Here is a 57,671-nt window from a genome sequence, read left to right as displayed (position 1 = left end):
TTGGGATGTGTAAAGTGACAGATGCGTTGGACTTGCATGCTCAGGAGACCAATCAAGGAGAACGCCACGATGCGGAGCTTTCCACTCGGTATGGTTGGCATCGAGCATGATCACAAAAGGCGCTTCCAAGCCTTTAGCGCCATGAATCGTCATCAAGCGCACACGCTGATGCTGATCATCTTCAGTCGCTTCGCTTTGCTCGTCGATTTCACCAATATCTTGATCAAGCTCCGCTTCAGACTCAACATCACCCTCATTAGGGGTTTCGTTATCGTCACCACGACGCATGGTATTGATCTCAGCAATAAAGCGACTCAAACTCGGATAGCGCCCACCATCTTGATTTAAAGCAAGCGTCAAGAAGGCATCAAGATTTGCTAAAACTTGCGCACGCGCTAAGTTTTGCGAGACCAGAGCATATTTAACGCGCAAGTTGCTCTCTTGATAAATAAGATCCAGTAGATCATGAACAGGCAAGGTCTCACCCAAAGCACGCCAATGCTCTAAATAGCGCGCCGCTTTTTGAATCTGCGGGTTTTGATTAGCTTGTAATGCATCCCACCAGCATGAGTAGGCTTCGCTAATGCTAATGGCAAGCAACTGCATTTGCTCTTCAGTAAAACCAAAGATAGGGCTTCGTAGCACTTGAGCTAAAGGCAAATCATGTCGTGGTGAAACCAAGACTGTGAGTAAGGCAATGAGGTCATCAATTTCTAGCGTATTTAAGAGACCGCCCAAGCGGGAGCTGTCATAAGCTAAGCCAGTCTCACGTAAGGCCCTCTCAAACTGAGGTAAATATAAGCGTCGCTTCACCAACAGAATGAAATCACTTCCTCTAGCTGGTCGCCAAAATTCTCTGCCGTCCTTTTTATCTACCACCTGGCGCGTTGCCATAATGCGGTGAATTAGACGACTAATTTGTTTGCCCTCTTCATAGCGCTGCTGAACACTAGCAGTTTGTCCCGCATCATGAATCGCATCATCTAAAGCCGTGCCAGAGCGCTCAGACTGCTCTTCTTCAGCACGCTCAATCAGCGGGAGTAACTGCGCCTCACCTTGCGCTGCGTATTCCGACCCTACAATACCCTCAAGCGGTGGCTGCCAGGCTGTTTTTTGTGCAGCATACTGATAGCTCGCTGGCAATGCTCCAGCTAAAAAGACCTGGTTTACTGCTTCATTAATTGCAGGCGCATTTCTGCGGGTGGTATTTTGCGATAAAGTTTTAGCATCCAAATGAGCTACTAGGAAATTTCTAGCGCTATCAAATAAGCGCGGGTCAGCGCGGCGGAAGCGATAAATAGATTGCTTGGGATCTCCAACAATAAAGACGCTAGGCTTGGATCCATCGTCACCATAACCCTCCAACCAAGAGCGCAATATCTGCCACTGCAAGGGATTGGTGTCCTGAAACTCATCAATTAAAATGTGGCTGTACTTCGCATCGAGGCGTGCCTGTAAATAGGAGGCGTTAGCCGCCTGTGCCATAAGCTGGCTAACCCCAATCTCCAAATCGTCAAAGTCACGCACACGCATAGACTCTTTAGTCTTTTCCATATGAGCCAGCATCGCTTCACTCATCGCAAACCATGCTTCATTGACATCATGAATTCGCTGCTCGCTTTGCCAAGCGAATAAAGCTTCATAAGCCTCTACCCAAGCATTGCGAATCGAAGTGATTTCTGCGGGATCACCGCCCGTTTTGGTGATGTAATCCAACATCGGTTTAGAGGTCTTAGCGATATCCGCTAATGGCGTACGTTTTTTGGTGAGGAAATAACTTTGCCATTCATCGGCAATTTCCATCAGAGAACCACCGGCGCGATGGTGCGCAATCACAAACTCAATATAGGCAGCTCCAGCCTTCTGGGTCGGTGTGCCGTTGCTAAAGCATCGGTAGAGCAATTCTAGGTTGCCCATAGTTTGGGGTTGTTGCCAAAAGCGCTCTAGCGGGTTGAGCGTCCCCAGGCTCGGTAGCCCTTGATCTAGTCGCGCTAATGGAGTCAAGCCCTGTGTCTTGCAAGCATCAATGAAAAAGGTCCATGCGCCTCTTTGCTTAAAGAGGCTGTAACTACCCATCAAGAATTTTTGTGTCTCACTAGCGCCAAATTCAGCCAGCAAAATATCGAAATACTCTTTCAGCTCTTGAGGTAAATCTCCCCACCAATCCTCCATGCACTCATCTTGTAGGCGATTAGAATCTTCACGTAAATTAAAGCCTGGCTGAACATCGGCAGATACTGGTGCCGCACCAAGCAAACGACCAAACCAACCATGGAAAGTGTCAATTACAATCGCCTGCGGGCTTGCCAAAACCTTTAGATACAGCGCCCGAGCTTCGGGGAGGAGCTCTTGAGCCTCTGCCTGCTTAAGGCCTCGCATCATCAACTCTTGAGTTAAGCTAGCGTCATCGGCCCTGGAAAATTCTTCCAGCAATCCATAGAGCCGATCGCGCATCTCTTGAGCAGCTTTACGAGTAAAAGTAAGCGCCAGAATTTCTGTAGGCTTTGCACCAGCAAGCAATAACCTCAGCATCCGCGCCACCAATAGCCAAGTCTTGCCACTACCCGCGCAAGCAGAAACAATCACAGAATGCTCGGGATTGCAGGCTATAGCGTAATCAAAGTTTTCGCTCACCACATCCCCTTTCTGCAAATGCCTCTTGCATCGCAGTATCGACACACGCTATCTGGTGCAAATGCCTTCATGGGTTTACGCGCCCACAATACATTAAGATCATCCACAATCTGCTCAGAAAATTGCGCCATCATATCCGGCATATCTTCAACAGCATGCGCTCGGATATTTTTTCCGTCCCCTTTGTCAATCTCCGCTTTAAGTGTCACCCACTCAGCTTGATCTACGATTCGCCCAGGAAGATTCGCAGCAATGGCGCCCTCATTCACACTCCGCGCATAGATTAGTAACTGAGGATCATCCAAAAGATTATCTGCCCGATCGACAATTTTCTGGATCTTCTGGTTTTTGTAATCAATGACAGCGGCGGCAGTCTGATTCGTTTCATGCATATCGAAGCGATCTGCGCGACCCGCTATCTCAATCTCTCGCTGCATACCCTCAGGGTCAGTCAAGGTTAATCTAAATCCTACCTTGCACTCGGCTTCGTGATAACGCCAACCTGCGGCCTCGCGTTGTAACTGCCAATCTACAAAGCTGGGAATTTGCTTCTGCCAATCTCGCAAGGCACCCATCACCCTAGCATCGCCTGCAATAAGGCGTTCAAACTCTTTTTCTGAATACCGATTTAACTGTTCCCGCATCCATTGTCGACGAGCATCTTCGCCCCCATGAATTGCCGACTGAGGATTCTTTTCCTCCTTTTTCAGCGCCTCAAAAAAGGTTTTGAGTAGTGCATGTAAAGTCTGCCCCGCTAGCGATGCATCAAAACCCTCCTCGAATTCCTTTGCCCTACGCAAGCCAAGTAGGCTACTCACATAATATCGATAAGGGCAATCGCGCAAAGCCTTGTAAGCGCTTGGTGATACCGTTACCGGAATTGCTAAATCTGGCTTTAGAGTACTCACTGCCATTTGTATCGGGTCTGATTGGTCTTCATATACATCCGGCTTGACATCGATTGCTATCCACTCTGGCAGTATTGCTTGCATGCGTTGGATCCAAGCCGAAGGTCTTAGAGGTTCACCACTTTTACTTTTGTTCTGCCAAAGTAAGGTAACGCTTGGACAAGACACTAAGAGCTGAGAGAGATCTCTAGCCTGCTGAATATATTGCGCAGCAATAGTTGAGGATTTGAGATAACGATTGAGTGTGTCCGAGAAAAACAATGGCGGCTCAGAAAAAGCTGGCAACTGTTGTTCATCACAACCTACCAACACTACCGCATCAAAATGCCGCAGTCGGATTGAGCTGAGCGGCAAAATGCTGAGGGTGGCCAAAGCTTCTGATCCAGACTCTTCATAAGAGGCATCTTCAATCACAGTCTTTAAAAGACTTAGCCACTCCGATAAGCGCATCTTCACTTGTTTATAAACGCTCGCACGGAGGTCAAAACTCTGAATTACTTCGAGCAATTGCTTCCCAGCAAAATCTTGCTCGAGACGTTGCGCCATGCCGGTATCTTGCAAATTACTCTGCAGGAGCGTGTACGCATTGGAGCAATCGAGTGCCAGTTGTTGCCAAGCATGATGGTGACTTTGTACAAACCCAATAATCTCCAAGAGATATGGATTACTTACCCCGCCATGCTTGAGCGCGTAGTCATTGGCCCGCTCTATTGCCATGCGAAAGGTTTCCCAACCAGACTTAGCCTGACTAGCAATCAGAATGTCTTCCAAGTGGACAATCAAACCAAGGCATGCCTCTGGCGGTACATTCAGACAGTGCGCCAGATCAAAATATGGATTATTTAAGAATTCCAACAATACACTTGCACTAGGCCCCTCCCTAGGCGCACGAATGAGCTCTAGCCAACTATCAAAGGCAGCGGCAGCTCTGGTGGTCGATAGCTTCCAGCCAGTCTCGTCTCGAATGCGTAATGAATTTCCTAAACGACTCAACAGCGCGCGCGCCCTGCGTGCTGCTAGACGGTCTTGCGCTACTAAAGCGATATTTTTCTTGCCATCTATCAGATGCTTCTCAATTGTTTTGGTTGCAGCCCAAGCCAATTCTTCAAAACGTCGCGCAGCCAATAATTGCAAGCCATCATGGCTATACGCCTTGATATTGTGATTCACTTGGGCTTGCTCTTGGGTGCTAACTAAAGGTATGTAGCCCTCTGCATCCAAACCCGTCAGAGCCTCCGACCATAAAGCAACCGTCTGCCAATCCAAACTCACCTGCAGCACCGGGGCAACTAATGCGTACTCGCTTAAGTAGTTTCCAATCAGCTCTTGATCAATCGGCTTTGGATCTGCAGTCTGCACCCAAATAAAAGCGCGCCCTGTTGAATCAGATTTCTCTCTACTGGCTTTTGCAAGCTGCAAATGCGCAGACATTGCCAAGTGCTTGCGTATTACCGGGTCACCCACATTACTCAGGTAGCGCCAAAAAGTTAATAGGACGGCAGCCTCTTGGTCAACCACATTTCGAGATAAGCCAACATACGCTTTGGCGATTGCCTGATCCAAAACAAGCTCGACTTTATTGAGCCACGCTTGCGTATCGAGTGCATCAGTTTGCAATAACGCATTGAGCTCACCTTGCAATTGAGGAACCACTGCTTCTGAGAGTGCATCACAAGCATCAATTACTGCCTGCGCTAACCCCCATGCCCCCGCCTCGCTCTCTGCTTTAAACCAACTTTGCAACACTTTATGTTTGCGTAGATTGGTATAGACCGATAACCAACGTTCTAAGTCTGATTGTTTCTTAGGAAATTTCCATGCGCCTGGTGCAGCCTCCAACCAATCATTAAGGCTCATAACCTGAGGCAAGAAGGCAATTTTAGGGTGAAGGTTTTTAGGCCTGTGTAGTTCTAGCGCCTCTCTCACCCCAATAAGAGGGCCCGCAGTGCTCAGAACTACCAAGGGGCGCTGATTTGTTTGTATCGCACAATCCCAGACACCTTTAGCCAAGCACTCAAGTGCCATAGCATCAGGCGTAATTGACCATGAGTGGGGTTGCCCTAGATCGGAAATAATGGGAAATGGGTGGGGCATCTAGTCGGTTTTAGGGTTTATCTTTTAAATTTAGGCAGAAAGCTTGGCTTATTGCTAATATAAGCGTTGTAGCGACATAACTAAATAAGCCTAAATAAGGAATTTTCATGAGTGCCGGCATTAAACATGTAACAGACGCCTCTTTTGAGCAGGACGTCCTCAAATCCGACAAACCTGTATTGCTCGACTTTTGGGCTGAATGGTGCGGTCCTTGCAAAATGATCGGCCCTATTTTGGAAGATTTATCCAGCGAATATGGCGATAAGCTCCAAATAGCCAAAATGAACGTCGATGAAAACCAAGGAGTTCCTGCCCAGTTTAATATTCGTGGCATTCCTACCTTGATTTTGTTCAAAAATGGCACCGTAGCCGCCCAAAAAGTAGGCGCCTTAGCCAAATCTCAGTTGACTGCATTTATTGATAGTCATCTGTAAATAGTGACAGATCACAGGTTCACTAGGTGAGCCTGTGTTTTTTCCGCATTTAGACCCTGCTTGCATCCCCTAGAATTTAGTGTAGTATGGCGTTAATCAGCAGTTCAACGCACTTTCCAGTGCCTCTATTTCCAGCAATCTACTCCCCTCTTTTTTAGACCCCAAATTCTGTTTTCTTATCTAGTCTTGATCAAGACTAGTGATACCCCAAACCACATTTAACAATATATCTTTATCCACACCCGAGAACCACATGCAATTAACTGAACTCAAAGTCCTCCACGTTTCCGCTCTGCTTGAAATGGCAGCTAGCCTGGAGATTGAAAACACCCAACGTATGCGCAAACAAGAGTTGATGTTTGCCATTCTGAAGAAACGCGCCAAAGCCGGTGAAATGGTTTTTGGTGACGGCACTTTAGAGGTGTTGCCAGATGGCTTTGGTTTCTTGCGCTCACCTGAAGCCTCTTATATGGCTTCCCCTGATGATATCTATATCTCTCCCGCGCAGATTCGCCGCTTTAACTTGCACACGGGTGATAGCGTTGAAGGTGAAGTGCGCACACCAAAAGATGGTGAACGTTACTTTGCCTTAGTCAAGGTCGACAAGATTAACGGCCTACCTCCTGAGGCTCTCAAAAATCGCATCATGTTTGAGAACTTAACCCCACTACACCCTAATCGTACGATTTTGTTAGAGCGTGATATCAAGGCAGAAGAAAACCTTACGGGTCGCATTATCGACATGATCTCGCCGATTGGCTTTGGCCAGCGCGGCTTGATTGTCTCGTCACCTAAATCTGGTAAGACCGTCATGATGCAGCATATCGCTCATGCGATTTCTGCTAATAACCCAGATGCGATTTTGATTGTGCTCCTCGTTGACGAACGTCCCGAGGAGGTTACTGAAATGCAACGCTCTGTTCGCGGTGAAGTTGTTGCCTCCACCTTTGATGAGCCAGCAGTTCGCCATGTTCAAGTAGCCGAAATGGTGATCGAAAAAGCCAAGCGTTTAGTGGAGATGGGTAAAGACGTCATCATTTTGCTGGACTCCATTACCCGTCTTGCGCGTGCCTACAATACGGTGATCCCTTCATCTGGCAAGGTTTTGTCTGGCGGTGTGGATGCCAATGCATTACAACGTCCCAAACGTTTCTTCGGTGCCGCTCGTAACATTGAAGAAGGTGGCTCACTCACAATCATCGCCACTGCCTTGATTGAAACAGGTAGCCGTATGGATGACCTGATCTATGAAGAGTTCAAAGGCACCGGCAATATGGAAGTTCATCTTGAGCGTCGCTTGGCTGAACGTCGGGTTTATCCATCGATTAACCTCAACAAGTCTGGTACACGTCGCGAAGAGTTGTTGGTCAAGGCTGAAAACCTCCAGAAAATCTGGGTTTTACGCAAGCTTTTGGCCGATATGGACGATATCGAGGCAATGAACTTCATCGTTGATAAACTCAAATCCACTAAAAATAATGGTGAATTCTTCGACTTAATGCGTAAAGGTGGCTAAAAACGAGTGTTTTTGGCTCTTTTTAGTCCATAAAACCGCGCTTTGTTGTTGATTTCATGGCATAATTTCGCTTTTACTGATTTACCAACCTGGGAAAGTATTTAAGCCAATTTGGCTCAAACGGCTACCCGCTCATAGGACTCAAAATGAAACCTGGCATTCACCCCGAATATCGTGAAATCGTCTTTGTAGACGTTTCCAATAACTTCAGCTTCAAGACTCGCTCCACCATGAACACTAGAGAAACCATCAAGTGGGAAGATGGTAAAGAGTATCCATTGGCTAAGATCGAAACTTCTTCTGAATCACACCCTTTCTACACCGGCACCCAAAAAATCATGGATACCGCTGGTCGTGTTGAGAAATTCCGTCAGAAATTCGGTACCAAAGCCGTTGCTAAAGCTACCGGTGATGGCGCTGCTAAAACTGCCGAGAAAAAAGCTGCGGCTGCAGAAGCTAAAGCTGCTGAAAAGCCAGCTAAAAAGAAGGCTTAACCTGGCCCTAGGCACAGACTTACTCTTCATGGGAGTTTCGGGGTGTTAACCCCCTCCCTGCGAGATAATAAAGGCAGCGTTTGCTGCCTTTTTTATTGCCCCAGAACTTACCTGCTTCTTCTACTTCATTAATGGTCAAACTTACCGCCGCCGCTACTACATCAATCCCACGCATTATTATTTTTGCGCTCACATTGATTTATGGTTTTGCTGGCTTGTTTTTTCGGGATCCCTGGAAAAACGAGGATGCAATTGGTTTTGGTGGTATGTGGACCCTCTTTCGAGGGAACTCTCTAGATTGGATTGTTCCACACATTGCCGGGCGTGATCTTTCCCTTGGCGCCCCACTCCCTTATTGGATGGGTGCGGTATTAATTGATTTGTTTGGCTCTTGGATTGGCGCAGCAAATGCCGCGCGCCTGTACTCTGCTATTTGCTTCTTTGCATCCGCGCTGGCTATTTGGTATGCCACCTATCTCTTGGGTCGCAGAACTGAAGTGCAACCTATGGTTTTAGCTGTAGGCGGTCAACCCAATCGCAAGAACTATGGAATGACCTTGGCTGATGGTGCTTTACTCATCTTCTTGGCCTGCGTGGGTCTTGCGCAGCGTGCTCACGAAACTACGCCCATGATGGCGCAACTCATGGGTATCAGTATTGCTCTCTATGGCACCGTGCGTGGTCTCGATAAGCCCTGGCAAGGTGGTCTGTGGACCGGTCTTGGCATCATCATCGTTGCCCTATCAAGCAACCTAACCCTCAGTCTACTGATTGTCGGCTCGACCATTATTGCGGTCATTGCTAGCAATGCTAAGTTACGTTTTCGCTGGACCATGACCAGCACTATTTTAGGTCTGCTCGGTTTTGCAATTTGGCCCACGCTTTGGTACCTTGGGAATATCACGCCTGAGTGGCGCCACATCGCCCAAGATGGTTGGCGCAATATGCCAGACATGCGTGTAACACCTTCGCTAAATTCATTAGGTTTTTTAAGTGTCAACTTTTGGGCCTACGCTTGGCCAGTATGGCCACTAGCAATCATTTCATTAACACACTGGGGTCGCGCTAAAGCTGCAGGTGCCTGGCGTGCGCCACATCTCTGTATCCCACTATGCTTATTCATTGGTAGCTTCATCTATGTTTTGTTCCGTGAAGAAGCCAATGAACATGATTTAATGATATTGATTCCAAGTCTGTCGATCATTGCCGCCTTTAGCTTACCTATTCTTAAGCGTAGCCTGATTAGCTTCATTGACTGGTTTGCAATGTTTAGCTTCACCCTCATTGCACTAGCGATTTGGATTATCTGGATGGCGAAGGTCACTGGTTATCCTGAAACTACTGCAGCAAATATTGCTCGCCTCTTGCCAGGTTTTCAGGGTCAATTAAATTGGCTGGCTTTTATTATTGCGATTGCGATTACCGGCATTTGGTTGTTAGTCGTCCGCTGGCGAACCTCACGCGCCCCGAAAGAAATTTGGCGCTGTTTGATTATTTCTGCGTCGGGCACGACTTTAATGTGGGTGCTGCTGATGACTTTATGGCTTCCCACCATTAACTACGCCAAGACCTATCGCTATGTATCCGCACGCCTCTCGCAGGTTGTCACTAAAGAATCTGGTTGCATCGACACCAGCAACATAGGATTGGCGCAACTTGCCTCTTTCTCTTACTTTACAAAACTAACATTACGTGATGATCCAAGCTGTCCCTGGATGCTGACACACAATCAAACCGAGGCAAGAGCCTATGCTCGCCTTAACAATAAAAAAGTAACCCTACTCTGGGAAGATCGACGCGCATATGATCGGGATGAACGTCTCAGACTCTATCAAGTCAGCGCGGAATAATCGGTGATTCACTTTAAGTTATCGCGTTTACGCGAGGATATTCCTGCATTACTAAAGCTTGCTGGCCCCCTCTTAATTGGTCAGCTCGCAGTGATCACCTTTGGCGTATTAGATACCGCCATGACTGCGCGCTATTCGGCCCCCGATCTTGCTGCACTCGCGATGGCTTCAGCAATCTTTATTAGTATCTACGTTGGTCTGACTGGCGTGATTTCTGCGCTCGCGCCAATTGCGGGGCAACTTTTTGGTGCCAAACGCTTTGGCGAGATCGGTGAAGAGGTTCGTCAAGCTACTTGGCTAGCCTTAGGTCTAACTGTATTGGGTTGTTTCATTCTCATGAATGCCGATCATCTCCTGGCAATCTCACGTGTCAACCCAGAGATTGAAGGCAAAGCGCGACTCTACCTCAACATCCTAGCGCTTGGTTTGCCAGCAAGTATGGGCATGCGCGTTCTCATGGCGCTACACAATGCCGTATCTCGCCCAGCTGTGATTACGGTTGTGCAATTACTAGGTCTTGGCCTAAAGTTACCCCTCAATCTTCTCTTTATTTACGGTGGATTTGGTATCGAAGGTATGGGTGGACCAGGATGTGCTGTAGCCACTGTCATCATTAACTGGTTCTGGCTCACCGTCACTTTGAGCTTTGTATTGTTTGATCGCTTCTATAAGCCCTTTAAGATCTTCAGTCACCTAAGCAAACCAGATTGGCATCGCATTTGGGCATTACTCAAACTTGGTACACCCATTGGCTTTAGCTATCTCATTGAAGTCACTTCGTTTACCTTCATGTCATTATTTATTGCGCGCTTGGGTACTACCACATTGGCGGGGCATCAAATTGTTGCCAATATGGGTACCGTGATGTACATGGTGCCACTATCCCTCTCGATCGCAACTATGACTCTAGTCTCTCAATCCATTGGCGCAGACAAACAAGAACGCGCTGAAGAAATTGGCTGGTCTTCTGTATTTTTTACTACCCTGCTTTGCATTGTGCTTGGTATTGCAGTGTGGGTATTTAAATTCGAGCTACTCGATTTATACAATCCACCAGCAGAGGTTAGAGTGTTTGCCGTACCGCTATTTTTATTTATCGCTTTTTACCAAGTCTTTGACGCACTGCAAGTAACGGCGGCATTTATTCTACGCGCCTACCGCATTGCCTTTTGGCCCATGTTAATTTATGCAGGGTCTCTTTGGGGTGTAGGTCTCGGTGGTGGCTACCTACTGGGCTTTAATGTCTTTGGTAATACGCCTGTATTTTTACAAGGCGCCAGCGGCTTTTGGGCTGGCAATAGCATGAGTCTAGGATTGGCAGCTTTCTTACTCCTCTACCTCTTTAGAAAAACGGCGGCACGTTTTGAGAAAACGCATCCGCCGCTTCAGCTTTAAAGATTTCTATCGAATATCTATTAGCAGTGCATTAGCGCCTAGGTGTTGCATAGCTAGGCACTTGATTGCCCTTCGCATACATACACTGTTGATAGGCAATGTTGTATTGGGTCTGTGCTTGATTTTCTTTTCCGGAGGCATTCATAGCTCCAATTGCAGATCCGCCTAACAGACCAACGCCAGCACCGGTACCAACACCAGCATGGCTACCGCCACCAATCATCGCTCCAGCAGCAGCACCTAAAGCTGCAGCAACAGCAGCACTAGTAACGCCATCCTTAAGGGCGGCATTGCCAGCATCTTTAACTGCATCAGAAGCAAATCCACGGCATTGTTGATCTTCTTGCTGAAATACTTCAAACGGCTTACCTTCGCGTGGCATGACTGCAATCGTTGGACCGGTTGGCGCAGATACGCAAGCTGCTAATGAAGCAATTAGTGTCGCTGAGAGAATCAAACGTTTCATTACAAATCCTTTTTTATTGCTCGGTGTTGATATATTGAATTAGATAACTTAATCAATTATTTGGCGTATGAGGCTTCACTCCAGATGATGGCGGAATTGCTGCTTGAGCCTGCCAACCAGAAGAACATTCTTGTACGTATGGGAAGTATTGCCCACTAGCTTGGCAAAAATACCAAACGGCCGGTTGCGGTTGTGATGCTAAAACCATTGGTTGTGGTGGCGTTACATATGCAACAGGTGGCACATACACTACTGGTGGAGAATAGTAGCCAGCATAGGGATATGCATATGGAGCACCATAATAGCCGCCGCCATAAGCCCAATTACCTCGCCATCCTGGACCATAATGACCACCCCAACCTGGACCATATGCTGCAGGACGCCAACCGCCGCCATAACCACCGCCGACAGAGACATTCCAGCCAGCCTGAGCTGCAACCGGGAAAACAGTAGCTAACCCTACAAGCGCCATGACCAGTACGATGCATTTTTTAAACTGTTTCATTGTGGACCCCCTCAAGATTGGCCTCTGTTTATTCTAATCTTAGACTTCAAAATCAGCCAACTACTTGCGATCTAAATAACAAACTGATTACCGTCTTACCCTAATAACGCTTCAAATATTTTCAAGCTGACAGATAAGCGCCTTATTTTTTAATTTTTACCGAATTACGGCTCTAATTTTGCGCCAGATTGATGAATAACCCGAGTCCATTTATTGGATTCAGTCTTAATCAATATTGCCAACTCCTGGGGGCCGCTAGGAGCGGGTTCTAAACCGCCCTCCAAGAGTCGATTGCGGACCTGTGGGTTGTTCAAAGTTTGGCGCGTTAGGGTATTTAAACGCTTTTGGATCGAACCAGGCAGTTTGGCGGGTGCCATTAAAGAAAACCATGAGGTAGCCTCAAATCCACTTAAACCCTGCTCCGCCAAGGTGGGAATATCAGGAGCGGCCAATGAGCGCTTTAATGTAGTTACCCCTAGGGCCTGCACTTCACCCGCCTTAATCAAGGGCAAAGATGAAGATAGATTATCGAATAGCATCGAAATTCTTCCGCTCACCAGATCCGGCAAAGATTGTGCCCTGCCTTTATAGGGAATATGTCTAATGTCGATGCCGGCCATCTCCTTAAATAACTCTCCAGACATATGCAAAGAAGTACCAACCCCAGAGGATCCAAAAGTCAGTTGATTAGGCTTTGCTTTGGCCATGTCGATCAACTCATGCAGATTACTTACCCCAAGATGTTTATTGACGATCAATACATTGGGAGTGCTTGCCAAAAAACTAATCGGCGTGAAATCCTTAATCGGGTCATAAGACATCTTTTCATAAAGAGCGCCATTAATCGCATGAATACCCACCGTTCCAATAAGCAAGGTGTAACCATCCGGATCACTCTTTGCCACTATTTCTGCGCCAATATTGCCGCCATACCCAGGTCGATTCTCCACTAGGACCGGAACACCTAAGACCTCTTGCCAACTTTGCGCTAGAACGCGTGCCAAGACATCTGGAGCACCACCAGGGGTGAAAGTAACAATAATTCGAATAGGCTGTTTAGGCCAAGGTGCCGTGATGTTTTTTGATTGGGCATGCGTCTGATGACTAAATAACAAGGCAATGGTTAGAAGCGTGGCTAAGAAACCCTTCACCACTAAAGATAAATGCAGTTTTGGCAAACTCAGAATCCGAAACGATTACGCAACCAAATCCATCCGTCATATTTAACAGGATCATCAGCGCAAGGACCGATGCCGCATTCCAATAAAGTAGACACCAAATTACCTAGCACTAACAGAGCAAAAATAATAATTAATGTATTGGAAAATAAAGAGCGTGAACGAATATCCCGATTTGGCAGCATTAATAAAATGGCTTGACCTGCCAACAGCCCAAAATAACCTACAAAAGCCCAAGTATAAAAATGCAACTCTAGAAATGTTGCGCCAAATCCCTTGTCGCCTGGCAGTACATGCAAGAGCACTTGGCGTAGTGAGACCATCATGCCAACCAATCCGCCCATGATGCCCCAACCATAATGCGACGAATGTGCGCCAAAACGAATGTTAAGGACCAAAGCAAAGCCGATGAATACAAAACCCATGCGTTGCATTAAACACAATGGACATGGAAGTTCGCCAAAATAGAGTTGATCAACAAAGGCATAGGACAAAACGCCAATAACAGCGACTAAGGCAAGATGATTGCCTAGTCCCGCGAGCGAAGGAAAGGTTTGTTTGCTCACAGGCTGATATTGAGATGGCTGGTAGCGTGAAACTGAAACCAGTAAATCAAAATAAGGGTGCTTATCGCCAAGAGCGTTAGACCTGCAAATCGCCTATCAAACCAGACGAAGATCAGTCCAATAAAAGCCGTCAGAAAAGGCAGAAACATATACATAAGGGGATTCTATCCTAGGATGATTAAACCTAGGTAGATAGCAGCATTGGGTTTACTGCAGGGTATTTTTAAATGCGGGCAACAAGGGCATAGCCAAGACCTCAATACCCTCATCTCGCAAGGCCTCAGCCTCATCAAGGGTAGTCTGACCCCGAATACTGCGCTCAGGAGATTCCTTGTAGTGGATTTTGCGAGCCTCCTCAGCAAAGGAGTTACCCACATCCTCAGAACGCCCCATGAGTTCGCGCATGCCTTTTAAGAAGGCAGCCTGAACCTGTGCCTCCAGTTGACCATGATCACTGCCAGTCAGCGCTACAACCTCGCCACTTAAGCTGCCAGTCTCAGCATTTGCATGAGAAACCATGAGCTCTGTTGATTCAGAAGCCTTATTGGAAGCCTTGGCAGAGCTAGATTTGGCAATATGGGGCGCAGAGGGCATACGGCTAATATCGGTACTGTCGCAAATCGGGCAAGCGAGCATGCCCTTGTCCTGCTGGGACACGCAATCCTCCTCAGAGGCAAACCATCCTTCAAAGCGATGATCCAATGGACAAGCGAGGTTATAAACTTTCATAAGACCTATATCGGGACAAAAACAGCAAAATCAATAGTCTTATTTTAGTAGGTTTACTTGCCGCCTTCAGAAAGTAAGGAAGGTAGCACCAAACCACGGCGATATCGGTCCAGCCAATACGCTGAAATAGTCGTTTTCACATCGGTGATCGTGCCCTGCTCCACCCAGCCAATAATCTCCTCCAAGGGCGCCGCAAAGACATCCAAAAACTCCTCATCATCCAGCTTGCTTTTACCCGGCTCAAGCTCTTCAGCCAAATAAATATCTATAAACTCCGTTGAATAGGAAATGACCGGGTGAATTCGGCGCACATAGCTCCATTTCTTGGCCGTATAGCCCGTCTCCTCTTCAAGCTCGCGCTTTGCACACACAAGTGGATCTTCGCCAAGATCTAACTTTCCAGCGGGGATTTCCATGCAAACTTTGGCGATAGGATAGCGGTATTGACGCTCCAGCAGGACTCTGCCGTCAGCCAAAATGGCGATGATGGCAACGGCACCTGGATGGGTAAGATATTCACGAACGGCTTCTTGACCATCTGGAAGGCAAACCTTATCCCGCTTCATATTTAAGAAGATGCCGCCATAGATATCTTCACCAGAGATGCGTTTCTCGCGTAAGTGATCATCACCAGAGGGCAAATCGTGCAGGAATTTTTCAGTCATAGGAATTCAAGTGCAAATTGGGTATATTTTTATTGGATCGCATTAGCCGCATCATACAAAAGATGTGTGACAGCAATATAAAAGCCTAAGAACAATAAAGGCTCCGAAGAGTTAACTTAGGAGCCTTAAGGACCGTAACCTTCTATTATTTTATTTAACTAGGAACCAAGCAAGGTCCGGCGCATCGCATCCAAACAAAGACCCATTAAACCCGATGGGAAGATACCAATAACCAGCACCAAAATCGCGTTCAAGCCCAATAGACCACGAGCAAAGGTTGAGCCCGTAATGGTCAGCTCATGCTCAGGCTCGTCAAAGTACATTACTTTTACTACCCTCAAATAGTAGAAGGCGCCAATCAACGATGTAATCACAGCAATGATAGCCAAGAAGGTATGTTCAGCATCAACCAATGCTTCCAGTACACCCAACTTAGCAGCAAAACCAACTGTCGGCGGAATGCCAGCCAAAGAGAACATTAATACCAAACCAATAAAGGCATACCAAGGATGGCGCTTATTCAAACCTTTGAGACTCTCTAATGTTTCGCAGTCATAGCCCTTGTGCGAAAGCATCATCAATAAACCAAAGCTACCCAAGGTAGTTAATACATAAGTAATAGCGTAGAACATCGATGCACTAAATGCATGATCATCAAACACCGACATCATGCCGAGTAATACAAAACCCATCTGTGCAATCGCAGAGTAAGCCAGCATCCGCTTCAGATTGGTTTGTGCAATCGCGGTGATATTACCCAAAATCAACGAGAGGACCGCAAGTAGCACTAACATGGGTTGCCAGTCACCCAAGAGTGGTAACAGCGTGTTTACTAGCAAGCGGAATAAGAGTGCAAAAGCAGCTAATTTTGGTGCAGCGGCAATCATTAAAGTGACAGCAGTTGGTGCGCCCTGATAAACGTCAGGTACCCACATATGGAAAGGTACAACACCCAACTTAAATGCTAATCCAGCCACGATAAATACGAGGCCAAAAGCCATTACCAAATGATTAATGCGAGGGTCTGCAACTGTTTTGAAGATTTCAATAAGATCTAAAGAGCCGGTGACACCGTAAAGCATCGACATACCGTAGAGCAAGAAACCAGAAGCCAAAGCACCTAAGATGAAATACTTAATTGCCGCCTCCACACTCTTCTCGCTGGTACGACGCATTGCTACTAAAGCGTATGTTGGCAAAGCCATTAACTCAAGGCCAAGATACAGCGTCAAGAGATTGGATCCAGAGATCAATACCAACTGACCCAACAAGGCGAGCAAGCTCAGCACAATGAAGTCTGGGCGGAACATGGCACGGTCTGTTAAGTACTGTTTAGAGTAAATCAAGCTCACTAATACTGCGCCGCAAGAACAAGCCTTTAAGAGGTTTGAAAATGGATCAGATTGGAATAAGCCATTCATGGCAACCTGGGATACATCACTCATACGACCCAGAAAAGCGATCACCATGTAGGCTAACAAAATGATCGAGAAAAAATATATAAAGCCAACAGCACGCGGTGTGTGAAAGATGTCCTGCTCCACTCCAGCAATTACTGGCTGTTGCTCGCGAACATAAACGCTTGCAACCAATAATAAGCAGGCGGCTACGAGTAAAACAAGTTCCGGCAGGATGGCGTATAGGTCGAATGCTTGCATTTGCTTTTACTCAGAGTTTGCTAACAGCAACGTGCTGTAGCAGATTAATTACAGCTGGATGAATGATGTCGGTAAATGGTTTTGGGTACACGCCCATGCCAATCACGCAGATGGTTAAAACAGCCATCATGAAATATTCGCGACCATTAAGGTCTTGCAACTCCTCAACATGCTTGTTATTGACTGTGCCAAAGAAAACACGCTTGACCATCCACAAGGAATAAGCTGCACCCAGAATTAATGCTGTAGCAGCCAAGATGCCGATCACGAAATCATAATCAACTGCCGCCAAAATCACCATAAACTCACCCACGAAACCGGAAGTTGCTGGGAGGCCACAGTTCGCCATTGCCATTAAAACTGCAAAGGCAGTAAATGCAGGCATACGGTGAACTACGCCACCAAAATCTGCGATTTGTCGGGTATGCATACGGTCATAAAGAACACCAATGCAGAGGAACATCGCACCAGCAACAAAGCCATGCGAAATCATCTGCACAATGCCGCCTTCAATTCCGAGGGGGCTGAATATAAAGAAACCTAAAGTTACGAAACCCATGTGTGCTACTGATGAATAGGCAACCAGCTTTTTCATGTCTTTCTGGACTAGCGCAACAGCACCGACATAGATCACCGCAACCAATGACAAGAAGATCACAAATGGGCCAAGGTATTGACTTGCATCTGGTGCAATTGGCAAGGAGAAGCGCAAGAAGCCATAAGCCCCAAGCTTTAACATGATTGCAGCCAAGACTACCGAGCCACCTGTTGGCGCCTCAACGTGAACATCAGGCAACCAAGTGTGTAATGGCCACATTGGTACCTTAACAGCAAACGCCATGAAGAAGGCAAAGAACAATAAGATCTGCTCAACAATATCAAGGCGGGCATTTTGCCAAGCTGCGATATCAAAAGTATTGGTAACGTTGTACAGGTACAGCATAGCAACTAGAGTCAACAAAGAGCCTAGCAAGGTGTACAAGAAGAATTTGAATGCCGCATAAATACGGTTATGACCACCCCACACACCGATGATGATGTACATCGGAATCAAAGTGGCTTCGAAGAATACATAAAAGAGTAATGCGTCTAAAGCTGCAAATACGCCAATCATTAGACCCGAGAGGATCATGAAAGATGCCATGTATTGAGACACTTTAGTAGTAATTGATTGCCAAGATGCCACCACGACGAAAATATTAATAAATGCCGTCAGAACAATAAACCAAACAGAAATGCCATCAATACCCAAGTGGTAGTTGATGTCATAGCGTGGAATCCAGCTGATCTTCTCAACAAACTGCATGCCAGGGTTAGCAATATCAAACTGAATTACTAGCGGCAAGGTTGCAATAAAGCCGATCACCGCTCCAACCAACGCTAACCAGCGAACGCCTGCGGTAGGCTTCTCTGACCCATAAAACAAAATGATGAGTCCAAAGAAAATTGGAATCCAAATGGCGAATGAAAGAATCATAGTGGCTACTTAAGTAACAAAGGCCTAGCGAACAAAAGGCAGGTAAGCGTACAAAACCCAAGCCAGCAATACCGCTAAGCCCGCAATCATTGCGAAGGCATAGTGATAAAGATAACCGGATTGCAAATGGCGAATCACACCGGCAAAGCGTCCAACGACATGGGCACTACCGTTTACAAAGAAACCATCAATGATCTTCTGATCACCGCGATGCCACAAGACACCGCCAATCCAGAGTAGACCCTTGGCAAAGACGGCTTGATTTAAATCATCGAGATAATATTTGTTATCCAATAGTTTTTTGAGCGGAGCAAGCGCTTCAGCAAATTTTCCTGGTAACTTCGTCATCCAGAGATAGCCAATAGCAGCTGTCAAAACACCGAGCACAACTAATAACAATACCGGTGAAGTAAACGCATGAATTGCCATAGCAATTGGGCCGTGGAATTCTTCTGCAAGCTCAACCATTGCTGGGTGCTTGCTAATGTCAACGAATATGGAATCACCGAAAAATTGACCAAACAACATTGGCTCAATTGTGTAGAAACCAATAATTACAGAAGGAATAGCCAAAAGAATTAATGGCAAGGTCACCACTAGGGGAGACTCATGGGGTTTTTGGCCTGGCGCCAAACCATGGTGAGCATGATCATCGCCTTGCTCTGCATGATCATGGTGGTGATCGTGTGCATGTGCATCAGCATGGCCCCAACGGGCTTTACCGTGAAACACATAAAAGTAAAGGCGGAATGAATACAAAGCCGTTACAAAGACGCTTGCCATGACTGCAAAGTAAGCGAATCCAGAGCCTGGAATATGACTTGCCGCTACCGCCTCAATAATAGAATCTTTTGAGTAGAAGCCAGAGAAAAATGGTGTACCGATTAATGCGAGATTACCCAGCAACATCATCAAACAGGTAATTGGCATGTATTTCCACAAGCCACCCATCTTGCGCATGTCTTGCTCGTGGTGCATTCCCAAGATGACGCTACCGGCAGCAAGGAACAAGAGCGCTTTGAAAAATGCATGTGTCATCAAATGGAAAATTGCTACTGGATAAGCAGATACACCCAGTGCAACCGTCATATAACCTAACTGTGACAAAGTTGAATATGCCACTACCCGTTTGATATCGTTTTGGACGATTCCCAAGAAGCCCATAAAGAGTGCAGTAATAGAGCCGATTATCAAAATGAAGCTTAACGCTGTGTCAGATAATTCAAACAGTGGTGACATACGAGCCACCATGAAGATGCCAGCCGTAACCATGGTTGCAGCATGAATCAATGCAGAAATTGGAGTTGGGCCCTCCATCGAATCTGGCAGCCAAACATGTAATGGGAACTGAGCTGACTTACCCATCGCGCCAATGAAAAGACAGATACAGGCAACTGTTAATAAGTTCCAGCTAGTGCCAGGCAGTACTTGAGCTGCCAGAGCCGTGTTTTGAGAAAAAATGACGTCATAATTCATTGATCCGGTGCTGGCTAACAACAAACCAATACCTAAGATAAAGCCAAAGTCCCCTACCCGGTTTACCAAGAAGGCTTTCATATTGGCAAATACGGCAGATTGACGCTCGAAATAGAAACCAATTAATAAGTAAGAGACAACACCAACTGCTTCCCATCCGAAGAAGAGTTGCAAGAGGTTATTGCTCATCACCAACATCAACATGGCAAAAGTAAATAAGGAGATATAAGAGAAGAAGCGGTTATAGCCCTCCTCGCCCTTCATATAACCAATAGTGTAAATATGAACCATTAAGGACACAAAGGTCACAACACACATCATTGTTGCTGTAAGTGGATCAATCAGAAAACCAATATCCAGATTGAGTTCACCCAGCTGCATCCAGCGATACACGGTACCGTTAAAGTAGAAGCCATCCATTACCTGCACAAGCACATTGCACGAGAGAACAAAGGCAATCATCACACCAAGAATGGTCACAAACTGACATGCGCCATGGCCAATGCGGTTACCGCCAAGCTTGGTGCCTAAAAGACCAGCAATCGCAGAGCCAAGTAATGGCGCCAGCGGAATAGCGCAGAGGACGGGAAGAGTTAAGGTCAATTGCATGACTAGCCTTTTAAGTGGTCAAGGTCTTCAGCGTTAATAGTGTCAACCTTACGGAAGAGCACCACCAAGATGGCCAAACCGATCGCCGCTTCCGCAGCTGCCACAGTCAAAATAAAGAATACGAATACCTGACCAGCCATGTCACCCAAGTAATGGGAGAAGGCAACGAAGTTCATGTTGACCGAGAGAAGCATTAACTCGATACACATCAAGAGCACGATGACATTCTTACGGTTTAAAAAAATACCAATCACACTAGTCGCGAACAAAATGGCGCCAAGTACTAAATAGTGAGCTAGGGTAATGTTCATTTCTTCTCCCCTCTAGCATCTTGCTTTGCGGCCATATCACTATCCATCTTCACCATGCGCATACGATCCGCAGCGAGCACATTGACCTGATAAGCAATATCTTGCGACTTAGCATCTTTGCGATTACGGAGAGTTAAGGCAACTGCGGCAATAATGGCAACCAGAAGAATCACGCCAGCAACCTCAAAGGCATAAACATAATCAACAAAAATCATCATACCTAAGGCATGCGTATTGCTATTGGCAGCCTCTTCTAACATTGGCTGAACTGGAGATGTAGTTCCAATAAAGCTACGAATCAACACAATTGAAAGCTCAAGGACAATCACTGCACCCATTAAGAATGCGACCGGCAAGAATTTTTTAAAGTCTCTACGCAAATGCTCAATGTCCAGGTCAAGCATCATCACGACGAACAGGAAGAGCACCATCACTGCGCCAACATAAACCAGGATCAGAGCCAAACTCAAAAACTCAGCCTTTAGGAGCATCCATAGACCAGAAGCGCAGAAGAAAGCTAGCACCAAAAATAGGGCCGCATGAATTGGGTTGCGCGCTGTCACCACACGTACGGCAGAAATCACCAGCAATCCTGCAAAGGCGTAGAAGAAAGCTGGGAAAAGAAAGGAGGTATCGATTGTCATATGGATATGTGCTCTATGCGATTAACGATAAGGCGCATCAGCAGCGCGGTTGGCGGCAATATCTTTTTCATAGCGATCACCCACAGCCAAGAGCATTTCTTTTGTGAAATACAAATCGCCACGCTTGTCACCAAAGTATTCGAAGATATTGGTTTCAACAATCGCATCCACTGGGCAAGCTTCCTCGCAGAAGCCACAGAAAATGCACTTGGTTAAATCGATGTCGTAGCGAGTTGTACGTCGAGTACCATCGTCACGCTCATCACTCTCAATCGTAATCGCATATGCAGGGCAAACAGCTTCACACAGCTTGCAACCGATGCATCGCTCTTCACCGCTCTCATAACGGCGCAAAGCATGCAAACCGCGGAAGCGTGGCGACAAAGGAGTCTTTTCCTCTGGGTATTGAATGGTAATTTTTGGCTTGAAGAGGTAGCGCCCAGTAATGGACATGCCCATCAAAATTTCTTTGAGCATCAAACTATTAAGGAATTGGGAAATTTTCTTAAACATGATTAATCAACTTATTTCCAAATATTCCATGGGGATACCACCCACGCGCCAACAACCACAACCCAAAACACTGAGAGGGGAATAAAGATCTTCCAGCCCAAACGCATGATTTGGTCATAGCGATAACGTGGCAATGTGGCACGCAACCAGATTACACAAGACAACAAGAAGAAGGTTTTGCCGAACAACCAGAAGAAGCCTGGAATATCACGCAAGATTGGTAAATCAACAATTGGCAACCAGCCACCCAAGAACATGGTTGAAGCTAATGCCGCAATCAAGATCATGTTGGCATACTCGGCCAAGAAGAACATCGCAAACGCCATACCGGAGTACTCAACCATATGACCAGCAACAATCTCTGACTCCCCTTCCACCACATCAAATGGATGACGGTTGGTTTCAGCAACGCCAGAGATAAAATAGATTAAGAACATTGGTAGCAATGGCAACCAGTTCCAAGACAGAAAGTTCAGGCCAAGACTAGCAAAGTAACCTTGTTCTTGTGATGCCACAATAGTGCTAAGGTTTAAAGAGCCTGATGTCAGCAATACGGTGACCAAAGCAAAACCCATCGCAATCTCATAAGAGATCATCTGTGATGAAGCGCGCATTGCACCAAGAAATGGGTACTTAGAGTTGGATGACCAGCCAGCTAGAATCACACCATAGACACCAATCGAAGAAATCGCCATCACGTACAAGAGTCCGGCATTCACATCAGCCAAAACCATCTTAGCTTGAAAAGGCACAACAGCCCAAGCCGCAAAGGCAGGCATGATCACCATCACAGGGGCGATGAAATAAAGCACCTTGCTGGCGCGCGCTGGAGATATGACCTCCTTGAGCAATAGCTTTAATGCATCAGCAATTGGCTGCAAGAGTCCTAATGGGCCGACGCGGTTTGGCCCAAGGCGAATGTGCATCCAACCAATTAACTTACGCTCCCACAGAGTCAGGTAAGCAACGCAACCAAACATAGGCAGCACAATAATGACAATCCGCACCAAAGCCCAAACAAGCGGCCACAGGGTGCCAAAAATAGCCTCGCCCTGAGTTGTAATGAGGTTCAAGAAATTTTCCATCTCGTCCCTTATGCCTTGCTAACGGTTAGAGAACCAAACATCGATCCTAATTTTGCACTTGCTGAAGTGCCTGCAGAAATGCGTACGACACCAGCAACTAAGTTTTCTTCCAATGTTGCCGGCAAATCTACCGATTGAGACCCTTGAGTCACGCGAACTGCATCACCCTCTTTCAAACCCAATTCAGTAAAGAGCTTTTGACCTAAACCAACTTGATTGCCACGTTTAGCATCACGCGTTAAATGCAATGCTGGGGAGCGACGCACAATTTGATCAACAGCATAAATATTCACGTCAGATAGACGCTCTATACCAGTCAACGGGGCTAAGTTACCATTTGCTAAAGCATTGGCAGAGGTCTTATTACTTAACTTTGTACAGTAACTATCGCCTAGCGCCTCATCCAATACCTCTTCAGGCACGTTGTAGAGGAAGCCATCTAAATTTAAGAGGCTGCCAAGAACGCGTAATACTTTCCAGGCTGGACGAGAATCACCTAGCGGTTTAACTGCGGGCTGAATCGTTTGAATCCTACCCTCTGCATTGACAAAAGTAGCAACCGTTTCGGTATAAGTCGCTATTGGCAAAATAACGTCAGCAACTTCTAAGATATCAGCGCTCTTATAGGCGCTCATGGCAATGACTGTATTTGCCTTAGCTAATGCAGCGCGGGCTTGTAATGGATTTGGCAGATCAGCATCTGGCTCTAGATTCATCAGCAGTACCGCACGACGCTCACCCGAGAGAACAGATTCCACACCAGCGCCGTTAGCACCAACCAGGCTAGCACCTACTGCATTACCGCCAACAGGCAAGAAGCCTAATGTTGCACCAGTGTGCTCTGCAATAAACTGCGCTAGGATGTGTAGATCGCCTGCATGTGGATGCGCAATCGCTGCAGAACCCAACAACACTGCTGTTGTCGCACCAGAAATCAAACTATCCGCAACGGATTGAGCCACAGCAGAAATTGGCAAGTTAAAAGTACCAGCCGGAGCTGAAACGGATTTAACCTTAGCAACTGCTAGTGCAACCTCACTCAGTGCATTTAACCAAGCACTTGGAGCTGCTGAAATACTAGTAGCAGTGGGGATTAACCAATCGTCGCCACCCGCATCAATGCGATGGAGAACTAAACCGCGCTTAGAAGCTGTACGTAAACGTGCTGCGATTATTGGCTGATCTTTGCGCAGGAAGCTACCGATCACTAATGCGCGATCAAGCTCGCTCAATTTAGCCACTGTCATACCTAGCCATGGAGCAGTGGCAGCACCCTGAACATCAGTTTGATGTAAACGGGTTTCAATTTGATTTGAGCCCAAGCCACGAATCAACTTCTGAAGAAGGAATAATTCTTCGGTACTGGAGATCGGGTGGGCTAAAGCAGCAACAGCCTCTGGGCCATTCTCCGCAGAGAGGGTTTTAAGTGAGCGTGCCACATAATCCAAGGCGGATTCCCAATCTGTTTCCAACCACTGACCGCCCTGCTTCACCATCGGCGTAGTTACACGCTCAGAACTATTGAAACCCTCATAAGCAAAACGATCTCTATCGCTAATCCAGCACTCATTAATGGCTTCGTTTTCTAAAGCAACTACGCGCATTACCTTGTTTGCTTTAGTTTGAACAGTAGTATTGCTACCCAAGCTATCGTGCGGACTTACAGAGCGTTTACGGCCCAACTCCCAAGTACGGGCTGCATAGCGAAATGGCTTGCTAGTCAATGCGCCAACCGGGCAAATATCAATCATATTTCCAGAAAGCTCTGAATCAATTGTTTGACCAAGGAAAGTAGTAATTTCAGAATGCTCACCGCGATTGACCATGCCCAATTCCATCACGCCAGATACCTCTTGGCCGAAACGGACGCAACGTGTGCAGTGAATACAGCGGGACATCTCTTGCATCGAGATCAGTGGTCCAACATTTTTGTGGAAGACGACGCGCTTTTCTTCTTCGTAGCGAGATTCAGATTTACCGTAACCCACCGCTAAGTCCTGCAACTGGCACTCACCACCTTGGTCGCAAATTGGACAATCCAATGGATGGTTAATCAACAAGAATTCCATCACGGAACGCTGCGCTTCTACAGCTTTAGCAGAGTGCGTAAAGACTTTCATGCCTTGTGTTACTGGGGTTGCACAAGCAGGCAATGGTTTTGGTGCCTTTTCCACTTCTACCAAACACATCCGGCAGTTAGCGGCAATAGACAATTTCTTGTGGTAACAGAAGTGAGGGATATAACTACCGAGTTTTGCCGCGGCGTGCATCACCGTCGAACCTTGCGGAACATCTACTGTCTTGCCATCTAATTCGATTTCAACCATGCTCACTTTATGAAGTCCCGTGCTCAATATCTTTTATAAAGGTTGCGCAGAATCTAAGCAGCGCTTATGTTCTACGTGATACGCAAACTCATCCATGTAATGCTTTAACATGCCACGTACTGGCATAGCAGCCGCATCACCCAAGGCACAAATCGTACGCCCCTGAATATTCGCGGCCACATCGTTGAGTAAATCTAAATCTTCCGGACGGCCTTGACCATGTTCAATACGATGAACAATGCGCCACAGCCAACCTGTACCTTCACGACACGGGGTGCACTGACCACATGACTCTTCGTGATAGAAATAAGACAAACGCTCTAGCGCCCTCACCATGCAACGCGTCTCGTTCATGACAATTACCGCGCCAGAACCCAACATCGAGCCAGCCTTTGCAATGCTGTCATAGTCCATCGTGAGATCCATCATCTGTGCACCGGGAACCACTGGAGCAGAAGATCCACCAGGAATAACTGCTTTAATAGCCTTACCGTCGCGCATACCACCAGCCAACTTCAAAAGCTCAGCAAACGGCGTGCCCAATGGGATCTCATAGTTACCGGGATACATGACATCACCCGATACAGAGAAAATCTTGGTGCCGCCGTTATTGGGTTTGCCAAGCTCTAAATATGCTTGACCGCCAATAGCCATGATGAATGGCACAGCAGCAAATGTTTCGGTGTTATTAATAGTTGTTGGCTTGCCATACAAACCAAAACTTGCTGGGAATGGAGGTTTAAAGCGAGGTTGACCCTTCTTACCCTCAAGCGACTCCAATAAAGCAGTTTCTTCACCACAAATGTAAGCACCCCAACCTGGAGATGCATGTAATTGGAAGTTGAAATCACTGCCTAAAATTTTGTCACCCAAATAACCAGCGGCACGAGCCTCCTCTAGAGCCTCTTCAAAACGAGCGTAGGTCTCCCAGATTTCGCCGTGAATATAGTTATAGCCAGTACCGATTCCCATGGTGTAGGCACCAATAATCATGCCTTCGATTAAGGCATGCGGGTTATAGCGCATGATGTCACGGTCTTTAAAAGTCCCAGGCTCACCTTCATCGCTATTACAAACTAAATATTTTTGACCGGGAAATTGACGTGGCATAAAACTCCACTTCAATCCAGTTGGGAAGCCTGCGCCCCCACGACCGCGCAAGGAAGAAAGCTTTAATTCAGCAATGATCGCATCGGGAGTTACTTTTTCATTAATGATGCGACGTAGCTGCTGGTAACCACCGCGGCTTTCATAATCTTTTAAACGCCAATTTTCGCCGTTTAAGCCGGCCAAAATAAGAGGCTTGATATGGCGATCGTGCAAGCTAGTCATGATGCCTTCCCTTCTGCACGGCACTCATTTAAAAGCGCATCAATTTTTTCTTTACTCATAAAGCTACACATGCGCTTGTCATTCACCAACATAACCGGTGAATCACCGCAGGCACCCATACACTCGCCCTCTTTCAAGGTAAACGTACCACATGGCGTAGTTTCATTAAAGCCAATGCCGAGCGTTTCTTTGAGATAAGTTGCAGCTGTTTCACCATGCGTTAATTGACAAGGCAAGTTTGTGCAGATTACCAGCTTATATTTTCCAGTGGGCTTAGTGTTGTACATGTTGTAAAACGTAGCGACCTCATCCACTGCAATGGTCGGCATGCCCAAGATCTTGGCAACGACTTCGATTACATCCGAAGAAACCCAACCCACTTCGGTTTGCGCAGCGATCAGAGCAGCCATCACTGCTGATTGTTTTTGCTCTGGGGGATATTTCGCGACATTGCGCGCAATGTCTGCGAGCGTTTTGTCGGATAGTTGAAGAGTTGTTGTCATTAAATAATCCTTGGCGCGCTATTAGCGGTCAATCTCCCCAAACACGATATCTTGGGTACCAATAATAGTTACGGCATCAGCCAACATATGACCACGTGACATCTCATCCATTGCTGAGAGGTGCACAAACCCTGGAGCACGAATCTTCATTCGGTATGGCTTATTTGCGCCATCAGAAATAAGGTAAATACCAAACTCACCTTTGGGATGCTCAACCGCCGAGTAGGCCTCACCATTAGGAACGTGCATACCCTCAGTAAAGAGCTTGAAGTGGTGGATTAACTCTTCCATATTGGTCTTCATATCCACGCGCTTTGGCGGCGCTACTTTATGGTTATCGCTCATCACAGGGCCTGGGTTTGCTTTTAACCAAGCGACGCACTGCTTAATAATGCGATTAGATTGATACATTTCTTCCATGCGGATCAAATAGCGATCGTAAGAGTCGCCGTTCACACCAACTGGAATATCAAACTCGAGTTTGTCGTAGGTTTCGTAAGGTTGCTTTCTACGTAAATCCCACTCAATACCAGAACCGCGCAACATAGGGCCAGTAAAGCCGAGCTGTAAAGCGCGCTCAGGCGTTACAACACCAATACCAACCAAACGCTGCTTCCAAATACGGTTGTCCGTTAAGAGATTGCAGTACTCATCCACATTACCGTCAAAGCGGCTTGAAAATTCTTCAATGAAATCAAGCAGGGTGCCACTTCGGTTTTCATTCAATCGTTTGATAGCGGATGCGCTACGAATCTTGTTCTTAGAGTATTGCGCCATTTGATCAGGTAAATCACGGTATACGCCACCCGGACGGTAGTAGGCGGCATGCATACGCGCACCCGATACCGCTTCATACATATCAAAAATATCTTCGCGATCGCGGAAGGCGTACAAGAACACGGCCATCGCACCGACGTCAAGACCATGACAACCAATCCACAACAAGTGATTAAGTAGGCGCGTTAACTCGTCGAACATCACACGAATGTATTGCGCACGCAAAGGCACATCTACTTGCAATAATTTTTCTATAGCAAGCACATAAGCATGCTCATTGGACATCATTGAGACATAATCCAAACGATCCATATATGGAACGTTTTGAATCCAAGTACGGGTCTCTGCTAATTTTTCCGTCGCACGATGCAATAAACCAATATGTGGGTCAGCACGCTGGATCACCTCACCATCAAGCTCCAGCACTAAACGTAATACGCCATGCGCAGCAGGATGCTGAGGACCAAAATTGAGGGTGTAGTTCTTAATATCTGCCATGACTTATACCGGATCTCCGTACTGCTCTTCCCTGATGACGCGTGGTGTAATTTCACGCGCTTCGATGGTGACAGGTTGGTATACAACACGCTTGAGTTCTGGATCGTAAATCATTTCGACATTGCCAGAAATTGGGAAATCTTTCCTAAATGGATGTCCTACAAAACCATAGTCAGTCAAAATGCGACGCAAATCATCATGACCTTCGAATAAGATGCCATAGAGATCAAAGGCTTCACGCTCAAACCAGTTGGCACTATTCCAAACGGGCGTCACCGAAGCAACTACTGGGTAGCCGTCATCTGGTGCAAAAGCACGCACCCGCAAACGCCAGTTGTGGGCAAGCGACAATAAATGGGACACCGCAGCGAAACGCTGACCAGCCCAAGCACCATCACGATAGCCTTGGTAATCTACGCCACACAGATCAATCAATTGCTCGAAAGCTAAAGCAGGATCGTCACGCAAGAGTAAAGCGGATTCGTAATAAGTGTCGGCATTGAGCGTAACGGTTACCTCACCTAAAGCAATTTCAATCGAGTGAACACGTTTACCTAAGACGCGCTCAAGGTTTGCTGCAAGTTGGTTTAAGCGATCTGACATCTCAAGCCTTCCGCGCAATGGTGCTCGTGCGAGCGATCTTCGATTGCAACTGAATGATTCCATAGATCAAAGCTTCTGCAGTTGGAGGGCAACCAGGCACATAGATGTCCACCGGCACAATACGATCGCAGCCGCGCACAACTGAATAAGAATTATGGTAATAACCACCACCATTGGCACAAGATCCCATGGAAATGACCCAGCGTGGCTCAGGCATCTGGTCATATACTTTGCGCAAGGCGGGAGCCATTTTATTTGTTAATGTGCCGGCAACGATCATTAAGTCAGATTGACGTGGAGATGGACGGAACACCACTCCGAAGCGATCCAAGTCGTAACGGGACGCTCCAGCATGCATCATCTCTACCGCACAGCAAGCCAGACCAAAGGTCATTGGCCACAAAGAACCATTGCGAGTCCAGTTGATTAACTGATCCGCAGTTGTGGTTACAAATCCTTCTTTAAGAACGCCTTCTAATGCCATACCTATCACTCCCAGTCGAGAGCGCCCTTTTTCCAGATATACACAAATCCCACAATGAACTCCAAGAGGAAGATCACCATTGAGGCGTAACCAAACCAACCAATATCACGCAGAGCAACACCCCATGGGAATAGGAATGCAGTTTCTAGGTCGAATAGGATGAAGAGAATGGCAATTAAGTAATAGCGCACGTCAAACTTCATGCGCGCATCTTCGAAGGCTTCAAACCCGCACTCGTATGGAGAGAGTTTTTCAGCATCTGGTCTCGAAGGAGCCAAAATTTTTCCGAGGAACATTGGGACTAATCCAACCCCAATACCTACGAGGATAAAAAGCAAAACAGGAAAGTAATTAGCGAGATTCAAAATAGTCCTGTGTTAATTGTCTGAAGCGCCTTATTAATAAAACAAATTATCAATGATTCCTACAGCCCACAAATTGATCTAAAACAAATTACCACTAAATAACAATTAAATTACCCTGTTATGACATCATTTTGGTGCCGACGGCGAGACTCGAACTCGCACAGCCTAAGCCACCACCCCCTCAAGATGGCGTGTCTACCAATTTCACCACGTCGGCATTTTTAAAACATAACAATTCTACTGCATTGCACCACTAAAACCCCTTAAAAATTGGGGTAAAAAATATCTAAAAACCCACTTTTTTACTTAGGCACGGCAGGTTTTGTTGGATCTTGGGCTGGAGCAACTGGTGCAACCACTGGGGCAGCTGCCGGCGCAACTGTTCCAGACAAAACACCAGGATTGACTTCCTTCTTATTGCCAAGCCATGTAATACCTAGAGTGCAAATAAAGAAGATAGCTGCAAAGACAGCTGTTGAGTGGGACAGGAAATTAGCAGACCCACTGGCGCCAAAGAGGCTACCCGAAGAACCTGAACCAAAAGCAGCACCCATATCAGCACCCTTACCCTGCTGGAGCAATACCAACAGGATGACCGCTAAAGCAGAAATAACCTGCAATACGATCAATAAAGTCTTAAACCATTCCATGACTTATCTCCAAATAAAAATATCTATGCCTGACAAATGGCCAAGAAATCCTGAGGGTTTAATGAAGCACCCCCAATGAGCCCACCATCAATATCAGGCATTGCAAACAATTCAACGGCATTATCTGGTTTGACACTGCCGCCATACAAAATTCCCACATGGGAAGCTACGTCTTCATCAAATTCAGCCAACTGCAATCGAATAGCTCGATGCATATCCTGCGCAAGCTGAGCGCTAGCCACCTTACCCGTACCAATAGCCCATACTGGCTCATAAGCGATCAGGCAGTCTGCCAAGCGGTCTTGCAAAACAGCAACTTGCTTGGCAATTTGTCCACGCACCACTTCAACCGCCCTACCAGAATTTCGCTCGTCAGCAGACTCACCAACACAAATCACAGGTGTCATACCTAGATCAAGCACTTGAAAAGCTTTTTCAGCTACTAAGCCATCAGTTTCGTGATGCATTTGACGCCGCTCAGAGTGACCCACGATGACATAAGTGCAGCGCAACTCTTTGAGCATGACCGCAGAAATCTCACCTGTATATGCACCAGAGCTATGTGCCGAAACATCTTGAGCACCTAAAGTGAGGAATGCCAAAGAGCATTGATCAATCAAGGCGCCGCATTGAGCCAAGTATGGGGCGGGGGCGCAAACAGAAAATTTACGCCCCGCTGGCATACCTTGCTCCATGCCTTTGCAGACTGCTTTAATCCAAACTTCATTACCAGCCAGACTGCCGTTCATTTTCCAGTTGCCAATGACGATAAGTGGACGCATGACTATGTGCTGTATCTCTTAAACGGTCAAAACAATCTTGCCCACATGCTCTGATGACTCCATCAAAGCATGAGCAGCTGCAGCCTGATCCATTGGAAATGTTTTGTAAATGGCTGGCTTCAACTTCCCTGCATCTAGAAATGGCCAAATATGAGAATGCAATTGCTGGGCAACCTGCCTCTTGAATGAAACAGGGCGTGGGCGCAAAGTTGAACCTGTAATCGTTAAACGACGACGCAAAATTTGATTGGTGCTTACCTCTGCTTTAGAGCCGCCTTGATTCGCAATAATTACGATGCGTCCATCATCAGCCAAACAATCAATCTCGCGCTGAACATATTCACCGGTAACCATATCGAGAATGACGTTAACACCTTTGCCGCCTGTTGCCTTCTTAACTTCCTCAACAAAATCTTGAGTTTTATAGTTAATCGCCAAGTCCGCACCAAGCTTCAGGCAAGCAGCGCATTTCTCATCTGTTCCAGCAGTAACAAACACTTGATGACCCATAGCTTTAGCAATCAGAATGGCGGCGACCCCGATACCACTGGAGCCACCCTGCACCAATAAAGTCTCACCCTCAGACATTTCGCCACGCATGAAAACATTACTCCACACCGTGAAGAAAGTTTCAGGCAATGCAGCAGCTTCTTGATCGGTAAAGCCCTTTGGAGAAGGTAGGCACTGTGCAATTGGGGCAACACATAATTCAGCGTACCCGCCACCCTGCACTAGAGCGCAAACCTTATCACCCACCTTGAGGCCAAATGCATTGTCAGCATGCGATAAATCACCGCCAATGATTTCACCAGCCACTTCAAGCCCGGGAATATCGGAGGCGCCAGGAGGAACTGGGTAAAAGCCTTTGCGTTGCAAAACGTCAGGGCGATTAATACCAGCAGCCAATACTCGAATCAATACCTCGCCAGTGCCAGCAACAGGAACCGCTGGATCCGGGCGATTGGCCGACACCAATACCTCTGGTGCGCCGTATTCTTTGATCTCAATTACACGCATTGAAAGCCTCGCTTAAAACTTAAGCTGTTTCATCAGTTGCTGGAACTACTTCAGCAACGGTTTCAGCGGCACCAGCTAAAGGAGCAATCGTGCCACCTTCGTCCGCCATTGCAGCTTTGAGTGACAAACGCAAACGACCGCGCTCATCAGCAGCCAATAACTTCACGCGAACTACTTGGCCTTCTTGCAAATAATCTTTCACTTCTTTTACACGCTCATTTGAAATTTCTGAGATGTGTAAGAGACCATCTTTGCCAGGAAGAATATTGACGAGTGCGCCGAATTCGAGCAACTTCACAACTGGACCTTCGTAGATCTTACCTACTTCAGCTTCAGCAGTGATACCTTCGATACGGGCTTTTGCTTCAGCCATACCTTCAGCGCTGGTAGAGGCGATGGTGACAGTACCATCATCTTTAATATCAATACTGCAACCAGTTTCCTTGGTCAAGGCTTGAATAGTAGCCCCGCCTTTGCCGATCACTTCACGAATCTTGTCTGGATGGATTTTGAAAGAAACCATACGCGGAGCATGAGCAGACAATTCAGTGCGCACTGAACCCATCGCTTCTTGCATCTTGCTCAAAATATGCAAACGACCTTCTTTAGCTTGCGCCAAAGCAACTTGCATAATTTCTTTGGTAATACCCTGAACCTTAATGTCCATCTGGAGCGCAGTAATGCCGTTAGCAGTACCAGCCACCTTAAAGTCCATGTCGCCTAAGTGATCTTCATCACCCAAAATGTCGGTCAACACAGCAAAACGATTGCCATCCAAAATCAAGCCCATTGCAACTCCAGCAACGTGTGCCTTCACTGGAACGCCAGCATCCATCATTGCCAAACAGCCACCGCAAACGGAAGCCATAGATGAAGAACCATTGGACTCGGTGATTTCTGAAACTACGCGAATGCTGTACGCAAAATCTTCTGCGCTTGGCAATACAGGAATCAATGCACGCTTAGCTAGACGACCGTGACCAATTTCACGACGCTTTGGGCTGCCTACACGGCCAGTTTCGCCAGTAGCAAACGGAGGCATGTTGTAGTGGAACATGAAACGATCACGATACTCGCCTTCAAGGGCATCAATAATCTGCTCATCACGTGCAGTACCTAGAGTAGCTACAACGAGAGCCTGTGTTTCACCACGTGTAAACAATGCAGAACCATGGGTACGTGGCAATACGCCATTACGAATTTCAATTGGGCGCACAGTGCGTGTATCACGACCGTCAATGCGTGGCTCGCCGTTCAAAATCTGGCTACGCACAATCTTCGCTTCGATTTCAAACAAAATATCGTTTACAGCAACCGGATCAACTTCACCCTCTTCTTGCAACTTAGCAACTACTGTTTTTGTAATTTCTTTGAGCTTGTCTGAACGCGCGCCTTTTTGACGAATCTGATAAGCCTCGCGCAATGGACCTTCAGCAATTGCTGTGACCTTAGCAATGAAAGGCTCGTCCTTAGGGGCGGCAGTCCAATCCCACTCTGGCTTGCCAGCCTCGGAAACCAATTCGTTAATCGCATTGATGGCAGTTTGCATTTGGTCATGGCCATACACAACCGCGCCCAACATAACTTCTTCAGATAATTGATTGGCTTCTGACTCAACCATCAACACAGCAGCCTGTGTACCGGCTACGATCAAATCGAGTTCACTAGTAACCTGCTCTGTACGGGTTGGGTTCAAAAGATATTGGCCATTGGCATAGCCAACGCGCGCAGCACCAACCGGACCAGCAAATGGAATGCCTGAAATAGCCAAGGCTGCTGATGCTGCGATCAAAGCAGGAATATCGGCAGGAACGTCAGGGTTAATGGATAGCACATGCACTACCACCTGAACTTCGTTCAAAAACCCTTCTGGGAACAATGGGCGCAGTGGGCGGTCGATCAAACGGGAGATCAATGTCTCGCCTTCTGATGGACGACCTTCGCGGCGGAAGAAGCCGCCAGGAATCTTACCTGCGGCGTAAGTTTTTTCTAAGTAATCAACAGTTAATGGGAAAAACGACTGGCCAGGCTTAGCGGACTTAGAGGCAACTACTGTACCCATCACCACTGTGTCATCGACATTCACGATAACAGCACCGCCGGATTGACGAGCGATCTCGCCTGTTTCCATAGTTACTGTGTGATTACCCCATTGAAAACTCTTTACTGCTTTTTTAAACATTGTCATTTTGATCTTCTCCAAATTGTTCACACAAAACCCACATGGGTGTTGCGCTTGTCGCGGGATAAAGCAGTGTCACGACAACACTGGAGCGATTTAAGATCACAAGGGATGCCATTCCAGGGAGGCTCTGAATTGATCTTCAGAAACTCATTGGAATGACACAATCCCCTACACAAATAATCTTGAAGCGCCCAAAAAACATGCCATCTGCTTAAGACTGATTCTGTTCAGAAACAACCCTAAGAAAGATGGCATTGCATACCAATAAGAATTACTTACGGAGACCTAATTTCTCAATCAATGCGCGATAACGGTCCAAATCTTTGCCCTTGAGATAATCCAAGAGACGGCGGCGACGTGAAACCATCTTCAACAAGCCACGACGGCTATGATGGTCTTTGGCGTTAGCCTTGAAATGGGGGGTTAATTCATTGATGCGGGCTGTTAGCAATGAAACTTGAACTTCAGGGCTACCCGTATCGTTTGCGCTGCGCGCATTTTCTTTGACGATTTCCGCCGTTTTGATATCAGCAACTGCCATTTTTAATACTCCTTACTTGCGAACACATGAGCTTCCACCCAATTCGTGTCGTGCGTTATTAACAAAATAAAACAAAAAAGCTTTAAAAATCAAAGCCATCGAATTGTATCAGATTCCCCTAATTCCGCGCTTTTCCAGCCCTGAGGTCAAAAAAGGGGATCATAAAGCACGATATCAATATAAGTCATTGATTTACATGGATATTATTTAAAAACCAGGGGAAATGCCTATTTTTTAGGCTGAAGCTCATCAAAACTCCGCTTATACCCCGGTGGATAGCTTTGCCATTCCTTCCCACCAAGACCCTGCTGATGGCCGTAATCAAACAAAGCCTTCATGTAGTCCGTATCGAACTCCGTCTTATGGGGGAATTTGAAGTCGGAGCCAATATAGGCCAGGTTGAAACTGACGCCATCTAGTTGCGCTGTGTGGTAAATCCGGTACAGATCACCCATCCCCTGAGTCTGAATCAAGCTAGAGATTGCACGCTGAACAATGCTAAGAGTGCCCCGCTCCGTTTCGCGCCACTCAGGGTCTAAACGCGCATTCCGAACAATGTAGGCATTGCGCTCTTTTTGAAGCTGGATCTTGAGATCCTTTGCGCTTTGTGAAAGTGCGCTCGGGTATAGGAATACCTGAGTCATAGCCCCGCCGTCCACATGCATCTCTTGGAAGTTCTTTCCAGCCACCTCAAAATCAAACATCACAGGTGAAAAAGCGCCTGGGATGGATGCTGAAGCTAGCATGATTTTTCTAAATAACTCCAAGGACTCAGGCGAACCAATGCTGGCAATCTTGCCCATATTCCAGACTACCGGTACACCGGCATCTAAATTGGTAGTGCCAATTAAGAGCCAGCGTCCATTCACACTGTACTCATAGGCAAGCTTTTTGAGAAATGGCTCATCCACAAATTGAGAAATCAGCCTATAGAGAGGTGTGGTGTCAGAAAGACCGTCACCCAAGATTCCAGAAATAAATCCGCGCTCAATAAAAATATCTTTAGGTCCAATTTGGGTATAAACATGACGGAGTACTGGATCATATTCTTTACCCATAAATGCAAAAGGCGCAATAAGAGCGCCAGTACTAATACCGGTAACCAAGTTGAAGTTAGGCCGATCACCTCGCTCTGACCAGCCAATTAACAATCCAGCGCCGTAAGCGCCATCATCACCACCGCCTGACAAAGATAAATAATTAGCAGGAGTAGTAATCTGGGCATTGTTTCTACTCAGCTGCATAAGCTGAATATCCTTTGCCATTTGGTCAATGCTGGACTGGCTGGCAACCATATATCTCACACCAGATAAGCCAGCAATCTGTGCTTGACCCATTTCCTGTGAAGGCACTGCAGCCTTACGCTCTAAGCTGCTGCATCCAGCCAATAATAAAAACGGGGCAAAAATCAGGATTCGAAGGAATGTACTCATGAGGCTCAGAAGGTAATGATAGAAATTAAATAGAGTATAAAGTCTGAAATTGTTTAATTACTGTTGTAAAGCAAAGGAATCGAAATGAGAGTTCATATTATTCGCGCACTGACCTGTGGTCTACTTGCCCTCCTCCCAATATGCTCCTTTGCGCAATTTTCTTCAATCTTTGGACCAGACAAGACGGTTGCACAGCAAAGGGAAGACATCCTCAAAAAGAATCAAGAAATACTGTCAGCGCTATACAAAGTGCAGCCCAAAGCCAAAGAAGCAATTGATAAGGCAGTGGGGTATGCAACCTTCAGTAATTTCGGCATGAAAATTCTCATCGCTGGGGGTGGTACTGGTAGCGGAGTTGTAATCAATAAAGACTCCAAGAAGCCAATCTACATGAACATGGCTGAGGTACAAGCGGGGCTTGGACTGGGCATTAAATCATTTCAAAATATCTTCGTATTCCAAACGCAATCCGCTCTCAATGATTTTGTGAACTCAGGCTGGACTTTTGGCGGACAAACCACCCTATCGGCTAAGTACGAAAATAATGGCGACGCCTATCAGGATGCCGTGATGGTTGCCAATGGAGTGTTGATGTACCAACTCACCGACTCAGGCCTTGCCGCCGAGATCACCGGCAAAGGCACCAAGTACTACAAAGATTCTGAGCTCAATAAATAACCTTAAGGTGTCATTTGGGCATTCAACTTAGCTTGGCTTGGATCATGTAGCTTGTTGAGCGCGGACAAGTAAGCTTTTGCAGAGGCTGCAATGATGTCTGGGTCGGTACCAACCCCATTGACGATGCGCCCACCCTTCGCCAAGCGTACAGTCACCTCGCCTTGCGATTGAGTGCCAGAGGTAATCGCATTTACCGAATAAAGCAATTGCTCGGCACCGCTCTTCACTATTTCTTCAATCGCATTGAGGCTCGCATCAACCGGCCCATTACCCTCGGCCTCAGAAGATACTTCCTTGCCGCCCACTAAGAAAGTAATGCGCGACTTTGGTCGCGCACCAGTTTCAGAATGCTGACTCATCGAGACAAAACGATAGTGCTCACCCTGTTCCGGGGCAGCTGAGTCTGACATGATGGCAATAATATCTTCGTCGTAAATATCACTCTTCTGATCAGCCAAGGCCTTGAAGCGAACAAATGCATCATTTAAGTCGGCTTCCGCTTCAATCGCAATTCCCAATTCTTGCAAGCGCTGTTTAAAGGCATTTCTACCAGATAATTTACCTAATACGATTTTATTGGTAGCCCAACCCACATCTTCTGCGCGCATGATTTCATAGGTCTCGCGGGCTTTCAAAATACCATCTTGATGGATGCCAGAGGCATGGGCAAAAGCATTGGCGCCAACAACTGCTTTATTGGGCTGCACCACAAAACCTGTAATCTGGGAAACCAATTTAGACGCAGGAACAATTTGCGTGGCATCGATCCCGCAGACCATATCGAAATAATCTTTACGAGTACGCAAAGACATCACAATTTCTTCCAAAGAAGTATTGCCAGCACGCTCGCCCAAGCCATTAATGGTGCACTCAATCTGACGGGCCCCACCAATCTTGACGCCGGCTAATGAATTAGCAACCGCCATGCCTAAGTCGTTATGGCAATGCACGGACCACACCGCCTTATCCGAATTGGGTACACGGGTACGCAAAGTCTTAATAAAGTCGCCATATAACTCTGGAATGGCATAGCCTACGGTGTCGGGAATGTTAATAGTGGTTGCACCTTCGCCAATCACAGCCTCAACTACCCTGCACAAAAAATCCATTTCCGAGCGATAGCCATCTTCGGCTGAAAACTCAATATCGCTTGCTAAGTTTCTGGCAAAGCGAATTGAACGTTTGGCCTGCTCCAATACCTCTTCTGGAGACATTCGCAATTTCACGGCCATGTGCAATGGCGAAGTAGCCAAGAATGCGTGAATACGTTTAGCATTTGCAGTCTTTAATGATTCGGCTGCGCGCGAAATATCTTTATCGTTGGCGCGCGCCAACGAGCAGACGATGGAATCTTTAATTGCTGCAGCAACTGCGGAGATTGCGGCAAAGTCCCCTTCTGAGCTCGCTGCAAAGCCGGCCTCAATAACATCAACCTTGAGTCTCTCTAGTTGACGGGCAATTCGAACTTTTTCATCTTTAGTCATCGAGGCGCCAGGGGACTGCTCGCCATCGCGCAAGGTGGTGTCAAAAATGATTATTTTGTCGCTCATCACTACTCTCCAATTCAAAACTACTTATATATTTTGCTGCACAAATTTACAACAATCTTAAAAAACAAAAACCCCAGCAATGTGCTGGGGCTGGTATGTGGTGGTTAATGAATTACTTTAATCTCATCAACTCAGGCCTTACCCGCCCCAAGCTTTAGGCTTAGTGCTAGTAGAAGTAGACCAGTTAAAAGTGAGAAGTTCATCAACATGGATTAAATATAACCTAAATATTCGAAATTAGCTAAAACTGCGTCCACTCAGGTGCTCCCATGCCCAAATGACATAGCCTGAGATTGAGTAAACAACAAACAAGCCAAAGAGGGTCAAGGGTGGGTTTGAAGAGATTAAGACAAAAGTCAAAATCATCAATACCATGACGCCAAAGGGGACGCGATAGCGCACATCCAAGGCCTTGCCACTATAAAAACGGGCATTAGATACCATCGTTAAACCAGCGTAGACAGCAATAAAAAAGGTAATCCAAGGGATTGCGGTATCCCGAACTGGAATCTTATTGTCATCTGCCAGCCAAATAAAACCAGCCATTAATGAGCCGGCGGCTGGACTGGGCAAGCCCTGGAAAAATTTCTTATCCACTACAGCGGTATTCACGTTGAAGCGCGCTAAACGTAAAGCGGCGCCTGCACAATATGTGAAGGCTGCCAGCCAGCCCCACTTACCTAGATCTTTTAAGGCCCACTCATAAGCAACTAAGGCGGGTGCGACTCCAAAAGAAACCATATCAGCAAGCGAATCATATTGCTCACCAAAGGCACTTTGAGTATTGGTCATGCGGGCAATACGGCCATCCATACCGTCTAACACCAGAGAGGCAAATATAGCAATTGCAGCGATTTGAAACTGGTCGTTCATTGCGTTAACAATAGCAAAGAAGCCGCTAAATAAGGCCGCAGTAGTGAAGGCATTAGGAAGTAGGTAAATCCCTTTGCTACGAGGGCGGGGCTTTTCGTGCAACTGCTCCACCTCAAAATCAATGTCATCGCCCAGATCCTGCGCCCACTGATCTTCGGTACGCGAGGTACGCGCTAAGCGACTACGATCGATGCGGCCACGGCGGCGAAATGTACTCAATGTGATCCTAGGACGATTAATCAAGACCCGGCAAGCGGGCCAATGCGGTGTTTGTAGCAAACACCTTGTCACCAACACTTACCAATGGTTCAGCACTTAAGGGTAAATATACATCCACCCTTGAGCCAAAACGAATGAAACCATAGCGCTCGCCTGCTTTAAGGCGATCGCCAACATGGGTATAACAAAGAATACGGCGGGCAATTAAACCTGCAACCTGAACCAAAGTAACCGTCTGACCATTAGCGTCTATTACTAAGGCATTTCGCTCGTTCTCAGTTGAAGCTTTATCCAAGTCCGCATTTACAAACTTACCGGGGAAATACTGAATCTCCTTGACTAAGCCGTGCACTGCACTGCGATTAGAGTGGACATTAAATACATTCATGAACACACTGATCTTGAGCGCTTCACGACCTGCGTATGGATCATTTGCCTTTTCCACCACCACAATACGACCATCGGCAGGTGATAAAACCAAATCACGACCTAAGGCAGGAATACGCTGCGGGTCACGGAAGAACTGCAGAACAAAGAAAAAAATAATCCACAGAGGCCATGACCAGACTATCCCACCGATGTAGTGAACTAGCAAAGTCACAACTCCCACCAGCGCTAAATACGGCCAACCTTCTTTCGCAATAATGGGGTGCGGATACATCATCTTTGTTCTGAGCCTTTTAAATTGAACTGCTGATTAGTTTTTAGTTTGATCAACTAATTTGTTCTTAGCAATCCAAGGCATCATGGCGCGTAACTTTGCACCAACCACTTCGATGTCATGCTCTGCATTTAAACGACGACGGGAAATCAAAGTAGGTGCACCTGCTTTGTTTTCCAAGATAAAGCTCTTAGCGTACTCGCCTGTTTGAATATCCTTCAAGCACTGACGCATTGCATTCTTGGTATCTTCAGTCACAACGCGTGGGCCAGTAACATACTCACCATACTCGGCATTATTAGAGATGGAGTAGTTCATATTGGCAATGCCGCCTTCGTAAATCAAGTCAACAATCAACTTGAGCTCATGCAAGCACTCGAAGTAAGCCATTTCAGGAGCGTAACCAGCTTCAACTAAAGTCTCAAAACCAGCCTTGATCAATTCAACTGCGCCGCCACAGAGAACAGCCTGCTCACCGAACAAGTCGGTTTCAGTTTCTTCGCGGAAGTTTGTTTCGATGATGCCAGCACGACCACCACCGTTAGCGGTAGCGTATGACAAAGCAACATCACGAGCTGAACCAGATTTATCTTGATAAACGGCGATCAAATGAGGAACGCCACCACCTTGTGCATAAGTACCACGAACGGTATGGCCTGGAGCCTTAGGAGCAATCATGATGACATCCAAGTCAGCGCGTGGCTGAACCTGTCCGTAATGCACGTTAAAGCCGTGAGCAAAAGCAAGAGCTGCGCCCTGCTTGATATTGGCGTGCACTTCTTTGTTGTAAACATCAGCAATTTGCTCATCGGGCAAGAGCATCATGACAACATCGGCATCCTTAACTGCGTCAGCAACTTCTTTAACGTTTAAGCCAGCATTAGCGGCCTTATTCCAAGAGGCACCATTTTTACGCAAACCGACCGTCACATTCACGCCAGAGTCGTTCAAGTTCAGGGCATGGGCATGTCCTTGTGAACCGTAGCCAATGATGGTGACTTTTTTGCCTTTAATGAGGGACAAATCAGCGTCTTTATCGTAGAAAACTTTCATGCTCTTTCCTTGTATTGAAAATAGGTTTTAGTACAGCAATAAATCAGTTAAAAAAAATTAAACCTTCAGGATGCGCTCACCGCGCCCAATTCCAGAGCCACCCGAACGGACAGTTTCTAAAATAGAGGCACGATCAATCGAATCGATAAAGGCATCCAATTTGGCACCATCACCAGTTAATTCGATGGTGTAACTCTTATCAGTCACATCAATGATGCGACCGCGGAAGATATCAGTTGTGCGCTTGAGTTCTTCGCGCTCTTTGCCAACAGCACGCACCTTGATCAACATGAGCTCACGCTCAATGTGCGGACCCTCACTCAAGTCAAACACCTTAACGACTTCAACTAAGCGATTTAAGTGCTTGGTGATTTGCTCGATAACGTCATCGGAGCCAATCGTGACAATCGTCATGCGTGAGAGTGATGGATCTTCAGTTGGCGCAACGCTTAAAGCCTCAATGTTGTAACCGCGAGCAGAAAATAGACCCACAACGCGTGACAGTGCACCCGGCTCGTTCTCAATGAGTACGGAAATAATATGTCGCATTAGAGATCCTCGCTACCCAAAAGCATTTCAGTAATACCTTTGCCCGCTTGAACCATAGGCCAAACGTTTTCTTCTGGATCGGTTTGGAAATCCATAAAGACGGTACGATCTTTTAAGCGTATTGCCTCTTTAAGGGCGTCTTCAACATCTGACTTCTTCTCAATACGCATGCCGACGTGACCATAGGCCTCGGCTAACTTAACGAAGTCCGGCAATGAATCCATGTATGAACTGGAATAACGCTTGTTATAAGTAAGCTCCTGCCACTGACGAACCATACCTAGGTAGCGGTTATTCAGAGACACAATCTTCACTGGTGTGTTGTATTGCTTGCAAGTAGATAGTTCCTGAATGCACATCTGGATTGAACCTTCACCTGTAATCGCAAAAACATCCTGCTCAGGAAACGCTTTTTTGATTCCCATTGCGTATGGCAAGCCAACACCCATGGTACCTAAACCACCAGAGTTAATCCAGCGACGTGGCTTATCAAATTTATAAAACTGTGCAGCCCACATTTGATGCTGACCCACATCTGAAGTAATGATCGCATCACCACCAGTAAGCTCAAACAACTTCTGAACCACATACTGAGGTTTAACGATTTGCGATGCCTCATCATACTTAAGACAATCTTTTTTACGCCACTCGTTGATTTGCTCCCACCATGCAGCAATCTTAGCCTCATTCTTGCGTGGACCAGCGGCTTTCAGCTGCGCAGTCATTTCTTGCAAAACTTCTTTAAGGTTGCCAACAATTGGAACATCGACCTTCACCCGCTTAGAAATCACCGATGGATCAATGTCAATATGAATGATTTTGCGTGGATGGCTTGCAAAGTGGGCAGTGTTGCCAATCACGCGGTCATCAAAGCGCGCACCAATGGCAATCAATACATCGCTGTGTTGCATTGCCATGTTGGCTTCGTAAGTGCCGTGCATTCCGAGCATACCCAAGAACTGTGGGCTAGTGCCTGGAAAGCCACCCAAACCCATCAGGGTATTCGTAACTGGATAACCCAACAAAGTAGCAAACTCTTTTAACTCTGGAGCCGCGTCAGCCAAGATTACGCCACCACCAGTGTAGATGTATGGGCGCTCAGCTTCCTGCAACAAAGAAACTGCTTTACGAATCTGTCCGCTATGCCCCTTCACGACTGGGTTATAGGAGCGCATCTCCAAAGTTTCTGGGTAGACGAATGGCGCCTTAGCTGCCGAAACATCTTTAGGAATATCAATTAATACAGGTCCAGGACGTCCTGTCTGTGCAATGTGAAAAGCCTTCTTCAATACCAAAGGCAAGTCTTTCACATCCTTCACTAGGAAGTTATGTTTTACAACTGGGCGAGTAATGCCAACGGTATCAGCCTCTTGGAATGCATCTTCACCAATTGCGTAAGTTGGCACGTTACCGCTGATGATCACCATTGGGATCGAATCAGTGTATGCGGTAGCAATCCCAGTCACTGCGTTGGTTACGCCGGGGCCAGAGGTCACTAGAGCAACGCCAACCTTACCGGTTGCACGCGCATAACCATCTGCTGCATGCACTGCTGCCTGCTCATGGCGAACTAAAATATGTTCGAACTTGTTCTGTTTAAAAATTTCGTCGTAGATAAAAAGCACAGACCCGCCAGGGTAACCCCAAACGAATTCAACCCCCTCAGCATGCAATGCACGTACGAGCATTTCTGCACCAATCATTTCTGGTGCTGCTGCTGTAGTTGAGTTTGCTGTGTCTTTGTTAGCTTTGGTAGCTAAAAATTCGGCGCTGCTTGTATTCATTTTCTTTCGTCCTTTGCAATTTTCGGCAAAAAATTGTTTGGTCTGTTCTATCTCTGGCTTATGGCCCGAGTTCGAACGGCGCTGCTACCGGAAAAAACCACTTCTTGAATGAGATTCTAGGTAGTAAGCCCTATATTCTATAGCAATCCCCTAAAATAGCCCAACACTCACAGATTCAGGTCTAATCTTCTGCATGGCGTCAGCCCAAGAACTATCCGACTTTCTCAGCAGCGTAGAACAGCGTGCTTTTAAGCAAGCTGTCTATGCCGTGAGAGATGACGATGCCGCTTTGGATATTGTCCAGGACGCCATGATCAAGTTAGCGGAGAAGTATGGCGACCGGCCTGCCGCTGAATTACCCCTTGTTTTCACAAGAATCTTGCAAAACCGTGTTCATGACTGGTTTAGACGTCAAAAAGTCAGAAATACTTGGGTCACGCTTTTTTCCAATATGGGCAAAAAATCAGAGGAAAATGATGATTTTGACCCCTTAGAATCACTTTCAGCCCCCGATGACAGTGAAATTCATCAAGATGGGGCGCATAAACTAGAGAGAAGCCAACTTCTACAAGCATTAGAGTCAGAAATATCAAAATTACCTGCTCGTCAACGAGAAGCCTTCCTAATGCGTTATTGGGATGAGCTCAGCATTACCGATACCGCCAAAGCGATGAGTTGCAGTGAGGGCAGTGTTAAAACACACTGTTCTAGAGCAACCCAAGCCTTAGCTAAAGCATTGAAATTAAAAGGAATTACCCTGTGAACCGCGCCGAAGATCTACTAACCCCAACCCAAGCCGACCAATTTGGTCAGGCTAGCGCTGCTCTACTCAGCCAAGGCTCTCAAGCCCTGCCTGCCAATATTAAAGATCGCCTCCACGCTGCCCGCATGAAAGCACTTTCTGTCAGAAAAGCAGAAAAAGTTCGCGTTCGGGAGTCAGTATTGGCGAATACCTCCGGAAGTTGGTCATTTGGCTCACGCTCCACTTGGGATACTGTTGGCTGGGTTGCACCGCTGATTGTTCTAGTCTTTGGCCTGATTGGCATTGCCCAGTGGCAAGAAGACTCCCGTATTGACGATATTGCTCAAGTAGACGCTGCGCTCTTGGTGGATGATGTACCGCCAGATGCCTACGCTGATAGTGGCTTCATGGGCTTCCTCAAAAATGGTGGCATTTCTGATTCCGATAGCCCAAGTACAGCCCAAAGCAAATAAACACCAAAATACCGAATGTCATTCACACTAAAGCAGCTGGCGACAATTACATGGGTTGCGCTAACTTTTTTTGCTCTTAGTGCGGGCACTTCTAGAGCGATTGCACAAGGGCCATCGTCTGGTAGCCCAACTGCAAGCGGCGGGCACAGCAAGGCAACAGGAATACCCGAAAAGAAATCGGATGGCACTTGGGAAAATCTTAAACCAACCCAACAAAAAATTCTGGAGCCCCTCGAGAGTGACTGGGACTACATGCTGCCTGAAAGCCGCAAGAAGTGGATATTGATTGCCAATCTCTACCCCAAGATGAGCGAACAAGATCAAGCACGCCTTCAGTCCAGAATGGCCAGCTGGTCCAATCTTTCTCAACGAGATCGGCGCATTGCACGTGAAAACTATCTTGCTAGCCTGAAATTTCCTGCTGAGAAAAAAGCAGAAGCTTGGAGCGCATATCAAAAACTGAGTGATGAAGAAAAAAAGAAGCTAGCCAAGGCGGAAGAAAACAAGAAGAAACCAACGGCAGTAAGCTCCCCCACTCTTCAACAGCATCCCTTGACACAAAAGCCCACTATCTTAGTACCAAGCACCCCAGAAAGCGCTGCCGAAGGCAATGCTGGTGCTAGCGCGACAAGCAATCAATAAGGCTTATGACGCCTGCTGAGTTAAACGTTTTGCCTGCGCCCCAATTTTGGCGGCGGGTTTCATGCACTCTCTACGAACAACTTGTATTACTAGGCGTGATCGCCCTAACCTTCCTGGTACCCAATCTGGCGCTAGGAATTTTGTTAGGTATTTCGCTGCCAAGCTGGCTCACTTTTCTCTATCTGTATGCGGTTCTAGGCGCATATTTTGTTTGGTATTGGACCAAATCAGGGCAAACACTCGCCATGCAAACTTGGCGTGTGCGCATCATTAATCAAAATGGCAACGCCCTGGATAGACGACAAGCCTTTTGGCGCTATGTCTATGGATCGCTCTGGATTTTTCCTTGCATATTTTTACAGGCTGTTTTGCAGCTGCAAAAATGGCAAATTATTGAAATGCTCTTTACTGTGGCTTTATTCATTTGGCCACTGAGCATCTATCTAGATCGCGCTAACCCGCTTGCACGCCAAAGTCTGCCAGACCGCTTTGCTGGTACAAAATTAATTGAACTGCCTAAGTCCGCTGTAAGACTCTCTTAAGCGCTTGCATTTAAATGCTTTCTCTTAAGCATTCGATTGCACTGGCTTTTTGTATTTTTTGGCAAAACCGAAATCCAGCCAAACCACAGGTTAAAACCCCAAAGCCGATGCCCATACCAAGCGCTTGTGTAAAGGCATTGAATTCAATCTCCAAAACAAAGTGTCCCAAAGCCCAGGTAGCTATGCCAGCAGCAAGACCGCCTAGAATTCCAGCAAGCAAACCAATGATCATTAACTCCACTGCCGCAATACTTCCTAATACTTTTTGCGTCACACCAACTGCTTTCAAAAGCGCAGCACTTCTGAAACGCTCATCTTGGGTTGCCGCAATGGCCGCCATTAAAACCAGAGCTGCTGCCGCAATCGTAAAGGCAAAAAGGATGCCCAAGGCCATCGACAAGCGATCCAGAATTTCTTGTATTTGCGCCAATGAAATCGCCACATCAACCACTGTGAGATTTGGATAGGCTTGGGTTAAAGCAAAATCTAGACTTTGAATATCGGGTCGCTGGTAATAAGAAGTGATCCACGATTGCGGCATATCTTTCAGCAAATCAGGCGGCATGATCACGAAAAAGTTAACGCGCATTGATCCCCAATCAAGCTTACGTAATGAGGTAATGGGTGCAGTCACTTTTTCGCCGGCAACCTCAAAGCTAAGTTGGTCGCCTAGCTTGAGTTTCAGTGTCTTAGCGATACCTTGCTCAAGTGAGATTTGTGGCATAGCGCTGTCAATCCATCGGCCATCTGTTATGCGATTGCCAGGGGGTAATTCACGTGTGTAGGATAAGTTGAACTCTCGATCAACTAAGCGACGAGCGCTATCTTCAACATAATCGCCGGGTGTAATGTTGCGACCATTAATTTCAATTAAACGCCCTCGAACCATTGGGTAGAAATCGGGATGAGCTAGGCCAGTGGCTAGCAAAATTTGAGCTATGCCCTCCTTTTGATTTTCTTGCACATTGATCATGAATCGATTCGGAGCATCAGCCGGGATATTACTGCGCCAAGTGCTTAATAAGTCTTGACGCAATAACAGGATCATCAAAAGCGCCATCAGAGCAATACCCAGTGCCGTAATTTGCATAACGGCAAAGCCAGAGCGGCGTGCTTGCATCGTTAAGACAAAGCGGAGTGCAAAACTCTTTGGTCGAATGCGCCTTAACAGCTTCAGAACCCCCCAAGCTAAAACGGCAAAGATTGCTACCGCCGCTCCAAAACTGAAACCAACCCAAGCAGCCAATTTCCAATCTCTAGCAGCAATCGCAATCAAAGTTGCGCAACTAGCTATACCAAAGACGGCTACCCAAAACGCCGCAACGGACAAGCCCTCAAACTCTTTCCGAATTAAGCGAATCGGACTTACTTTGATCAAGCTAAATAAAGGCGGACCCGCGAAACCAATCAACAGAAACCAAGCAAAACAGGCGCTCCATAAAACAGGCCATAGTGAAATAGAAGGTAGGCTTGCCAAAATCAGGGTGCCCAGTAAACCCAATAAGACCTGCTGAATACAGTAGCCGATCAGGGAACCGAGGAGGACGGACGCAATAGCCAGCGTCAACAATGTTTTTACTTGGCGCATTAAGATGCTTTTTTGACTAGCACCAAAGCATTTAAGTACTGCGCAGACATCAGCTTGCTTAATGACATAGCGGCGCGCAGATAAGGCAATCGCAACAGCGGCAACCATTGCCGTTAATAAAGCAATCAACGATAGGAAGCGCTCTGCCCTATCCAAGGTTTTACGCATCACAGGCTGCGCATTCTCCAAAGTCTCTATGCGCAAGCCTCGCAGTTTCTCCGACTCAATATAGCCTTCGACCCAATGTTGATAGCTTGCAATGTCCTTATCAGATCCTGCTAATAACAAGCGATAGGTCACGCGACTGCCAAAGCCAATTAACCCAGTAGCAGGAAGATCATCCAGGGACATCATCACTCGAGGCGCGAAGTTCATAAACCCAGCGCCGCGATCTAGTTCGCGCAGTAATGCAGCTTGAATGGTGAATCGCTGATCACCCAAGATGATTTGATCGCCCAGCTTGGCATGCAAACTATTGAGCATGGCAGGATCAACCCAAACCATTCCCTTGCTTGGGCCTTTAGCACCCTGTTTATTGATGGGAGCGACTAGTTTTTCTGAGTCAATTTGCAACTGGCCACGTAGCGGATAATCTGAACTTACAGCCTTTAATGAGCTCAACTTACTTTGTGAGCCCACAGTAGCCATACTTGGAAATACCGCAGTTTGAGCAGTCTGGAGTTTACGCGCACGCGCCTCTTCAAGGAAGTGCTCTGGTATGGGCCGATCGCCAGCAATCAGTAAATCAGCTGCTAATAGCTGGCGGGCATCAAACTGAAATGCCCGCTGCATCCGATCAGCCAAAAAGCTCACGCTGGATAGAGCAGCAACCGATAGTGTGAGCGCGACAAACAGCCAGACCAACTCACTGGATCTAAAATCCCGCCGCAAACCTCGCAAGAGGTTAGAGAGTGTTCCTATCAAACCGCCTGAACCTGGCCGCCATCTACTCTAGTGACGGTACCAGTAATAAATGAGGCATTTTGACTACATAGAAATGCCGCAGTATCGCCGTACTCTTTAGGGTCACCATAACGAGCCATAGGAATTTGTCGCAAGCTCGCCTGAACTACCGCTTCGTAGCTAGTGTTTTCACGCCCCGCTCTCGCTTCGTCTAGCTGACGTAGACGATCAGTAGCAACGCGACCTGGCATGATCACATTAACAGTAACGCCTTCAGCAGCCACTTCAGTAGCCAAGGTTTTAGACCAAGCCAATAAAGCAGCACGCAAAGTATTTGAGATCGCCAAGTTCTTAATTGGGGCAATGGCTCCAGAGGTGGTGCTGGTCACAATACGACCCCACTTTCTCTGGCGCATACCCGGCAACACGCGATCAGTAATGCTGATCAGGGAAAGCACCATATCGTTAAAACTTTTTTGCCAAAGCGCAGGGTCTTGACCAGCAGCTGGAGTTGGCGGAGGTCCACCAGTATTGTTAATCAGGATATCAATGGGCCCGAGCTCTTTTTCAACCTGAGATACGAGGCTATCAATCACGGATAAATCGGATAAGTCCCAAGATAGCGCCAAGGCTTTGCCGCCCACGGCCTCAATCATCTCGACGGATTTCTTTAAGCCCTCGGGGTTGCGGCCAGTAACAGCAACCTTGACACCTTCGCGCGCCAAGGAAACAGCCATTGCTTGACCTAAGCCACGACTAGATGCCAACACCAATGCCACTTTGCCCTTAATACCTAAATCCATCTTATCCCCACTAATGTTATTCAATCAATCTTGTCAGAATGCAGTTACTTAAAAGTCCACGTAGTTAATCTAGCTGTAATTTCTGCTTGGCCACAACCTCTTTATAAACTGCATATTCAGCTTTAATCTCTTTTGAGAAGGCCTCGGGACCATTCACATTAATAATGGAACCCGTTTCTTCAATCCGCTTAAGCACGGCCGGTTCTGCAACCGCCTTTTGAACAGCTGCATAGTATTTATCGACGATCTCCTTGGGCATACCAGCGGGCCCTAAAAAACCATAGTAAGCCATACGATTGACAGGCACTAAACCAACCTCCGCAAAAGTCGGGACATTGGGCAATTGCGCCAAACGTTTTGGAGCGGCAATCACAATCGGGATTAACTTCCCATCCTTAATAAATGGCAAAGAAGATGGCAGGTTATCAAAGATCATAGATACCTGACCACCAACGGTGTCAGCTAAAGCCGGACCAGCGCCACGATAGGGAATGTGCACAATAAATACACCTGCAAGACTTTTAAATAACTCTGTTTGTAAATGCCCAATGCCGCCTGTGCCGGAGCTTGAATAAGAGTACTTACCAGGATTAGCCTTTAACACTGCCATGAAGGTTTTGAAATCTTTAGCAGGGAAAGATGGGTTGACTGCAATAATATTTGGTGTTGCGGCAATATTCGTAATTGCCGTGAAATCCTTAATGGGGTCGTAACCAATCTTCGGATTAATTGCTGGATTAGCGGCTGTGGTTGATACCGTTGCCATGCCAATGGTGTAACCATCTTTCGGCGCACGCATAACCTCTAAGGCACCCACAGAGCCACCGCCACCAGCTTTATTCTCAACTATCACTGGTTGACCTAACTGGCGACCCAGCGCATCACCGACTGCCCGCGCAATGATGTCAGTACTGCCACCCGGTGCAAAGGGAACGATCAGCCGAATTGGCTTAGTCGGAAAACTTTGTGCAGAGGCGGAAAGGCTAATGACTGCACTCAAGGTAAAGATAGAAGTCTGTAGCACACAAGTCATGAGCGTGCGAAGCGTCAATCTGTTCATAAGATTACTGTCCTATAGGTTTTGGTAAATTGCCTGCATATTTGTACAGCTCTACCTCATACTGCTGAAGAATTTCTGCCAGAGCTTGTTGTTGTCCAGCCGCCAATGCTCCGGGTGTGTTGTCTTTCAGCGCAATACGCTTGGTGTAGCGATTGGTGCCGATGATCGGATTGGTTTTGCCACTATTGGTTACGGTTAAGAAAAATTCCAGAGTCACAACAGCCTCAGGACGGACGCGGTAATCTCCGTAAAACTCCTCTACAGTCGCCTGTAAGGTGTAAAACGGGAAAAAGCTGTTGCTTTGACCAACAGCTGCCGAAAAGATATTGGCATTATTTATCCACTGACGCGTCGCATTGCCAATCATCTCACTAGGAATAGTCGAATAGATGTTGTAGAAGTCTTTCTCATAGCGTTGGTCACCTAAGCGGTAGACCATCGACTTACCATCAGAAGGCGGCGCCACAGATACAGATCCAATTTTTAACCAAATCTCTGTTCTAGGCTTGTAAGGCAATCCAGTTCGCTCGGGCTGAATCATCCAACTCGTGGCTTGAACTGCTGGCTGCTTGGGCAAGGAGCAGGCCGCCAGAATAGCAACCAGCATTCCGCAAATAAAGAATTTCAACGGCGTCGATCGAAGCATCACTTTGACTCTCATTTTTGAACCCCATTCATCGGCAAGGTGATGCGAGGTGGTGGCTCGCTCCAGATTAGGCTTGCTGGAGACTGGCTAGCAATGCGAGTGAGTTCATTTAATTGCTCGCTGGTTTGCTTGAGATTTTCAATAGTGACTGCTGAGTCCCCTTGAATTCCGGCAATAGTCTGACGTAAAGACACAACAGTACCAACCAACTCACGCATCAGTACATTCAACTCATCTTTATCGGTAACCTTAGCAATCCGCGCTAATAAGACATTCAAATCCTTCACAGATTGAATGATCCCCTCATTATCTTTACCATTGCCAGCCATCAATAGATTTAAGTTATTCAACAAGGCATCAAATTTTTTCTGCGTGCCATCGATGTTGAGCTCATTCATCCCATCAATCAACTTCTGAATGCCCCCAATAATTTGATCCGCCTGATTGGGTAAGGAAGGAATAATCGGGTAATCAGGCTTCCACTCATAGGGCAGTGGCGTGTAAGCATTAGCATTGGGGGTGAAATTAAATTCGATGTAATTGACGCCCGTAATCCCTTGAGATTTGACTTGAGCGCGCAAGTTGTTTTTAACGAAGTCTTTAATTAAATCTTCGTTGACTGTTTCACCAAAAATCTGCATGCGTACTACAACGTACTGGCGCCTCTCGGGAAAGGGTATATTTTTTTCATAGATATCACCGGACAAAGCAATCAAAGTCACTTGACCAATCTTAACGCCTCTAAATCTCACTGCAGCGCCAGTATCAAGACCTGTAACGGACTGCTTAATATAGGTCTCTATCACAAATGATTTTTTAAACAGTTGGCCTGATCCGAAAATCAAGACCACCGCAACCAATACCCCAATTGCAGCGAGCACAAATAAACCGAGACGGAAATAATTGGGATTCGAGTTCTTACTCATGCTGCGTCCTTGCTCATAATACGATTAAAGAATTGATGCACTCTAGGGTCGGTACAGGTATCTCGCAATACTTTTGGATCGCCCTCGGCAATAATGCCTTTGGCGCCCTTGTCTAACATGATGACTTTATCGGCGATGGCATAAATGCTAGCCAACTCATGCGACACAATCACAAAGGTAATGCCTAAATTTTTAGACAAGTCCAGGATGGTTTGATCTAGGTCAGCGGAAGTAATTGGATCCAGACCGGCCGATGGTTCATCCAAAAATAAGATCTTGGGGTCAAGCGCCATCGCCCTAGCAATCGCAGCGCGCTTTTGCATGCCGCCACTGATCTCGCTGGGCATGTATGACTCATATGGAAGCAAGCCAACCAAGTCTAATTTGCAGCGCGCCAACAACTCCATTTGACTTTGCGTAAGTTCGGTATATTCCTGCATGAATAAGGTCACGTTTTCCAGCAAGTTCATGGATCCAAATAAGGCGCCCTGCTGATACATCACCCCAAAACTAGTCATAATTTTTTGACGCTCAGCGCCTTGGGCAGCAGTGATATTTTGCCCCTCAATCAGAACGTCACCAGACAAAGGCTGATACAAGCCAAATAGATTCTTCAAAAGACTAGACTTACCGCAACCAGAGCCACCTAAAATCACAAAAATTTCGCCATTGTTGACCGTAAAATTAAGATCCCGCATAAGTACATTAGAGCCATAGCCTACAGTAAGGTTCTGGACATCGATCGCGCAAGTAGAATTATTAGCTGTCGCACTCATCAGAAACCTGTCTTGTAGGAAATGAAGGCGAAAACGCCATCGACCAATACAATCATGACAATGCTGCTGACGACAGCGCGCGTCGCAGAGATACCTACTGCTGCCGCACCTGTCCCAGTCTGCATACCGCGCAGACAGCCTACAGCAGAAACGACAACGCCAAATAAAGTCGCTTTGATCAAACCGGATGCGATATCTTCAATATCCACCGCTGCTAACATGCCATTATAAAAATTAATAAATGGAATACCGTACGCCAACATCGTAAACATGGAGGCAATGATGCTAATGATGTCGGCATACAAAGTTAAAATAGGCATCACCAAAATACCCGCAAGCACCCTAGGCACGACCAAGAAACGAATAGGACTTAAGCCGCCGCTTACCAGCGCATCAACTTCACTGTTCACCGTCATCGTCCCAATCTCTGCAGCAAATGCAGCCGATGAACGACCCGCCAGCAAAATGGCAGTAATCAAAGGACCCATTTCTCGTACGATGCCCAATGCCGCTAGCGGTCCCACATATGATTCAGCGCCAAATTGCTTCATACCGATGGCCGCTTGAAAAGATAAAATGACGCCAATTAGAAATGCGACCAAACCAACAATTGGCAAAGCTGCAATGCCCGCCTCTACTGCGGCATTAACAAAATCACCCCAACGTACTTGTTTTATGTTTCGAATCGACCAGACTAAGTCTGCAGCTAAATGCCCAGTAAAGGTAACGAGACCACGCGCATCATCAATGAAGTTTTCTGCAGCCATTCCGGTGCTCACCACAAAACTTCTCTGTGGCTTTGCTGCTGGAACTGGAAATAAATTGGAGATCGGATCGAATTCTTTTAAGAGTGGCTGGTAACGCGCATCCAAACCCACAAGTTCAAATTTGCCACCAGCTTTTTGTTGTGCCTCTTCGACACCAATCAGAAAAGCAATGCCAGCGCCATCCAAAGAAGAAACCTCAGAAGCATCAAATACTAAGGACTGGTTTTGTTGTCCTAACCCCAGCCAAGCATCCTGAGCATTCCGAATTTGCGTCCAAACGCCACCCAGAGAGTAGACATTTACCTTACCCCTCAAGGAAATTTTGGCATTACTAGCATCAGTCTCTGACCAAATGGCAACTGGGGGCTCTACCGCGGAAATGGGGGCTACAACGCTCATATTCAAACTATAAGGGATCTACATGAAATGAACTTGAAATCACTGAAAATTAAAAAGGGCCCAGTTTTTCAACTAGGCCCCTGTGTGAGGTGGTGCGGCTGGCAGGAATTGAACCCACGACCCCTTGGTTCGTAGCCAATGTAGTTGAGTGACACTTTATCTATATGAATCAATGACTTACAAGTAGTAATTTGCATAATAGAATTGGCGCTCAGGGGCTCGTAACCCCTTGTTTCTATTGGTTTGCTACTAGTTCTATTATGCAGATTTAGAGCACTTTTTTATGCAAGCATTCCCTTTTCTTTAGTGCATTTAAATTGGCAGTAAGAGTTAGCCCTTTCCTTCAGACTCACACTCAATGTTGGACGCGCAAAGAATACATCGGGCGGCTTTTAAATCCAAAGCAGGCCATCACCCTATCCAAGTCTAATCGGCAGAGTCCGACCCAAAGCAGACTTTGGTTCTGGATAATTTGGCTATTTTTTAACTGCAGATTTTGCGGTGGAATTAGCCTTCACGCAGCTTAAAGAGCCTAGTGAGTTAGATTCATAAACCCATTTCCCATCGACTTGCTTTCTAGATGCAGTTTCGGGCATCAGAACATAACATATTACATCGTCAGATTGGTCATAGAGCTTATAGATTCCCGCGCCCGATTGCCCCGCCTCAAATGTCGCAATGAACTGCATTTGGGCCTTTTGCTGAGCTTGACTATTTTGAGCAAATGCAGCTGATGTCAATAGACAGCCTACCACCAATGAAAGCTTAATAATGATCTTCATGTTTAAAAACTGATCCCTAAGCCAGCACTAGTAACAACACCACCAAATGATGTGGTTCCAGCTGCAATCTTTAATACAGTAGACTGGGTCAGCCTTGCTTGTGCTCCAACTGAAATGGCGCTTGCACTCACATAGTTACCCACACCAACACCAACGCTAAAATTCTTACCCGATTCAATGGCGGGAATGCCAGCAATCGCACTGGCACCAGCAATACCACGCTGAGCAATTAGATTGTTTTGATTTACTTGAGACTGAATGCCATTAATCTGATTTTGAATTCCGTTAACTTGATTCTGAAGTGCAGGTGATGCGCCTCCAGAATTGGCAATCAACTGATTCACCTGACCCAAATTAACGGCATCAGTTAAGGCGGTTGCAGCAGCAACATTCTGTAATTTATTGTTGTTAAAGCTAACAGTTGAGGTGCCCACCCCGCTCGCTTGGTTGCCAACAGTAACAGTCGAGTTTGCCGCAGAACCAACGGTAGTATTGCCAGTAGTGGTCAAAGTACCAGCCTGCACTTCCCCAGTAGTTTGAATAGTCCCAGAACTGGTAATGCTGCCAATATTACTAATTCCCCTGGTATACATAGTCGCTCCAACTAATGCAGACCCTTGAACTGTTAGCACCCCTCCAATTGTGGTTGCAGAAGATGAATTACCAATAACGATTGCATCATTACCACTTGATGTAACTCCATAACCAATCGCCACTGAATTAGTACCTGTGGCACTTGAATTTGCGCCAATTGCGATTGCATTATTACCTCCAGCGGGCGACGAACCCGTTGCCGAGGTGCCTGCTGTAGCATTAGCACCTAATGCTATGGAGTTAGTACTATAAGCCGCTGAACCCTGGCCAGTTGCAGTAGAATAATTTCCAATAGCCTGTGCGCTGTCTCCAGTTGCAGTTGAATAATTCCCTACCAACGTACCATTAATAAACTTACCTGCTATTGCTCCTTGACCTGTTGCAGTCGAATTCACACCTTGGGCAGATGAATTTGCGCCTGTTGCAGTCGAATTATCCCCACCCCCTCCGAATACACCCGCCCTTGAATATGCTCCGGAGGCTGTTGAGTTTGCTCCATAAGCTTTTGAAGAAGCTCCTGTTGCCGTTGAGGTATCTCCGCTTGCAGTGGATTGATATCCAGCTGCTGTTGACATCGCCCCCGAAGATGTTGATCCGACACCGGTTGCAGTAGAATCGAATCCGGAACTCGTTGAGTTAGTACCTAAAGCTGACGAATTAGGGCCAGAAGCATTAGCAGCTTGTCCTACAGCCAAGGCAGATTCACCTGAGGCATTAGCAGCTTGTCCTACAGCAGTTGAATTACTACCAGCTGCTAACGCACTCGAACCAAGTGCAGTGGACTGTAAGCCTGAGGCATTAGAAATAGCTCCAATAGCTGTTGTCGCAGCATACGGAGCACTATTGGCAGGATCAGTCACAGGTGCAGCAGCAAAAGCATTAACACCTAATGCAGTTGACCAATCTCCAGCAGCTGTAGAGTAGGCTCCAACAGCTGTTGCCCCCGATCCACTCATCGGGCTCAACGAAGTATTTGGTGCGGCATATGCACTAATACCCAAGGCCATGGATGCATCTCCGAGCGCTTGTGCACGAGCACCACTTGCGATTGATCCGAACCCACTCGCCTGTGAATTCGCACCAATAGATATTGCAGAACCATTGCTCGCGATTGAGCTTGTACCCAAGGCAATAGAACTACTAGATGATGCCTGAGCACTTAAGTTCGTCCCACCATCATTCCCGGCGCCAATTGCTATTGCCCCAGTTCCACTTGCATTAGCTGCATAACCCATTGCGATCGAGTTGTCGCCCGAGACGTAAGCGGTACTACCTACAGCTGTTGAGGCATAACCTACCACCGTTGCATCCCCCGGTGCAGAATATGACGACTGCGAGTAGGCATCAACAACAAAAAAGATAAAAAGGATTAATATAAAGCCTAAAACTATATTTTTCATATTTGCTATCCTGGCTTTTTTAATGCGATGCTTTTAGATAAGCCACTCTAGCAATTCAAAAAATAAATACTCTTACAAACCCAAACGAATTCTTACAATTTCTTACAAATTAATTCTTCAGCTTTAGCTCCAGGACTAACTGGTAGCCCTCAGCTCTATTTACTTTGATGGCTGGATTTAAGATGCCTGCATCAGTAAACTTCTTCTTTAGGCGAGATATACGAACATCTAAGGTCGCTTTAGAAACCTCGTTGACTTCATCCCCAACAATTTCAATTAAGCGGTAATAAGGAAGTTTTTGAGACGGCGCTTCTGCCAATCCCTTGAGAATTGCAAGCTCATTCTTATTTAGATCTATAGCGTGCTTGCCAACCAAAGTGCTTGTCGGCAAATGAAGATGCGCTTGATACGTCATTTTTTGAGCAGAAAGTCTTCTTGCAAGACTACCGATTGCAGCCAATAACTCAGCACTAGAAAAAGGTTTGGTTAAATAAATATCAGCGCCAGATTCATATCCAGCGACCCTGGCTTCAGCACTATTTCTAGCTGTAGCCATA

Annotated in this window: 55 protein-coding genes and 1 tRNA gene (1 of these 56 running past the window's edge); 10 read left to right on the top strand and 46 right to left on the bottom strand. The window is 46.6% G+C overall.

The genetic code is table 11. The annotated features are described in order from the left end of the window. A protein-coding gene (locus ICN46_RS09090) for a UvrD-helicase domain-containing protein (RefSeq protein WP_370625520.1) crosses the window boundary here: on the bottom strand, nucleotides 1-2,634 show its 5' portion. It extends 882 nt beyond the left edge of the window; only the first 2,634 of its 3,516 coding nucleotides appear in the window; its start codon is at nucleotides 2,632-2,634; the stop codon falls past the left edge of the window. Continuing rightward, nucleotides 2,631-5,636: a PD-(D/E)XK nuclease family protein gene (locus ICN46_RS09085; RefSeq protein ID WP_216207666.1), complete on the bottom strand. Its 3,006-nt coding sequence runs from the start codon at nucleotides 5,634-5,636 to the stop codon at nucleotides 2,631-2,633. The genes ICN46_RS09090 and ICN46_RS09085 overlap by 4 nt, the downstream gene beginning before the upstream one ends. Before the next feature lie 107 nt (nucleotides 5,637-5,743). Here ICN46_RS09085 and trxA point away from each other — a divergent pair, with 107 nt between their 5' ends. From trxA to ICN46_RS09060, 5 genes are all read left to right on the top strand, one after another. Further along, nucleotides 5,744-6,070 carry a thioredoxin TrxA gene (gene trxA, locus ICN46_RS09080; RefSeq protein ID WP_216207663.1) on the top strand — a complete coding sequence of 109 codons (327 nt, stop codon included), beginning with the start codon at nucleotides 5,744-5,746 and terminating at the stop codon, nucleotides 6,068-6,070. A 253-nt stretch (nucleotides 6,071-6,323) separates the two neighbouring features. Further along, a complete protein-coding gene (gene rho, locus ICN46_RS09075) occupies nucleotides 6,324-7,586 on the top strand; it encodes a transcription termination factor Rho (RefSeq protein WP_216207659.1) in 1,263 nt (420 codons plus the stop codon). 146 nt (nucleotides 7,587-7,732) lie between these two features. After that, on the top strand, nucleotides 7,733-8,080 hold the full coding sequence (locus ICN46_RS09070) for a type B 50S ribosomal protein L31 (protein WP_216207656.1): 348 nt from the start codon (nucleotides 7,733-7,735) through the stop codon (nucleotides 8,078-8,080). A 131-nt stretch (nucleotides 8,081-8,211) separates the two neighbouring features. After that, nucleotides 8,212-9,930 (top strand): ArnT family glycosyltransferase, encoded by a 1,719-nt coding sequence (locus tag ICN46_RS09065; protein WP_216207653.1) that lies wholly within the window; start codon nucleotides 8,212-8,214, stop codon nucleotides 9,928-9,930. Nucleotides 9,931-9,933: 3 nt separating this feature from the next. Continuing rightward, nucleotides 9,934-11,325: an MATE family efflux transporter gene (locus ICN46_RS09060; RefSeq protein WP_216207650.1), complete on the top strand. Its 1,392-nt coding sequence runs from the start codon at nucleotides 9,934-9,936 to the stop codon at nucleotides 11,323-11,325. Between the two features lie 31 nt (nucleotides 11,326-11,356). Here ICN46_RS09060 and ICN46_RS09055 read toward each other — a convergent pair whose 3' ends face one another. The 28 genes from ICN46_RS09055 to ICN46_RS08925 all read right to left on the bottom strand — a co-directional run bounded on the left by ICN46_RS09055 (nucleotide 11,357) and on the right by ICN46_RS08925 (nucleotide 36,704). Further along, nucleotides 11,357-11,791, bottom strand: a complete 435-nt coding sequence (locus ICN46_RS09055) for a glycine zipper family protein (protein ID WP_216207647.1) — start codon at nucleotides 11,789-11,791, stop codon at nucleotides 11,357-11,359. Between the two features lie 52 nt (nucleotides 11,792-11,843). After that, nucleotides 11,844-12,296, bottom strand: a complete 453-nt coding sequence (locus tag ICN46_RS09050; protein ID WP_216207644.1) for a hypothetical protein — start codon at nucleotides 12,294-12,296, stop codon at nucleotides 11,844-11,846. 164 nt (nucleotides 12,297-12,460) lie between these two features. Beyond that, on the bottom strand, nucleotides 12,461-13,474 hold the full coding sequence (locus tag ICN46_RS09045) for a Bug family tripartite tricarboxylate transporter substrate binding protein (RefSeq protein WP_255538816.1): 1,014 nt from the start codon (nucleotides 13,472-13,474) through the stop codon (nucleotides 12,461-12,463). 2 nt (nucleotides 13,475-13,476) lie between these two features. Further along, nucleotides 13,477-14,040: a disulfide bond formation protein B gene (locus ICN46_RS09040; RefSeq protein ID WP_216207642.1), complete on the bottom strand. Its 564-nt coding sequence runs from the start codon at nucleotides 14,038-14,040 to the stop codon at nucleotides 13,477-13,479. Continuing rightward, nucleotides 14,037-14,189 carry a DUF5993 family protein gene (locus ICN46_RS12150; protein ID WP_370625522.1) on the bottom strand — a complete coding sequence of 51 codons (153 nt, stop codon included), beginning with the start codon at nucleotides 14,187-14,189 and terminating at the stop codon, nucleotides 14,037-14,039. The genes ICN46_RS09040 and ICN46_RS12150 overlap by 4 nt, the downstream gene beginning before the upstream one ends. A gap of 58 nt (nucleotides 14,190-14,247) precedes the next feature. Beyond that, the gene (locus tag ICN46_RS09035) at nucleotides 14,248-14,769 is read right to left on the bottom strand and encodes a DUF1178 family protein (RefSeq protein WP_216207639.1); all 522 of its coding nucleotides are present in this window, start codon (nucleotides 14,767-14,769) and stop codon (nucleotides 14,248-14,250) included. A gap of 53 nt (nucleotides 14,770-14,822) precedes the next feature. Further along, nucleotides 14,823-15,434 carry an NUDIX domain-containing protein gene (locus ICN46_RS09030; protein WP_216207635.1) on the bottom strand — a complete coding sequence of 204 codons (612 nt, stop codon included), beginning with the start codon at nucleotides 15,432-15,434 and terminating at the stop codon, nucleotides 14,823-14,825. A 158-nt stretch (nucleotides 15,435-15,592) separates the two neighbouring features. After that, nucleotides 15,593-17,092, bottom strand: coding sequence for an NADH-quinone oxidoreductase subunit NuoN (nuoN, locus tag ICN46_RS09025; protein ID WP_216207632.1), 1,500 nt, complete (start codon nucleotides 17,090-17,092; stop codon nucleotides 15,593-15,595). Between the two features lie 10 nt (nucleotides 17,093-17,102). After that, entirely contained in the window at nucleotides 17,103-18,569 is a 1,467-nt protein-coding gene (locus ICN46_RS09020; RefSeq protein ID WP_216207628.1) for an NADH-quinone oxidoreductase subunit M, read from the bottom strand. 24 nt (nucleotides 18,570-18,593) lie between these two features. After that, nucleotides 18,594-20,654 (bottom strand): NADH-quinone oxidoreductase subunit L, encoded by a 2,061-nt coding sequence (gene nuoL, locus ICN46_RS09015; protein WP_216207625.1) that lies wholly within the window; start codon nucleotides 20,652-20,654, stop codon nucleotides 18,594-18,596. 2 nt (nucleotides 20,655-20,656) lie between these two features. Beyond that, nucleotides 20,657-20,965 carry an NADH-quinone oxidoreductase subunit NuoK gene (nuoK, locus tag ICN46_RS09010; protein WP_216167112.1) on the bottom strand — a complete coding sequence of 103 codons (309 nt, stop codon included), beginning with the start codon at nucleotides 20,963-20,965 and terminating at the stop codon, nucleotides 20,657-20,659. Then, nucleotides 20,962-21,609 carry an NADH-quinone oxidoreductase subunit J gene (locus ICN46_RS09005; protein WP_216207623.1) on the bottom strand — a complete coding sequence of 216 codons (648 nt, stop codon included), beginning with the start codon at nucleotides 21,607-21,609 and terminating at the stop codon, nucleotides 20,962-20,964. Before ICN46_RS09005 ends, nuoK begins: the two co-directional genes overlap by 4 nt. A 21-nt stretch (nucleotides 21,610-21,630) precedes the next feature. Further along, nucleotides 21,631-22,122, bottom strand: a complete 492-nt coding sequence (gene nuoI, locus ICN46_RS09000) for an NADH-quinone oxidoreductase subunit NuoI (protein ID WP_216207620.1) — start codon at nucleotides 22,120-22,122, stop codon at nucleotides 21,631-21,633. 11 nt (nucleotides 22,123-22,133) lie between these two features. Then, nucleotides 22,134-23,207, bottom strand: coding sequence for an NADH-quinone oxidoreductase subunit NuoH (gene nuoH, locus ICN46_RS08995; RefSeq protein WP_216207618.1), 1,074 nt, complete (start codon nucleotides 23,205-23,207; stop codon nucleotides 22,134-22,136). A gap of 8 nt (nucleotides 23,208-23,215) precedes the next feature. Then, a complete protein-coding gene (nuoG, locus tag ICN46_RS08990) occupies nucleotides 23,216-25,534 on the bottom strand; it encodes an NADH-quinone oxidoreductase subunit NuoG (RefSeq protein ID WP_216207616.1) in 2,319 nt (772 codons plus the stop codon). A gap of 33 nt (nucleotides 25,535-25,567) precedes the next feature. Next, nucleotides 25,568-26,866, bottom strand: coding sequence for an NADH-quinone oxidoreductase subunit NuoF (gene nuoF / locus ICN46_RS08985; protein WP_216207613.1), 1,299 nt, complete (start codon nucleotides 26,864-26,866; stop codon nucleotides 25,568-25,570). Continuing rightward, nucleotides 26,863-27,369 (bottom strand): NADH-quinone oxidoreductase subunit NuoE, encoded by a 507-nt coding sequence (gene nuoE / locus ICN46_RS08980; protein WP_216207609.1) that lies wholly within the window; start codon nucleotides 27,367-27,369, stop codon nucleotides 26,863-26,865. Before nuoE ends, nuoF begins: the two co-directional genes overlap by 4 nt. Before the next feature lie 21 nt (nucleotides 27,370-27,390). Beyond that, nucleotides 27,391-28,644 (bottom strand): NADH-quinone oxidoreductase subunit D, encoded by a 1,254-nt coding sequence (locus ICN46_RS08975; protein ID WP_216207606.1) that lies wholly within the window; start codon nucleotides 28,642-28,644, stop codon nucleotides 27,391-27,393. A gap of 3 nt (nucleotides 28,645-28,647) precedes the next feature. Next, the gene (locus ICN46_RS08970; RefSeq protein ID WP_216207603.1) at nucleotides 28,648-29,247 is read right to left on the bottom strand and encodes an NADH-quinone oxidoreductase subunit C; all 600 of its coding nucleotides are present in this window, start codon (nucleotides 29,245-29,247) and stop codon (nucleotides 28,648-28,650) included. A 1-nt stretch (nucleotide 29,248) separates the two neighbouring features. Further along, nucleotides 29,249-29,731, bottom strand: a complete 483-nt coding sequence (gene nuoB, locus ICN46_RS08965; RefSeq protein ID WP_076024122.1) for a NuoB/complex I 20 kDa subunit family protein — start codon at nucleotides 29,729-29,731, stop codon at nucleotides 29,249-29,251. A 5-nt stretch (nucleotides 29,732-29,736) separates the two neighbouring features. Further along, nucleotides 29,737-30,096, bottom strand: coding sequence for an NADH-quinone oxidoreductase subunit A (locus ICN46_RS08960; protein WP_216167097.1), 360 nt, complete (start codon nucleotides 30,094-30,096; stop codon nucleotides 29,737-29,739). Nucleotides 30,097-30,228: 132 nt separating this feature from the next. Next, nucleotides 30,229-30,313: transfer RNA gene (locus ICN46_RS08955), tRNA-Leu, on the bottom strand. A gap of 85 nt (nucleotides 30,314-30,398) precedes the next feature. Next, nucleotides 30,399-30,746, bottom strand: a complete 348-nt coding sequence (gene secG, locus ICN46_RS08950; RefSeq protein ID WP_216207600.1) for a preprotein translocase subunit SecG — start codon at nucleotides 30,744-30,746, stop codon at nucleotides 30,399-30,401. A gap of 23 nt (nucleotides 30,747-30,769) precedes the next feature. Further along, nucleotides 30,770-31,528 carry a triose-phosphate isomerase gene (gene tpiA, locus ICN46_RS08945; RefSeq protein WP_216207599.1) on the bottom strand — a complete coding sequence of 253 codons (759 nt, stop codon included), beginning with the start codon at nucleotides 31,526-31,528 and terminating at the stop codon, nucleotides 30,770-30,772. Between the two features lie 18 nt (nucleotides 31,529-31,546). Then, nucleotides 31,547-32,545 (bottom strand): NAD(P)H-quinone oxidoreductase, encoded by a 999-nt coding sequence (locus tag ICN46_RS08940; protein ID WP_216207596.1) that lies wholly within the window; start codon nucleotides 32,543-32,545, stop codon nucleotides 31,547-31,549. 19 nt (nucleotides 32,546-32,564) lie between these two features. Continuing rightward, nucleotides 32,565-34,733: a polyribonucleotide nucleotidyltransferase gene (gene pnp / locus ICN46_RS08935; protein ID WP_216207594.1), complete on the bottom strand. Its 2,169-nt coding sequence runs from the start codon at nucleotides 34,731-34,733 to the stop codon at nucleotides 32,565-32,567. 268 nt (nucleotides 34,734-35,001) lie between these two features. Beyond that, nucleotides 35,002-35,271: a 30S ribosomal protein S15 gene (rpsO, locus tag ICN46_RS08930; RefSeq protein WP_068323724.1), complete on the bottom strand. Its 270-nt coding sequence runs from the start codon at nucleotides 35,269-35,271 to the stop codon at nucleotides 35,002-35,004. Between the two features lie 227 nt (nucleotides 35,272-35,498). Continuing rightward, nucleotides 35,499-36,704, bottom strand: a complete 1,206-nt coding sequence (locus tag ICN46_RS08925) for a patatin-like phospholipase family protein (protein WP_216207591.1) — start codon at nucleotides 36,702-36,704, stop codon at nucleotides 35,499-35,501. Nucleotides 36,705-36,788: 84 nt separating this feature from the next. On the opposite strand from ICN46_RS08925, the gene ICN46_RS08920 reads away from it, so the two are divergent. Beyond that, nucleotides 36,789-37,382: a lipid-binding SYLF domain-containing protein gene (locus ICN46_RS08920; RefSeq protein ID WP_216207588.1), complete on the top strand. Its 594-nt coding sequence runs from the start codon at nucleotides 36,789-36,791 to the stop codon at nucleotides 37,380-37,382. 2 nt (nucleotides 37,383-37,384) lie between these two features. Here ICN46_RS08920 and ICN46_RS08915 read toward each other — a convergent pair whose 3' ends face one another. From ICN46_RS08915 to ICN46_RS08890, 6 genes are all read right to left on the bottom strand, one after another. Then, the gene (locus tag ICN46_RS08915) at nucleotides 37,385-38,932 is read right to left on the bottom strand and encodes a 2-isopropylmalate synthase (protein ID WP_216207585.1); all 1,548 of its coding nucleotides are present in this window, start codon (nucleotides 38,930-38,932) and stop codon (nucleotides 37,385-37,387) included. A 237-nt stretch (nucleotides 38,933-39,169) separates the two neighbouring features. Then, complete coding sequence (gene pssA, locus ICN46_RS08910) at nucleotides 39,170-40,024, bottom strand: CDP-diacylglycerol--serine O-phosphatidyltransferase (RefSeq protein WP_216207582.1); 855 nt, start codon at nucleotides 40,022-40,024, stop codon at nucleotides 39,170-39,172. Nucleotides 40,025-40,040: 16 nt separating this feature from the next. Continuing rightward, nucleotides 40,041-40,688 (bottom strand): phosphatidylserine decarboxylase, encoded by a 648-nt coding sequence (locus ICN46_RS08905; RefSeq protein WP_216207578.1) that lies wholly within the window; start codon nucleotides 40,686-40,688, stop codon nucleotides 40,041-40,043. Between the two features lie 33 nt (nucleotides 40,689-40,721). Beyond that, nucleotides 40,722-41,738: a ketol-acid reductoisomerase gene (ilvC, locus tag ICN46_RS08900; protein ID WP_216207575.1), complete on the bottom strand. Its 1,017-nt coding sequence runs from the start codon at nucleotides 41,736-41,738 to the stop codon at nucleotides 40,722-40,724. A 57-nt stretch (nucleotides 41,739-41,795) separates the two neighbouring features. Further along, entirely contained in the window at nucleotides 41,796-42,287 is a 492-nt protein-coding gene (gene ilvN / locus ICN46_RS08895; protein ID WP_216207573.1) for an acetolactate synthase small subunit, read from the bottom strand. Beyond that, nucleotides 42,287-44,071 (bottom strand): acetolactate synthase 3 catalytic subunit, encoded by a 1,785-nt coding sequence (locus tag ICN46_RS08890; protein WP_216207571.1) that lies wholly within the window; start codon nucleotides 44,069-44,071, stop codon nucleotides 42,287-42,289. Before ICN46_RS08890 ends, ilvN begins: the two co-directional genes overlap by 1 nt. A gap of 193 nt (nucleotides 44,072-44,264) precedes the next feature. On the opposite strand from ICN46_RS08890, the gene ICN46_RS08885 reads away from it, so the two are divergent. The 4 genes from ICN46_RS08885 to ICN46_RS08870 are packed head-to-tail and all read left to right on the top strand — an operon-like array spanning nucleotide 44,265 to nucleotide 46,470. Further along, complete coding sequence (locus ICN46_RS08885; protein WP_216207568.1) at nucleotides 44,265-44,834, top strand: RNA polymerase sigma factor; 570 nt, start codon at nucleotides 44,265-44,267, stop codon at nucleotides 44,832-44,834. After that, complete coding sequence (locus tag ICN46_RS08880) at nucleotides 44,831-45,286, top strand: DUF3619 family protein (protein ID WP_216207563.1); 456 nt, start codon at nucleotides 44,831-44,833, stop codon at nucleotides 45,284-45,286. The genes ICN46_RS08885 and ICN46_RS08880 overlap by 4 nt, the downstream gene beginning before the upstream one ends. A 15-nt stretch (nucleotides 45,287-45,301) precedes the next feature. Continuing rightward, the gene (locus ICN46_RS08875; RefSeq protein WP_216207560.1) at nucleotides 45,302-45,928 is read left to right on the top strand and encodes a DUF3106 domain-containing protein; all 627 of its coding nucleotides are present in this window, start codon (nucleotides 45,302-45,304) and stop codon (nucleotides 45,926-45,928) included. Nucleotides 45,929-45,933: 5 nt separating this feature from the next. Then, nucleotides 45,934-46,470 carry an RDD family protein gene (locus tag ICN46_RS08870; protein WP_216207557.1) on the top strand — a complete coding sequence of 179 codons (537 nt, stop codon included), beginning with the start codon at nucleotides 45,934-45,936 and terminating at the stop codon, nucleotides 46,468-46,470. A gap of 10 nt (nucleotides 46,471-46,480) precedes the next feature. Here the strand turns inward: ICN46_RS08870 and ICN46_RS08865 are convergent, their stop codons facing one another. The 10 genes from ICN46_RS08865 to ICN46_RS08820 all read right to left on the bottom strand — a co-directional run. Then, nucleotides 46,481-48,871, bottom strand: a complete 2,391-nt coding sequence (locus tag ICN46_RS08865) for an ABC transporter permease (RefSeq protein WP_370625516.1) — start codon at nucleotides 48,869-48,871, stop codon at nucleotides 46,481-46,483. 107 nt (nucleotides 48,872-48,978) lie between these two features. After that, the gene (locus tag ICN46_RS08860) at nucleotides 48,979-49,764 is read right to left on the bottom strand and encodes an SDR family oxidoreductase (protein ID WP_216207748.1); all 786 of its coding nucleotides are present in this window, start codon (nucleotides 49,762-49,764) and stop codon (nucleotides 48,979-48,981) included. Between the two features lie 64 nt (nucleotides 49,765-49,828). Continuing rightward, complete coding sequence (locus ICN46_RS08855) at nucleotides 49,829-50,797, bottom strand: tripartite tricarboxylate transporter substrate binding protein BugE (RefSeq protein ID WP_216207745.1); 969 nt, start codon at nucleotides 50,795-50,797, stop codon at nucleotides 49,829-49,831. Between the two features lie 31 nt (nucleotides 50,798-50,828). Continuing rightward, nucleotides 50,829-51,485: a PqiC family protein gene (locus tag ICN46_RS08850; protein WP_255538815.1), complete on the bottom strand. Its 657-nt coding sequence runs from the start codon at nucleotides 51,483-51,485 to the stop codon at nucleotides 50,829-50,831. Beyond that, nucleotides 51,482-52,396: an MlaD family protein gene (locus ICN46_RS08845; protein ID WP_216207552.1), complete on the bottom strand. Its 915-nt coding sequence runs from the start codon at nucleotides 52,394-52,396 to the stop codon at nucleotides 51,482-51,484. The genes ICN46_RS08850 and ICN46_RS08845 overlap by 4 nt, the downstream gene beginning before the upstream one ends. Further along, nucleotides 52,393-53,172 (bottom strand): ABC transporter ATP-binding protein, encoded by a 780-nt coding sequence (locus tag ICN46_RS08840; RefSeq protein ID WP_216207549.1) that lies wholly within the window; start codon nucleotides 53,170-53,172, stop codon nucleotides 52,393-52,395. The genes ICN46_RS08845 and ICN46_RS08840 overlap by 4 nt, the downstream gene beginning before the upstream one ends. Further along, nucleotides 53,172-54,338 carry an ABC transporter permease gene (locus tag ICN46_RS08835; RefSeq protein ID WP_216207546.1) on the bottom strand — a complete coding sequence of 389 codons (1,167 nt, stop codon included), beginning with the start codon at nucleotides 54,336-54,338 and terminating at the stop codon, nucleotides 53,172-53,174. The genes ICN46_RS08840 and ICN46_RS08835 overlap by 1 nt, the downstream gene beginning before the upstream one ends. Nucleotides 54,339-54,814: 476 nt before the next feature. Continuing rightward, complete coding sequence (locus ICN46_RS08830) at nucleotides 54,815-55,120, bottom strand: hypothetical protein (RefSeq protein ID WP_215308776.1); 306 nt, start codon at nucleotides 55,118-55,120, stop codon at nucleotides 54,815-54,817. Nucleotides 55,121-55,122: 2 nt separating this feature from the next. Further along, nucleotides 55,123-57,114, bottom strand: a complete 1,992-nt coding sequence (locus ICN46_RS08825) for a YadA family autotransporter adhesin (RefSeq protein WP_216207543.1) — start codon at nucleotides 57,112-57,114, stop codon at nucleotides 55,123-55,125. A gap of 109 nt (nucleotides 57,115-57,223) precedes the next feature. Further along, the coding region (locus ICN46_RS08820; protein ID WP_216207541.1) for a response regulator transcription factor at nucleotides 57,224-57,671 on the bottom strand (448 nt) is incomplete at its 5' end.

It is taken from the genome of Polynucleobacter sp. Latsch14-2 (assembly GCF_018881925.1).
Classification (GTDB): domain Bacteria; phylum Pseudomonadota; class Gammaproteobacteria; order Burkholderiales; family Burkholderiaceae; genus Polynucleobacter.
This window is presented reverse-complemented; position numbering and strand designations above follow the sequence as displayed.

Bases quoted from the DNA above. Each gene is read 5' to 3' on its own strand.
- ICN46_RS09085 (WP_216207666.1), bottom strand. From the start codon at position 5,636: ATGCCCCACCCATTTCCCATTATTTCCGATCTAGGGCAACCCCACTCA.
- trxA (WP_216207663.1), top strand. From the start codon at position 5,744: ATGAGTGCCGGCATTAAACATGTAACAGACGCCTCTTTTGAGCAGGAC.
- rho (WP_216207659.1), top strand. From the start codon at position 6,324: ATGCAATTAACTGAACTCAAAGTCCTCCACGTTTCCGCTCTGCTTGAA.
- ICN46_RS09070 (WP_216207656.1), top strand. From the start codon at position 7,733: ATGAAACCTGGCATTCACCCCGAATATCGTGAAATCGTCTTTGTAGAC.
- ICN46_RS09065 (WP_216207653.1), top strand. From the start codon at position 8,212: ATGGTCAAACTTACCGCCGCCGCTACTACATCAATCCCACGCATTATT.
- ICN46_RS09055 (WP_216207647.1), bottom strand. From the start codon at position 11,791: ATGAAACGTTTGATTCTCTCAGCGACACTAATTGCTTCATTAGCAGCT.
- ICN46_RS09050 (WP_216207644.1), bottom strand. From the start codon at position 12,296: ATGAAACAGTTTAAAAAATGCATCGTACTGGTCATGGCGCTTGTAGGG.
- ICN46_RS12150 (WP_370625522.1), bottom strand. From the start codon at position 14,189: ATGTTTCTGCCTTTTCTGACGGCTTTTATTGGACTGATCTTCGTCTGG.
- ICN46_RS09035 (WP_216207639.1), bottom strand. From the start codon at position 14,769: ATGAAAGTTTATAACCTCGCTTGTCCATTGGATCATCGCTTTGAAGGA.
- ICN46_RS09030 (WP_216207635.1), bottom strand. From the start codon at position 15,434: ATGACTGAAAAATTCCTGCACGATTTGCCCTCTGGTGATGATCACTTA.
- nuoN (WP_216207632.1), bottom strand. From the start codon at position 17,092: ATGCAAGCATTCGACCTATACGCCATCCTGCCGGAACTTGTTTTACTC.
- ICN46_RS09020 (WP_216207628.1), bottom strand. From the start codon at position 18,569: ATGATTCTTTCATTCGCCATTTGGATTCCAATTTTCTTTGGACTCATC.
- nuoL (WP_216207625.1), bottom strand. From the start codon at position 20,654: ATGCAATTGACCTTAACTCTTCCCGTCCTCTGCGCTATTCCGCTGGCG.
- nuoK (WP_216167112.1), bottom strand. From the start codon at position 20,965: ATGAACATTACCCTAGCTCACTATTTAGTACTTGGCGCCATTTTGTTC.
- ICN46_RS09005 (WP_216207623.1), bottom strand. From the start codon at position 21,609: ATGACAATCGATACCTCCTTTCTTTTCCCAGCTTTCTTCTACGCCTTT.
- nuoI (WP_216207620.1), bottom strand. From the start codon at position 22,122: ATGTTTAAGAAAATTTCCCAATTCCTTAATAGTTTGATGCTCAAAGAA.
- nuoH (WP_216207618.1), bottom strand. From the start codon at position 23,207: ATGGAAAATTTCTTGAACCTCATTACAACTCAGGGCGAGGCTATTTTT.
- nuoG (WP_216207616.1), bottom strand. From the start codon at position 25,534: ATGGTTGAAATCGAATTAGATGGCAAGACAGTAGATGTTCCGCAAGGT.
- nuoF (WP_216207613.1), bottom strand. From the start codon at position 26,866: ATGACTAGCTTGCACGATCGCCATATCAAGCCTCTTATTTTGGCCGGC.
- nuoE (WP_216207609.1), bottom strand. From the start codon at position 27,369: ATGACAACAACTCTTCAACTATCCGACAAAACGCTCGCAGACATTGCG.
- ICN46_RS08975 (WP_216207606.1), bottom strand. From the start codon at position 28,644: ATGGCAGATATTAAGAACTACACCCTCAATTTTGGTCCTCAGCATCCT.
- ICN46_RS08970 (WP_216207603.1), bottom strand. From the start codon at position 29,247: ATGTCAGATCGCTTAAACCAACTTGCAGCAAACCTTGAGCGCGTCTTA.
- nuoB (WP_076024122.1), bottom strand. From the start codon at position 29,731: ATGGCATTAGAAGGCGTTCTTAAAGAAGGATTTGTAACCACAACTGCG.
- secG (WP_216207600.1), bottom strand. From the start codon at position 30,746: ATGGAATGGTTTAAGACTTTATTGATCGTATTGCAGGTTATTTCTGCT.
- tpiA (WP_216207599.1), bottom strand. From the start codon at position 31,528: ATGCGTCCACTTATCGTCATTGGCAACTGGAAAATGAACGGCAGTCTG.
- ICN46_RS08940 (WP_216207596.1), bottom strand. From the start codon at position 32,545: ATGCGTGTAATTGAGATCAAAGAATACGGCGCACCAGAGGTATTGGTG.
- pnp (WP_216207594.1), bottom strand. From the start codon at position 34,733: ATGACAATGTTTAAAAAAGCAGTAAAGAGTTTTCAATGGGGTAATCAC.
- rpsO (WP_068323724.1), bottom strand. From the start codon at position 35,271: ATGGCAGTTGCTGATATCAAAACGGCGGAAATCGTCAAAGAAAATGCG.
- ICN46_RS08925 (WP_216207591.1), bottom strand. From the start codon at position 36,704: ATGAGTACATTCCTTCGAATCCTGATTTTTGCCCCGTTTTTATTATTG.
- ICN46_RS08920 (WP_216207588.1), top strand. From the start codon at position 36,789: ATGAGAGTTCATATTATTCGCGCACTGACCTGTGGTCTACTTGCCCTC.
- ICN46_RS08915 (WP_216207585.1), bottom strand. From the start codon at position 38,932: ATGAGCGACAAAATAATCATTTTTGACACCACCTTGCGCGATGGCGAG.
- ICN46_RS08905 (WP_216207578.1), bottom strand. From the start codon at position 40,688: ATGATGTATCCGCACCCCATTATTGCGAAAGAAGGTTGGCCGTATTTA.
- ilvC (WP_216207575.1), bottom strand. From the start codon at position 41,738: ATGAAAGTTTTCTACGATAAAGACGCTGATTTGTCCCTCATTAAAGGC.
- ilvN (WP_216207573.1), bottom strand. From the start codon at position 42,287: ATGCGACATATTATTTCCGTACTCATTGAGAACGAGCCGGGTGCACTG.
- ICN46_RS08890 (WP_216207571.1), bottom strand. From the start codon at position 44,071: ATGAATACAAGCAGCGCCGAATTTTTAGCTACCAAAGCTAACAAAGAC.
- ICN46_RS08885 (WP_216207568.1), top strand. From the start codon at position 44,265: ATGGCGTCAGCCCAAGAACTATCCGACTTTCTCAGCAGCGTAGAACAG.
- ICN46_RS08875 (WP_216207560.1), top strand. From the start codon at position 45,302: ATGTCATTCACACTAAAGCAGCTGGCGACAATTACATGGGTTGCGCTA.
- ICN46_RS08870 (WP_216207557.1), top strand. From the start codon at position 45,934: ATGACGCCTGCTGAGTTAAACGTTTTGCCTGCGCCCCAATTTTGGCGG.
- ICN46_RS08860 (WP_216207748.1), bottom strand. From the start codon at position 49,764: ATGGATTTAGGTATTAAGGGCAAAGTGGCATTGGTGTTGGCATCTAGT.
- ICN46_RS08855 (WP_216207745.1), bottom strand. From the start codon at position 50,797: ATGACTTGTGTGCTACAGACTTCTATCTTTACCTTGAGTGCAGTCATT.
- ICN46_RS08850 (WP_255538815.1), bottom strand. From the start codon at position 51,485: ATGAGAGTCAAAGTGATGCTTCGATCGACGCCGTTGAAATTCTTTATT.
- ICN46_RS08845 (WP_216207552.1), bottom strand. From the start codon at position 52,396: ATGAGTAAGAACTCGAATCCCAATTATTTCCGTCTCGGTTTATTTGTG.
- ICN46_RS08840 (WP_216207549.1), bottom strand. From the start codon at position 53,172: ATGAGTGCGACAGCTAATAATTCTACTTGCGCGATCGATGTCCAGAAC.
- ICN46_RS08835 (WP_216207546.1), bottom strand. From the start codon at position 54,338: ATGAGCGTTGTAGCCCCCATTTCCGCGGTAGAGCCCCCAGTTGCCATT.
- ICN46_RS08830 (WP_215308776.1), bottom strand. From the start codon at position 55,120: ATGAAGATCATTATTAAGCTTTCATTGGTGGTAGGCTGTCTATTGACA.
- ICN46_RS08825 (WP_216207543.1), bottom strand. From the start codon at position 57,114: ATGAAAAATATAGTTTTAGGCTTTATATTAATCCTTTTTATCTTTTTT.